This window comes from Pseudomonas fluorescens, from assembly GCF_902497625.1.
GTDB lineage: Bacteria > Pseudomonadota > Gammaproteobacteria > Pseudomonadales > Pseudomonadaceae > Aquipseudomonas > Aquipseudomonas fluorescens_BQ.
In genome coordinates this window covers 1-56,154 of the sequence record NZ_CABVGX010000002.1, presented here as the reverse complement: position 1 = coordinate 56,154, position 56,154 = coordinate 1, and the positions used below count along the sequence as shown (strand labels likewise).

At 57.6% G+C, this 56,154-nt stretch carries 57 protein-coding genes and 2 pseudogenes (1 of these 59 only partly in view); 17 read left to right on the top strand and 42 right to left on the bottom strand.

Features of this window, described 5'->3' with window-relative positions:
- From F8N12_RS01635 to F8N12_RS01610, 6 genes are all read right to left on the bottom strand, one after another.
- Positions 1 to 209: the 5' portion of a phosphoethanolamine transferase gene (locus F8N12_RS01635; RefSeq protein WP_150578857.1), read on the bottom strand. 1,408 nt of this gene lie to the left of the window's left edge; the window shows 209 of its 1,617 coding nt (coding positions 1-209); it begins with the start codon at positions 207 to 209; its stop codon lies off the left edge, out of view.
- 83 nt (positions 210 to 292) lie between these two features.
- The gene (locus F8N12_RS01630) at positions 293 to 1,027 is read right to left on the bottom strand and encodes a response regulator transcription factor (protein WP_150578856.1); all 735 of its coding nucleotides are present in this window, start codon (positions 1,025 to 1,027) and stop codon (positions 293 to 295) included.
- Positions 1,024 to 1,827 carry a phosphatase PAP2 family protein gene (locus F8N12_RS01625; RefSeq protein ID WP_150578855.1) on the bottom strand — a complete coding sequence of 268 codons (804 nt, stop codon included), beginning with the start codon at positions 1,825 to 1,827 and terminating at the stop codon, positions 1,024 to 1,026. The genes F8N12_RS01630 and F8N12_RS01625 overlap by 4 nt, the downstream gene beginning before the upstream one ends.
- Positions 1,824 to 2,429: a histidine phosphatase family protein gene (locus tag F8N12_RS01620; protein WP_191623092.1), complete on the bottom strand. Its 606-nt coding sequence runs from the start codon at positions 2,427 to 2,429 to the stop codon at positions 1,824 to 1,826. The genes F8N12_RS01625 and F8N12_RS01620 overlap by 4 nt, the downstream gene beginning before the upstream one ends.
- A 305-nt stretch (positions 2,430 to 2,734) precedes the next feature.
- Entirely contained in the window at positions 2,735 to 3,355 is a 621-nt protein-coding gene (locus tag F8N12_RS01615; RefSeq protein WP_150578853.1) for an NADPH-dependent F420 reductase, read from the bottom strand.
- 14 nt (positions 3,356 to 3,369) lie between these two features.
- Positions 3,370 to 4,314: an SDR family oxidoreductase gene (locus tag F8N12_RS01610; protein ID WP_150578852.1), complete on the bottom strand. Its 945-nt coding sequence runs from the start codon at positions 4,312 to 4,314 to the stop codon at positions 3,370 to 3,372.
- A gap of 207 nt (positions 4,315 to 4,521) precedes the next feature.
- Between F8N12_RS01610 and F8N12_RS01605 the strand changes: the two genes are divergently transcribed.
- Positions 4,522 to 4,974, top strand: coding sequence for a winged helix-turn-helix transcriptional regulator (locus tag F8N12_RS01605; RefSeq protein ID WP_150578851.1), 453 nt, complete (start codon positions 4,522 to 4,524; stop codon positions 4,972 to 4,974).
- Between the two features lie 57 nt (positions 4,975 to 5,031).
- Here the strand turns inward: F8N12_RS01605 and F8N12_RS01600 are convergent, their stop codons facing one another.
- The 4 genes from F8N12_RS01600 to F8N12_RS01585 form a co-directional block, all read right to left on the bottom strand.
- On the bottom strand, positions 5,032 to 5,445 hold the full coding sequence (locus F8N12_RS01600) for a nuclear transport factor 2 family protein (RefSeq protein ID WP_150578850.1): 414 nt from the start codon (positions 5,443 to 5,445) through the stop codon (positions 5,032 to 5,034).
- Between the two features lie 47 nt (positions 5,446 to 5,492).
- Complete coding sequence (locus F8N12_RS01595; protein ID WP_224787654.1) at positions 5,493 to 5,924, bottom strand: ester cyclase; 432 nt, start codon at positions 5,922 to 5,924, stop codon at positions 5,493 to 5,495.
- A gap of 82 nt (positions 5,925 to 6,006) precedes the next feature.
- Complete coding sequence (locus tag F8N12_RS01590) at positions 6,007 to 6,606, bottom strand: NADPH-dependent F420 reductase (RefSeq protein ID WP_150578849.1); 600 nt, start codon at positions 6,604 to 6,606, stop codon at positions 6,007 to 6,009.
- Between the two features lie 69 nt (positions 6,607 to 6,675).
- Positions 6,676 to 7,410: an SDR family NAD(P)-dependent oxidoreductase gene (locus F8N12_RS01585; protein ID WP_150578848.1), complete on the bottom strand. Its 735-nt coding sequence runs from the start codon at positions 7,408 to 7,410 to the stop codon at positions 6,676 to 6,678.
- Positions 7,411 to 7,523: 113 nt separating this feature from the next.
- Between F8N12_RS01585 and F8N12_RS01580 the strand changes: the two genes are divergently transcribed.
- From F8N12_RS01580 to F8N12_RS01560, 5 genes are all read left to right on the top strand, one after another.
- Positions 7,524 to 7,886, top strand: a complete 363-nt coding sequence (locus F8N12_RS01580) for a winged helix-turn-helix transcriptional regulator (RefSeq protein WP_150578847.1) — start codon at positions 7,524 to 7,526, stop codon at positions 7,884 to 7,886.
- 211 nt (positions 7,887 to 8,097) lie between these two features.
- Entirely contained in the window at positions 8,098 to 8,445 is a 348-nt protein-coding gene (locus F8N12_RS01575) for a metalloregulator ArsR/SmtB family transcription factor (RefSeq protein ID WP_150578846.1), read from the top strand.
- A gap of 49 nt (positions 8,446 to 8,494) precedes the next feature.
- Positions 8,495 to 8,965 (top strand): arsenate reductase ArsC, encoded by a 471-nt coding sequence (locus tag F8N12_RS01570; RefSeq protein WP_150578845.1) that lies wholly within the window; start codon positions 8,495 to 8,497, stop codon positions 8,963 to 8,965.
- A 9-nt stretch (positions 8,966 to 8,974) separates the two neighbouring features.
- Complete coding sequence (gene arsH, locus F8N12_RS01565) at positions 8,975 to 9,670, top strand: arsenical resistance protein ArsH (protein WP_150578844.1); 696 nt, start codon at positions 8,975 to 8,977, stop codon at positions 9,668 to 9,670.
- Positions 9,671 to 9,844: 174 nt separating this feature from the next.
- Entirely contained in the window at positions 9,845 to 10,837 is a 993-nt protein-coding gene (locus F8N12_RS01560; protein ID WP_150578843.1) for a TerC family protein, read from the top strand.
- A 146-nt stretch (positions 10,838 to 10,983) separates the two neighbouring features.
- On the opposite strand, the gene F8N12_RS01555 is transcribed toward F8N12_RS01560, so the two are convergent.
- Positions 10,984 to 11,760: an SDR family NAD(P)-dependent oxidoreductase gene (locus tag F8N12_RS01555; RefSeq protein WP_150578842.1), complete on the bottom strand. Its 777-nt coding sequence runs from the start codon at positions 11,758 to 11,760 to the stop codon at positions 10,984 to 10,986.
- A 387-nt stretch (positions 11,761 to 12,147) separates the two neighbouring features.
- Between F8N12_RS01555 and F8N12_RS01550 the strand changes: the two genes are divergently transcribed.
- The gene (locus tag F8N12_RS01550; RefSeq protein ID WP_150578841.1) at positions 12,148 to 12,840 is read left to right on the top strand and encodes a DUF421 domain-containing protein; all 693 of its coding nucleotides are present in this window, start codon (positions 12,148 to 12,150) and stop codon (positions 12,838 to 12,840) included.
- 517 nt (positions 12,841 to 13,357) lie between these two features.
- Here F8N12_RS01550 and F8N12_RS01540 read toward each other — a convergent pair.
- The 3 genes from F8N12_RS01540 to F8N12_RS01530 form a co-directional block, all read right to left on the bottom strand.
- Complete coding sequence (locus F8N12_RS01540) at positions 13,358 to 14,602, bottom strand: serine hydrolase domain-containing protein (protein WP_150578840.1); 1,245 nt, start codon at positions 14,600 to 14,602, stop codon at positions 13,358 to 13,360.
- Positions 14,603 to 14,667: 65 nt separating this feature from the next.
- Positions 14,668 to 16,029 carry an NTP/NDP exchange transporter gene (locus F8N12_RS01535; RefSeq protein WP_150578839.1) on the bottom strand — a complete coding sequence of 454 codons (1,362 nt, stop codon included), beginning with the start codon at positions 16,027 to 16,029 and terminating at the stop codon, positions 14,668 to 14,670.
- Positions 16,030 to 16,051: 22 nt separating this feature from the next.
- Positions 16,052 to 17,098 carry an SDR family oxidoreductase gene (locus F8N12_RS01530; RefSeq protein WP_150578838.1) on the bottom strand — a complete coding sequence of 349 codons (1,047 nt, stop codon included), beginning with the start codon at positions 17,096 to 17,098 and terminating at the stop codon, positions 16,052 to 16,054.
- 161 nt (positions 17,099 to 17,259) lie between these two features.
- Here F8N12_RS01530 and F8N12_RS01525 point away from each other — a divergent pair, with 161 nt between their 5' ends.
- A complete protein-coding gene (locus tag F8N12_RS01525; RefSeq protein ID WP_150578837.1) occupies positions 17,260 to 18,162 on the top strand; it encodes a LysR family transcriptional regulator in 903 nt (300 codons plus the stop codon).
- A 569-nt stretch (positions 18,163 to 18,731) separates the two neighbouring features.
- On the opposite strand, the gene F8N12_RS01520 is transcribed toward F8N12_RS01525, so the two are convergent.
- On the bottom strand, positions 18,732 to 19,694 hold the full coding sequence (locus tag F8N12_RS01520; RefSeq protein WP_150578836.1) for a hypothetical protein: 963 nt from the start codon (positions 19,692 to 19,694) through the stop codon (positions 18,732 to 18,734).
- Between the two features lie 405 nt (positions 19,695 to 20,099).
- Here F8N12_RS01520 and F8N12_RS27750 point away from each other — a divergent pair.
- The 3 genes and pseudogenes from F8N12_RS27750 (at position 20,100) to F8N12_RS01505 (ending at position 24,278) form a co-directional block, all read left to right on the top strand.
- Positions 20,100 to 20,308: pseudogene (locus F8N12_RS27750) on the top strand (hypothetical protein).
- Between the two features lie 1,644 nt (positions 20,309 to 21,952).
- Positions 21,953 to 23,115, top strand: a protein-coding gene (locus tag F8N12_RS01510) for an IS3 family transposase (protein WP_150578835.1) whose coding sequence is annotated in 2 segments (ribosomal slippage) — positions 21,953 to 22,208 and positions 22,208 to 23,115 — 1,164 coding nt in all. Because the reading frame shifts where the segments join, the coding sequence is not laid out codon by codon here.
- 284 nt (positions 23,116 to 23,399) lie between these two features.
- Complete coding sequence (locus F8N12_RS01505; RefSeq protein ID WP_150578834.1) at positions 23,400 to 24,278, top strand: alpha/beta hydrolase; 879 nt, start codon at positions 23,400 to 23,402, stop codon at positions 24,276 to 24,278.
- A gap of 31 nt (positions 24,279 to 24,309) precedes the next feature.
- Here F8N12_RS01505 and F8N12_RS27745 read toward each other — a convergent pair whose 3' ends face one another.
- Complete coding sequence (locus F8N12_RS27745; protein WP_150578833.1) at positions 24,310 to 24,576, bottom strand: hypothetical protein; 267 nt, start codon at positions 24,574 to 24,576, stop codon at positions 24,310 to 24,312.
- 386 nt (positions 24,577 to 24,962) lie between these two features.
- Here F8N12_RS27745 and F8N12_RS01495 point away from each other — a divergent pair, with 386 nt between their 5' ends.
- Positions 24,963 to 25,373 (top strand): response regulator, encoded by a 411-nt coding sequence (locus F8N12_RS01495; protein WP_150578832.1) that lies wholly within the window; start codon positions 24,963 to 24,965, stop codon positions 25,371 to 25,373.
- A 346-nt stretch (positions 25,374 to 25,719) separates the two neighbouring features.
- Here F8N12_RS01495 and F8N12_RS01490 read toward each other — a convergent pair whose 3' ends face one another.
- Positions 25,720 to 25,986, bottom strand: a complete 267-nt coding sequence (locus tag F8N12_RS01490) for a DUF1652 domain-containing protein (protein ID WP_150578831.1) — start codon at positions 25,984 to 25,986, stop codon at positions 25,720 to 25,722.
- A gap of 327 nt (positions 25,987 to 26,313) precedes the next feature.
- On the opposite strand from F8N12_RS01490, the gene F8N12_RS01485 reads away from it, so the two are divergent.
- Entirely contained in the window at positions 26,314 to 26,562 is a 249-nt protein-coding gene (locus tag F8N12_RS01485; RefSeq protein ID WP_150578830.1) for a DUF6555 family protein, read from the top strand.
- 405 nt (positions 26,563 to 26,967) lie between these two features.
- Here F8N12_RS01485 and F8N12_RS01480 read toward each other — a convergent pair.
- The 17 genes and pseudogenes from F8N12_RS01480 to F8N12_RS01400 all read right to left on the bottom strand — a co-directional run.
- Positions 26,968 to 27,249, bottom strand: a pseudogene (locus F8N12_RS01480) (DUF892 family protein); the annotation flags it as partial.
- A gap of 143 nt (positions 27,250 to 27,392) precedes the next feature.
- On the bottom strand, positions 27,393 to 28,601 hold the full coding sequence (locus F8N12_RS01475) for an MFS transporter (protein WP_150578829.1): 1,209 nt from the start codon (positions 28,599 to 28,601) through the stop codon (positions 27,393 to 27,395).
- A 6-nt stretch (positions 28,602 to 28,607) separates the two neighbouring features.
- Complete coding sequence (locus F8N12_RS01470; protein ID WP_150578828.1) at positions 28,608 to 29,465, bottom strand: cache domain-containing protein; 858 nt, start codon at positions 29,463 to 29,465, stop codon at positions 28,608 to 28,610.
- Between the two features lie 79 nt (positions 29,466 to 29,544).
- On the bottom strand, positions 29,545 to 30,396 hold the full coding sequence (gene panC / locus F8N12_RS01465; RefSeq protein WP_150578827.1) for a pantoate--beta-alanine ligase: 852 nt from the start codon (positions 30,394 to 30,396) through the stop codon (positions 29,545 to 29,547).
- A gap of 4 nt (positions 30,397 to 30,400) precedes the next feature.
- A complete protein-coding gene (locus tag F8N12_RS01460; protein WP_150578826.1) occupies positions 30,401 to 30,952 on the bottom strand; it encodes a glutathione peroxidase in 552 nt (183 codons plus the stop codon).
- Between the two features lie 23 nt (positions 30,953 to 30,975).
- Positions 30,976 to 32,100, bottom strand: a complete 1,125-nt coding sequence (locus F8N12_RS01455; protein ID WP_150578825.1) for an acyl-CoA dehydrogenase family protein — start codon at positions 32,098 to 32,100, stop codon at positions 30,976 to 30,978.
- A gap of 42 nt (positions 32,101 to 32,142) precedes the next feature.
- Positions 32,143 to 32,943, bottom strand: coding sequence for a crotonase/enoyl-CoA hydratase family protein (locus F8N12_RS01450; protein ID WP_150578824.1), 801 nt, complete (start codon positions 32,941 to 32,943; stop codon positions 32,143 to 32,145).
- Complete coding sequence (locus F8N12_RS01445) at positions 32,940 to 34,013, bottom strand: acyl-CoA dehydrogenase family protein (protein WP_150578823.1); 1,074 nt, start codon at positions 34,011 to 34,013, stop codon at positions 32,940 to 32,942. The genes F8N12_RS01450 and F8N12_RS01445 overlap by 4 nt, the downstream gene beginning before the upstream one ends.
- Positions 34,013 to 35,161: an acyl-CoA dehydrogenase family protein gene (locus tag F8N12_RS01440; protein ID WP_150578822.1), complete on the bottom strand. Its 1,149-nt coding sequence runs from the start codon at positions 35,159 to 35,161 to the stop codon at positions 34,013 to 34,015. The genes F8N12_RS01445 and F8N12_RS01440 overlap by 1 nt, the downstream gene beginning before the upstream one ends.
- Before the next feature lie 111 nt (positions 35,162 to 35,272).
- Entirely contained in the window at positions 35,273 to 36,580 is a 1,308-nt protein-coding gene (locus F8N12_RS01435) for an amidohydrolase family protein (RefSeq protein WP_150578821.1), read from the bottom strand.
- Between the two features lie 111 nt (positions 36,581 to 36,691).
- Positions 36,692 to 37,969: a cytochrome P450 gene (locus F8N12_RS01430; RefSeq protein ID WP_150578820.1), complete on the bottom strand. Its 1,278-nt coding sequence runs from the start codon at positions 37,967 to 37,969 to the stop codon at positions 36,692 to 36,694.
- A gap of 138 nt (positions 37,970 to 38,107) precedes the next feature.
- Entirely contained in the window at positions 38,108 to 38,611 is a 504-nt protein-coding gene (locus F8N12_RS01425; RefSeq protein ID WP_191623091.1) for a carboxymuconolactone decarboxylase family protein, read from the bottom strand.
- A 1-nt stretch (position 38,612) separates the two neighbouring features.
- On the bottom strand, positions 38,613 to 39,788 hold the full coding sequence (locus tag F8N12_RS01420; protein ID WP_150578819.1) for a thiolase family protein: 1,176 nt from the start codon (positions 39,786 to 39,788) through the stop codon (positions 38,613 to 38,615).
- A complete protein-coding gene (locus F8N12_RS01415) occupies positions 39,785 to 40,687 on the bottom strand; it encodes a 3-hydroxyacyl-CoA dehydrogenase (protein WP_150578818.1) in 903 nt (300 codons plus the stop codon). Before F8N12_RS01415 ends, F8N12_RS01420 begins: the two co-directional genes overlap by 4 nt.
- A 13-nt stretch (positions 40,688 to 40,700) precedes the next feature.
- A complete protein-coding gene (locus F8N12_RS01410) occupies positions 40,701 to 41,552 on the bottom strand; it encodes a fumarylacetoacetate hydrolase family protein (RefSeq protein ID WP_150578817.1) in 852 nt (283 codons plus the stop codon).
- The gene (locus F8N12_RS01405) at positions 41,552 to 42,616 is read right to left on the bottom strand and encodes an amidohydrolase family protein (RefSeq protein ID WP_150578816.1); all 1,065 of its coding nucleotides are present in this window, start codon (positions 42,614 to 42,616) and stop codon (positions 41,552 to 41,554) included. Before F8N12_RS01405 ends, F8N12_RS01410 begins: the two co-directional genes overlap by 1 nt.
- A 344-nt stretch (positions 42,617 to 42,960) precedes the next feature.
- Positions 42,961 to 43,692, bottom strand: a complete 732-nt coding sequence (locus F8N12_RS01400) for a TetR/AcrR family transcriptional regulator (protein ID WP_150578815.1) — start codon at positions 43,690 to 43,692, stop codon at positions 42,961 to 42,963.
- Between the two features lie 183 nt (positions 43,693 to 43,875).
- Here F8N12_RS01400 and F8N12_RS01395 point away from each other — a divergent pair, with 183 nt between their 5' ends.
- Positions 43,876 to 45,507: an ATP-dependent acyl-CoA ligase gene (locus F8N12_RS01395; protein WP_150578814.1), complete on the top strand. Its 1,632-nt coding sequence runs from the start codon at positions 43,876 to 43,878 to the stop codon at positions 45,505 to 45,507.
- Between the two features lie 120 nt (positions 45,508 to 45,627).
- Here the strand turns inward: F8N12_RS01395 and F8N12_RS01390 are convergent, their stop codons facing one another.
- Positions 45,628 to 46,428, bottom strand: a complete 801-nt coding sequence (locus F8N12_RS01390; RefSeq protein ID WP_150578813.1) for an SDR family NAD(P)-dependent oxidoreductase — start codon at positions 46,426 to 46,428, stop codon at positions 45,628 to 45,630.
- A gap of 101 nt (positions 46,429 to 46,529) precedes the next feature.
- Here F8N12_RS01390 and F8N12_RS01385 point away from each other — a divergent pair, with 101 nt between their 5' ends.
- The gene (locus F8N12_RS01385; protein WP_150578812.1) at positions 46,530 to 47,270 is read left to right on the top strand and encodes a DUF2889 domain-containing protein; all 741 of its coding nucleotides are present in this window, start codon (positions 46,530 to 46,532) and stop codon (positions 47,268 to 47,270) included.
- Between the two features lie 84 nt (positions 47,271 to 47,354).
- Here F8N12_RS01385 and F8N12_RS01380 read toward each other — a convergent pair whose 3' ends face one another.
- From F8N12_RS01380 to F8N12_RS01365, 4 genes are all read right to left on the bottom strand, one after another.
- Positions 47,355 to 47,930, bottom strand: coding sequence for an aromatic-ring-hydroxylating dioxygenase subunit beta (locus F8N12_RS01380; RefSeq protein WP_150578811.1), 576 nt, complete (start codon positions 47,928 to 47,930; stop codon positions 47,355 to 47,357).
- Positions 47,931 to 48,021: 91 nt separating this feature from the next.
- The gene (locus F8N12_RS01375) at positions 48,022 to 49,422 is read right to left on the bottom strand and encodes an aromatic ring-hydroxylating dioxygenase subunit alpha (protein ID WP_150578810.1); all 1,401 of its coding nucleotides are present in this window, start codon (positions 49,420 to 49,422) and stop codon (positions 48,022 to 48,024) included.
- A 123-nt stretch (positions 49,423 to 49,545) separates the two neighbouring features.
- Positions 49,546 to 50,544, bottom strand: a complete 999-nt coding sequence (locus tag F8N12_RS01370) for a fumarylacetoacetate hydrolase family protein (RefSeq protein WP_150578809.1) — start codon at positions 50,542 to 50,544, stop codon at positions 49,546 to 49,548.
- Positions 50,541 to 51,242: an SDR family NAD(P)-dependent oxidoreductase gene (locus F8N12_RS01365; RefSeq protein WP_150578808.1), complete on the bottom strand. Its 702-nt coding sequence runs from the start codon at positions 51,240 to 51,242 to the stop codon at positions 50,541 to 50,543. Before F8N12_RS01365 ends, F8N12_RS01370 begins: the two co-directional genes overlap by 4 nt.
- A gap of 139 nt (positions 51,243 to 51,381) precedes the next feature.
- On the opposite strand from F8N12_RS01365, the gene F8N12_RS01360 reads away from it, so the two are divergent.
- Positions 51,382 to 51,780: a Zn-ribbon domain-containing OB-fold protein gene (locus F8N12_RS01360; RefSeq protein WP_150578807.1), complete on the top strand. Its 399-nt coding sequence runs from the start codon at positions 51,382 to 51,384 to the stop codon at positions 51,778 to 51,780.
- Positions 51,780 to 52,970 carry a thiolase family protein gene (locus F8N12_RS01355; protein ID WP_150578806.1) on the top strand — a complete coding sequence of 397 codons (1,191 nt, stop codon included), beginning with the start codon at positions 51,780 to 51,782 and terminating at the stop codon, positions 52,968 to 52,970. The genes F8N12_RS01360 and F8N12_RS01355 overlap by 1 nt, the downstream gene beginning before the upstream one ends.
- Positions 52,971 to 52,979: 9 nt before the next feature.
- Here F8N12_RS01355 and F8N12_RS01350 read toward each other — a convergent pair whose 3' ends face one another.
- The 3 genes from F8N12_RS01350 to F8N12_RS01340 form a co-directional block, all read right to left on the bottom strand.
- Complete coding sequence (locus tag F8N12_RS01350; protein ID WP_150578805.1) at positions 52,980 to 53,765, bottom strand: IclR family transcriptional regulator; 786 nt, start codon at positions 53,763 to 53,765, stop codon at positions 52,980 to 52,982.
- Between the two features lie 83 nt (positions 53,766 to 53,848).
- Positions 53,849 to 55,435, bottom strand: coding sequence for an MFS transporter (locus F8N12_RS01345; protein ID WP_150578804.1), 1,587 nt, complete (start codon positions 55,433 to 55,435; stop codon positions 53,849 to 53,851).
- A gap of 40 nt (positions 55,436 to 55,475) precedes the next feature.
- The coding region (locus F8N12_RS01340; RefSeq protein WP_150578803.1) for a fumarylacetoacetate hydrolase family protein at positions 55,476 to 56,154 on the bottom strand (679 nt) is incomplete at its 5' end.

Genomic DNA, 56,154 nt, shown 5'->3' with positions numbered 1-56,154 from the left:
AGCATGACTTTCTGAAGGTACGGGAAACTCAACAGCGTCATCGTAATGAAGAACACGCCATACAGGATCACCGCGAACGCCCCGCGCAGATGGAGCGCCTGGGTCATGGTGCCGAGGTGCTGCCACAACACCGAATTGAATGCCAACAGCAGAAATGCGCTGGCCAGCAACGACACAAATTCAGGGCGAACGGGTCTGATACGCAACATGGCAGCCTGCGAAATAAGGGATCAGGAAGGGGTGCGCCATTCGCCTGGAGCAGCGCTTTCTTGCCGCCAACGATAGGCAGGCATCAATCAATTTCTTGTGAAAAATTTCCCAATAAAACGCGGCTGAAGACGCCTGTTTTTTTATGCGCGTCGGCGCACAACTTGTAGCCCAAGCCGTGCACCGTGTGCAGCAAAGTTTCAGCCGTGCCCTTGTCCAGAGAACGGCGCATCGTATGGATATTGCTGCGTAAACTTTCACAGCTGGGCGTGTCCCGTCGCCACAGCAGCTGTTCAAGTTCTTCGCGTTTGACCAGGTGCGGACTTCGGCGCATCAGCAGTTCGAGCAACTTCATATGGGTGGGATTGAGTTTCAACAAGCGCCCGCCCCGCGTCACTTCGAGGGTGTCGAGGTCATAGTGCAAATCACCGACACTCATTACCCGTCCGCCCTTACGCAGGCGTCGTGCCGCCACGGCCTGCACACGGGCCAGAACCTCGGCCATGGCAAAGGGCTTGGTGATGTAGTCATCAGCGCCCATGGCGAATCCCGTCAGCCGGTCCTCCAGCTCGTCGCGGGCACTGAGCATCACGATGGTCACTTGCGACTGGGCTTGATCGCGCAGGCTCTGGCAGATCACGTTGCCGTCGATGCCGGGCAACATGATGTCGAGGATGATGGCGTCGAACGGCTGCGTCGCCGCCAGGTTCAGGCCGCGCCGGCCATCCAGTGCGCCGACCGCTTCGTGCCCCCTGAGCTGCAGGTATTCGAGGAGGTTGTCATGGATGTCCTGATGATCTTCGATGACCAGAATCTTCATGGCGTTGCGTTCCTCAATGGCGAATGCGCTATCGGGGATTGCAGCACGGGCGCCTGCAGGGCTGCTCGACCATAAAACAGCAAGGCTGTGAGCCAGGTGCTGAACCATACGAAAAGACCTGCCCACAGTGTGTGCGACATGAAGTGCCAGCCCTGCAGCACCCGCGTCGTGCCATAGATCATGCCCAGTACAACCACTCCCCAGAACACCACCCTGCTCCACCGCCAGCGACAACGCCGGGCAATGAAATAAAACACAAACAGGCTGAAGGCACTCGATGCGTGACCGCCTGGCCAGCAGCGACCCGCGCCTGGCCGCGTCCACGCATCGAAGTTCTCGAACCACAGGCTGTGCAGCTGACTACCGCCATAAAGCGTGGTTTCCACCGGGCAATAGACGCTGGTATGGCTTTTGAAATAGTGAATTACCCCAGTACTGATGGCGAACGCCACGATCATGTAAAAGAAATCACGACGATGGTGGGCGCACCACTGCAGGCCCGTGACCAGCCGAGCAAGGCGAGGGTGTTGCCGTCCGGCCAAAAGCGGGCCGGTAAACGACAGCACCGCGCAGACAATCGCCAGGGTACCGGCCAGGTTGGGCAGGATTCTCGCCCACTTGTGAGTGACTTTCTCAAACAGCCGATCATGTTGCAGCGGGAACATGGCCACGGCCGGATCGTAAAGCCGGTCGCTGATCATGCGGTCCAGATCAGTCAGATCGAATGCCATAAACACCCCCAGCACCAGCAGCAATGGCAGCCCCAGATTGAGCAGGTAGTAATGCGCGCGGGCACTCATCGCTGTGGCCCCAGCGCCAGGCCTTGCCACTGAGCCGACGCCACCAAACCGAGCATCTGTGCCGGATGCACACCGTCCAGTTCGACGAACAACGCCTCGGTGTATTCACTGGAGCGCCCGCCACCAGCAATGCCCGCCGTGCGCTCGAAGCGGTCGATGCAGCCGCTGTGGGTTATTACCACCAGATTCTCGCCCGGGCGTTTGTGCGCCAAGGCCGCGCGACTGAAATCACTGCCACATTCGCTCGCCCAGTCGGCAGTCGGCACCGAATGGCCGGCGATCGCCTCAGCAGTCTGGCGCGTTCGTAACGCCTCGCTGGAAACCATCTGCGCTCGGCTGAGCCCAAGCTGGCGCAGGCCTTCACCCACCTGCCCCGCCGCATCGCTGCCCTGCACGGTGATACCGGTCGGGTCACCGGCACAGAGGTGTTCGGATCGATCGCAGCGTTCGGCGTGCCGGATCAACAGCAACACGTCGCCACTCTGCCAGTGCGCCGCGACCTGGGCATGAAACAGGTGCGGGTCGTCACCCAACTCGACTACACGCGAAGCACTCACCCGCCAGGCACAGACAATCGCCACGCTTGCCAGTATCAGCAGCATCAGACGGCGCGCACGATGACGCCCCAGCGCAGGTTTCCGGACAGGTTCAAGGGGCCCAAAAGCCGGGGAATCATCGATCAGCCTATACGCCATGGCATCGCTCGGTTGCAGAGAGGTATGGCGCCATCGAGGGTCAGACTGACCGGCACCACGCAAGTGGCGCCAATCTAGGTTTAGAGCAGTTGTCGGGCGGTGAAGGATTTGTGAAAAATAAGTCGGGCCACATAGCCAGCAGACCTTGCCTGTCGCCGCGGCCGGGGCGCTGCAAACGCTGACCGCGACGCCATGAACTTATGATGCAGGTTTCAGCCAATATCGACGTTCAAGGCGATGTCCCAGGTACCGGCACCGTTCTTGGCCAGACCGATCATCATCAGCCCGAGCGCCTCGAGCGTTTGGGCCATGTGCAGGCCGCCGACATCCAGCGGACGCAGCCCGAGACGCTCGACGAACGTCGAGACACGCGCCTTGGCCTTCGCATCGTCGGCGGCGATGAACGCGTCGAGGCGGCCGCCTTTGGCCAGGACGTGGCCGAAGAGCGTGTTGAACGCTTTCACCACAGATGCGCCGGCAGGGACAATTTTGGCGATCTCCTGCGCACCAGAACTGCCGGCGGGAGAGACAAGGCCCGTGAAGTCTGGAGAGGCCGTGTTGGTAATGTCGATGATCACCTTGCCGTCGAGCGCGTCCCCGAAATCGGCCACCACCGACGCTGCACCGGCGTAAGGAATGGCGAGGATGACGATGTCGCCGGTCGGCTTCGCCCCGTACGTTCCTGTTGTGGCTCCGGCGGCAAGCTTGCCAGCCAGTGTCTGCGCCTTGGCGGGATCGCGGCTGATCACCTCAACGGTGTAGCCAGCGTTGGCGGTACGCCCGGCGATCGCCGCGGCCATGCCGCCTGAACCGATAATGCTGATAGTGCTCATGTGCAGTTTCCTCGTTATTTAGAATCGGCAGGGAAATAGTGGCCGTTGTTCAGATCCTCGAGCAGGCCCGGCTGAGCAGGCTTCCAGCCGAGGGTCTGGCGGGTGATGAGGTTGGACGCCGGGAGGTCCAGCGTGACCAGATTCGCGAGAAACCCGAAGTAGCCCGGCAGCATCAGAACGTCTGCGGGAATGCTCACCGCCGGCACGCCCAGATGGCTGCCAATGGCCTCGGCGATCTCGCGGAACCGGATGCCCTCGCCTTCAATCCCGTGCCAGTATTTGCCAGCGGGACTGTTCTCCAGCGCCAGGCGAAACAAAGCGGCGAGATCGCGGGCATGCACGGCCGGCCACAGGTTGGCGCCATCTGCGGGGTAGCCGACCACGCCCTTCTCTTTCGCGAGCCCGATCAGCATCGGGAGGAAGCCGGCATCAGTCGTGCTGTGTGCAATGGGAGGAATCCGCACGATCGACGACCGTACGCCCCGCTCCGCAAGGTCGATGACAGTGGTTTCCACGACGTTACGAACCCGCAGCGTGCCCTTGTACTCATCGCCGCCGGGAAGCGCCGGATCTTCCTCAGTGGCTGGCCGGCCCAGGTGTTCCCATCCGGGAGAACCTATGCTGGCTGAAACGACCAGCGGTTTTCCGGTGCCCGCCAATGCCTCGCCGTACGCGAGCATGATCTGGCGCTCCGCGTCTGCCACGGCGTCAATTCCGCCCGAGGGAAGCAGGTCTTGCCTGTGCGCGACGTGGATCACGCCGTCGAACTCATCAGCCGCCGCCTTGAGCCCATCCAGATCGGAAAGATCCCCACGACGCACCTTGGCGCCGAGCGCCGAGACCGCCGCCGCAGACTCGTCGGACCGAGCCAGGCCGGTGACCTCGTGGCCGGCGGCGATCAGCTCGGGGATGATGTATGAACCGATATGGCCGGTACCGCCAGTTACGAAAACGTGCATGTAACCGCTCCTTGTAAGTGAAGTGGTGCCAAAAGTAGTGACACGGGAACGCTCAGCCGATATGGCTGACGCCGATGGAGAAGTGGGTGTGCTTTGACGGAGACGTCCGCACACGACACAGGAGCCATGCTGGACTTATCACTTGCATAATGCAAGTGAGCTACGGAAGTTTACTTGCGCCATGCAAGCGATGCTAAGATCGGGCCCATGAAGAAACCATCCAAAGAAGACATTCGGTCCCACTGCGCAGTGAACTACGGCGTGGAAATCTTCGGCGACCGGTGGTCACTGTTGATCATTCGCGACATCGTTTTTGTAGGTAAGAAAACGTATGGCCAGTTCCTGAAATCGGAAGAAGGAATCGCCACCAATATCCTTGCTTCCCGCTTAGCCTTTCTTGAGGAGCAGGGAATTCTCTCGAAGACGCCCAGCCCGGAAGACGGACGCAAAGACTTCTACACGTTGACCGAGAAAGGCCTGGACCTCATCCCTATCGTGGTAAACATCGTGCTCTGGAGCGCAAAGCATGATTCGAAGTCGTACGTGCGGCGCCACGAGGATCTGGTAACTCGATTCAGCCAGAATCCCACGCAGGCGAGTGAGGAGGTGAAGGCGCTGGTCCGCGATGGCGGGTGCCTTTTTCCTGGGAACGAGGGATGAAATATGCGGCAGGCGCGCCCTGTCAGGGCGCGCCATTGGGGTAGCGGCCCCGACGACTCAGGCCCCTGGGCTCACGCCCATTTCCGAGGCCCGCGCCAATGCTTGTGTGTCGACATACTCTCGGATCTTCGTCAGCTTGCCGTGGCGGATAGTGATGGCGAAGACAAAATAGTCCTCAAACGTCCTGTTCGTGGCTTTGACTTTCCCCGTCGCAAAGCCAACCACCAGAACCCGGTCTCCCTGCGCGACGAACTCGGGGGGCTCCATGGACGTTTCCAGTTCTGCGGACGCCTTCTGAAGCACCTCTTCCAATCCCGCGTGCCCGCGGTGCGTGCCCGCCAGCGGCCAATTCTCTCCTGGAATGATCCATTCGAAATCATCGGCACACAACGCCAGCAGACCATGCCTGTCACCGCTGCCCATTGCTGCAAAAAAGTCCTTCACAACCTGGATATTCTCTTGAATGCTCATAAAGACATCTCCATTGCGTTTGCATCGATTCGCGTGGCGTTGGTCATTCAGCCGGGCACGAGGCCAAGTTGCTGCTGCATCGCTGAAGCCTCGTTGTAGCAATGGAAAGAGATGACCTTCCCGCCTTCGAGGTGGAAAACATCGCATGACGGAACATCGATCTTCTTGCCCGTGGGCGCCAGCGTCCCAGAAGGAAGCGGCAGGTCACCTGTGTGTGTGCCGCGAATCGCCAGCTCCACCACGACGACGTATCCCGCGACGTGGATCTTGAATATCTCACGGTGCACATCGGGAAACGCGCTGACCATCGCTGCGATAGACTCACCAATGGCCTCCCCGCGAAACTTCACGCCGGATGCCATATCCCACATGTAGCCTTCCTCAGCGAACATGGAGACGAATTTCTCGATGTCCGTTCCTTGCCCTTCCGCGGCGGCGCAGAGCTCTCTGACTATTTTTTCATTATCAAGCATCATCATTCCTCTCCTTCATTATTGAGCACTTGCCTGGCCGTAGTAAAAAGCGGCCAGGGCCGGATCAACCTTTGTGATAGGCGATTTATCAGTCGAACTTGACCAGGTCCTTGAAGATCAGTTGACCCCAGGTATTGCCGCGCGCCTGCACCAGCAGTCCACCTTCCGAAAGTTCGCCAAGTCTGATCGGCGAGAAGCCGAGACTTTCTGCAAGCGCGCCCACCTGCGCTGCGGCAGCTTCATCGTCGCTCGCCAGGAACACGATTCTCCTGCCACCCTTGACGGCCGGATCCTGGCCAAGGACGGCGGCGCCCAAATGGTTGAAGCCCTTGACCAGTCTTGCACCTGTAAAAGCCTGCGCGACGACTTTGGAAGAAGGTTGTTCTCCCAGTTCCTCCGGGGGTACGCCATAGGCATTGGTCACATCGATGATAGTCTTCCCACTCCAGTTGAGTAGCGCCTTTGCGACATCCGGGTGGGACTCGAAACGGACAGCCAAAAAGATAATGTCCGCTTTGGCCGCGTCCGCCAGGCTCTTGGGAATGATCTTGGGGCCGATCGCGGCGGCAGCAGGTGCAAAGCTTTGCGGGTCGCGCGTGGTCGCAACGGACACTTCGATGCCGTTGCGGGCAAACGCCTTGGCCAGGGCCTGGCCTATATTGCCGAATCCGATAATTGCGTAGCTCATATGTTCTCCTGAGAATGACCGAGACCTGCGGCGCTCCGAACAGTCGGCTGCAGCGCCCGGCGTAGCGCGTCAGAGTTGCGCAAGGCCGCCGTCAACAGCGACTTCGCTGGCGGTCATGAAGCTGCTGTCCGGCGACGCGAGGAAGGCGGCCACGGCCGCGATCTCTGCCGGATCGGCCATGCGCTGAAGTGGAGTCATCGACGCGTAGACCTTCTGGCCCTCCTCGCCCAATGCGTTCTTAGCAAGATCGGTCGCCGTCGCCCCGGGGGACAGCACGTTCACCCGTAGGCCGCTGCCCTTGAGGTCCTCCGCCCAGGTCCGCGCCAGATTACGCACTGCCGCCTTGCTCGCACTGTAAGCGCTCATTCCCGGCGCGCCGGTGGTGCCGGCACTCGATCCGGTCAGGATGATCGAACCGCCCTCGCCCATCAGGGGCAGCGCCTTCTGGACCGTGAAAATCGTACCTTTCACGTTGGTGTCAAAGGTCTCGTCAATGTGCTCGGCGGTGATCGCGCCGAGCACAAGCGGGCTTCCCGCCCCGGCATTGGCGAAGACGATGTCGAGGCTGCCGCGTTCGGCTTTTACCGCCGCGTAGAGTCGGTCGAGGTCGGCCTCATCGGACACTGAGCCTTTCACCGCGCGGGCGTTGGGCCCGAGATCGGCGACGGCGGCGTCGAGCGCTTCCTGCCGGCGCCCGTAGATGAAGACGAAGGCGCCCTCTTCGATGAAGCGCTTGGCCGCGGCGAGGCCGATACCGGTAGCACCGCCGGTGATCACTGCGGTCTTTCCATTCAGTCTGGTCATGAGGTGCATCCTTCCTAAGCGTTATATGGAAGCAGTTGGCTGCCTGCTTGAGGCCAAGGATGCAGTTCTGATAACCTAAGGACAAGTATGCACCTTTTGGTAAGTATCAAAATATGACGACGACTTCTGAAATCTGCGGCACCGGTTGCGGGCTCAATGCCACGCTACGCATCATCTCGGGCAAGTGGAAACCGCTGGTCCTGTTTTTCCTGCGTGACGGCCCGAAGCGCTATGGAGAACTCAAAAGGCTGATCCCGGGGGTCAGCGACAAGGTACTGATCCAGCAATTGAAGGATCTGGAAGCCGATCGCGTGCTGGCGCGCAACGACTACAGGGAAGTGCCGCCGCGCGTGGATTACACGCTGACCCCACTCGGTCGCAGTCTGGCGGAAGCAATCATGCCGCTGTGCAATTGGGGAACTGAAAACGCGGCGCAAATGGCAAGCATCTTCGCCGAGCGCGACGCGTTGCTCTAGCGAATGCCCAAACTCGCTGCCTGGAAAATCAAAATCGCTACACCCGCCGAGCCTTTGGAAATTCATCTCACTCGACCGTCTGCCCAATCAGTCCCTCTGCGGAGGGGTTCTGGGCGAAGCTGGACGAATAAATTCCATCCGGAAAATTCCTGTTGCCCCAAACATATGATTATCCGTATATTCGATTTTCCATATGTACCGGACTGCACAGATGATCACCCCTACCGAGCTGTTCAAAGGCCTGGCCGACGAAACCCGGGTCCGCGCCACGTTGCTGATTGTCGATCAGGGTGAGCTGTGCGTCTGTGAATTGATGTGCGCCCTTGACGATAGCCAGCCGAAAATCAGCCGCCACCTTGCGCAATTGCGCAGCAGCGGTCTGTTGCTGGATCGCCGACAGGGTCAGTGGGTGTATTACCGTCTCAATCCGGACCTGCCGGATTGGGTCCACGAAATTCTGCAGGTGACGTCGCGGGCCAATGCCGCATGGTTCAAGGACAACGCTGCGCGGCTGCGTAACATGGATGGGCGTCCGGTTCGCGAAACCACCTGCTGCTGAATTCTGATCTGGTTGTATAAATTCCTGCCTGAAGCAAACGGAGCAATCCATGAAAGTCCTGTTCATGTGCACAGCCAACAGCTGCCGCAGCATTTTGTCCGAAGCCATTTTCAATCACCTCGCGCCGGCAGGGTTCGAAGCGGTCAGTGCGGGCAGTTTTCCCAAGGGACAGGTTTTGCCCCGCAGCCTGTCGACGTTGCAACAGGCCGGCGTTGCTACCGAAGGTTTGCACAGCAAAGGCAACGACGCGTTCGAAAGCAACCCGCCGGACATCGTCATCACTGTCTGTGACAAAGCGGCCGGCGAATCCTGTCCGGTGTACTTCGGCCCCGCGTTGAAATCCCATTGGGGTCTGGAAGACCCGTCCGACGTGACGGGCGACGAGGCACGCATCGATGCGGCCTTCCGCGCTACGGTGGCGCGCATCGAGCAACGTTGCGCAGCGTTTCTCGAATTACCCTTCGACCGCCTCAATCGCGATGAACTCAAGGGCGAACTTGATCGCATCGGCACTCTTTAAGGAGGACTCATGTCTGAGCACCTGCCCAACCTCGATTTGACCCTGTTCGAAAACGTATCCACAGCAACGCCCGACCCCAAACCGCGCATTCTGTTGCTATACGGCTCGACCCGCGAACGGTCGTTCAGCCGCCTGCTGGTCGAAGAATCTGCGCGCCTGCTGAAGCACTTCGGCGCCGAAGTGCGCATCTTCAATCCTTCCGGCTTGCCGCTGCCGGACGATGCGCCCGTTGAGCATCCGAAAGTGCAGGAATTGCGCGACCTGATGCTGTGGTCGGAAGGCCAGGTCTGGTGCTCGCCGGAACGGCATGGCGCAATGTCGGCCGTGTTCAAGGCGCAGATCGACTGGGTTCCGCTGGAACTCGGCGCGGTTCGCCCGACCCAGGGCAAGACGCTGGCAGTGATGCAGGTGTGCGGCGGCTCCCAGTCCTTTAACGTGGTTAATCAACTACGCGTTCTGGGACGCTGGATGCGCATGTTCACCATCCCCAACCAATCATCGGTGCCCAAGGCCTACATGGAATTCGACGAAGCCGGCCGAATGAAACCGTCGCCGTTCTACGACCGGGTTGTCGACGTGATGGAGGAGCTGGTGAAGTTCACGGTATTGCTGCGCGGGCATCAGGCAGAATTGGTTGATCGGTATTCGGAGCGTAAGGAGACTGCGGAGCAGTTGATGGCTCGGGTTAATCAGCGGTCGATTTGAGGCGAAATGGCACTCCACTTGCCCAACCATTGAAATAACTTGCAACCCTTGCCTTATTGAAAAATTACAGGCGCCTTTTTAAATTTTCCTTCACAACGCCGGGCCCCTCTGACAGCGAATCGCTGCCATGTCGGAGTTGCAGTTTGTACAACTTCGACATTTGAGGAGGGGCTCATGACGGCCTTGGAACCGTTCTTTTTTGCCGAGTTTCTCGGCACCGCCACTTGGTTGTGGCTCGTTTTTATCAGCATCGTCCTGGGCCTGTTGATCTTCGACCTCGGGGTGTTACACCGTGAGCACCGAGAAATCGGCGTTCGTGAAAGTCTGCTGCTGTCTGCTGGCTATATCACAGCTGGCTTGCTGTTCGGCCTCTGGGTGTGGCAGGTCAAGGGCGGTGATGCCGGGATGGATTTTTACACCGGCTTTCTTATCGAGAAATCGTTGTCGATGGACAACGTTTTCCTGATGGCGATGATCTTCAGCTTTCTCTCAATTCCGCGTAAGTATCAGCACGAGGTGCTGTTCTGGGGCATTCTCGGTGTAATAGTGCTGCGCGCTGTCATGATTGGCCTGGGTGCAGCACTGATCGCCGAGTTCAGTTGGATTCTCTATGTGTTCGGCATCTTCCTGCTGTTGACCGGCGTAAAGATGCTGTTCAGCAAAGTCGATGCCCACCCGAACCTTAGCGATAACTTGCTGGTGAAATTTCTGCGCAAACACATGCGGGTGACCGATCGCTTGCATGAAGAGCGTTTCTTCGTCCGCCAGGTGGATGCCAGTGGCAGGTCCGTGGTCTGGGCGACGCCGTTGTTCCTGGCTTTGGTGCTGATCGAGTGTGCCGACCTGGTATTCGCTGTGGACAGCGTGCCGGCGATCTTTGCCATCACCCAGGACCCCTTCATCGTCTACACCTCTAACATTTTCGCCATCCTCGGCCTGCGTGCGCTGTATTTCGCGCTGGCGGCGATGATCCACCGCTTTGCCTATCTCAAGTACGCGCTGGCGCTGGTGCTGGTGTTTATCGGCGGCAAGATCTTCATGGTGGGCATCATCGGCAAGATTCCCGCAGTCATTTCTCTGAGCGTGACCGTGGCTTTGCTGCTGGGCGGTGTGCTGCTATCGCTTTGGAAAACCCGCGACCAGGCTTCTACTGGCCCGCAGGTCTAGATCCAGACAGGTGTCGGTCGCCGATGGAAACATTAAACCCGGCGCGAGGGCCGGGCTTGGAGAAGGTGGGCAGTGGGTCATCAAATCAAACGTTGCCGACGACCGACTGCTTCTCTTTCCGGTAACCGGAGGGACAGAAAGAAGCCTTAATGAGCTTTGTTTTCAACCAAGCAATTACCACCGTCTACCACAAGCAACTCACCCGTGATGTAGCTCGCGTCCGGTGAAGCCAGGAATGCAACGGCAGCGGCCACTTCGTCTGGTCGACCTGCCCTTCCAATGGGCGTAAAACGTCCTGCTCGCGCTTCATCCGGAGTGGTCGACCCTGTAGCAATCCAACCCGGCGCAACTGAATTCACGGTGATACCTGACTGAGCTACCTCAAGGGCGAGGCTCATACTCATCCCTACCATTCCAGCCTTTGCCGCACTGTAGGCTGCCTCTCCTGGGTTGCTGGCTCGTGTACCTGTGGTCGAACTGATGTTCACTATGCGGCCATACTCTCTAGCACGCATCCCCGGCAAAACACCGTGGGTTAACAGGAAAGCGGTCGTCAAATTCCTTGCAATGGAATGGTTCCAGGACTCGAGGCTCGTGCTGGATAGCTCGGCAAAATGTTCCGGGCTCCCTTGCATAGCCATTCCGGCGCAATTTACAAGAATATCTATGTGCCCCCACACAGCTTCAGCCCACTCGACGAACTCTCTAACCTGCGTTTCCTGAGTCAGGTCTACAGGCCGACCCTCTACTTCGAAGCCAGCGACGCGCAACTCTGCAACCCGCTCATTTATGCGTTCACTGCTCGCGGTAATGATTAGCTTGACCCCTTGAACGCCAAGACGACGGGCGATTGCCATACCAATCCCAAGCTCACTGCCCGCGCCGCTCACAAGCGCAACCTGACCTGTCAGACTTGAATACATAACCATTACCTTTGTCATAGGGTTGTGAGCGTGCACGCTACCAAAGGCGAGCAATAGCTAAATCCTGCATAACGGGCTACGGCAGCTGGTGTCCATGAATGGCGAGAGATTAGCGCCACCTGCCAGGTCTATGGGCACACAAGATGCAGATCCCCGCCGCGCATAGAGAGTTGAATACCTTCATCATCCGCAGCAATACCATGCGAAGAACTGTGCGAATTTGCAACTTTATCGTGAAGTCTGTAACGCAACCAATCTACTATCATAAGCTGACGCCGATGCTTAGCCGGCATCTTTAGGTACAGCAGCACCCTCTTGCGCTGCTTCATTGAAATAAAAAATTTCGCGATCGATTGACCAATTTTTCGAAACAGAACTGAGGTAATGATGTCTCCATTTGATCTGCAACGCATGTTGATAGACGAATTTCCACTATCGTTTTTGTTAGAAGTAGCTTTGCGAGCAACTTTTGCGTTCTTAGCAGTTTTTCTCTTTTTAAAATCCAGTGGTCGGCGAGGGATAAGGCAACTTTCGCTCTTTGAGCTCGTTGTCATTCTGACGCTGGGCTCAGCTGCAGGTGATGTGTCTTTCTACCATGACGTCCCGCTGCTGCCAGTCGCCGTCGTTTTCCTCACACTCTTGCTGCTTTACCGTATCACCGTATTGAGCATGACGAAGAGCAAAAAATTTGAAGCATGGATTGATGGTTTACCTGTAACTGTAATTAGCGATGGACTCTATGAAACCAAGGCTCTCGAGACGCTTAATATGTCATCGAGCGAACTGCTGATGGAGCTTCGGCAGCAAGGCGTTGAGCATTTGGGCCAGGTAAAATTGGGGCTGGTGGAAACTGATGGGGACATCAGCCTATATTTTTACGAACAAGAAGACCTGCGTCCTGGTTTATCCGTCCTACCCCCTGAACACCGTGAGGAGTTTAAAAAGTCACCCTCTTCAGCACTTTATTGCTGCGTGAAGTGTGGTTTCGGACAATTTATTCAAAAAGACCAGGGGGCCCTGTGCTCGCGGTGTGATCATGACATCTGGTCAATGCCACTGAACACTCGACGCTGTAGGTGATGATTGCTGGAAGCACTCCTATCAGGCAGCAGTCCAACGGCACAGACGCCAGCATTTCGGGGAGGCAACGCTACGGAGCCCGACTTTCCCGCTCCAGGCGCCACGAATTCCCATGGTACTGAAGCCTCAGGCATCCCAAAGGTGCAAATGCAGTTTCCAGGCGAGCTCGGAAGGATCCACCGTTACAGCTTTGGAATGTCGCCTGTGGCCTCCGCAAGCGTGGCCAGCGCCTCCTCCATACTTGCGATGTTATCTTGCAGCTTCTGGAAAACCAGAAGGAAAGCGCCGTCCACATCCATTGTCTGATGACCGCGAAGCGAGCCTGCTCTTTCGTTTTCCGTCTACTGGAGATTGTTCACGCTCTCTCGTACAGACAACAGTTGATCGAAGATAGCGGCGATTTGAGCTTGGCCCGGAGCGCGATCGACTTGGGCAATGACACTAACGCCCAAGCTCAGGGAACTACTGCACCTGCAGTCTTTCGCTGGTCGAGACTAATCTCATCCAACGCGCGTTCTTACTTCAACGCCGCCACTACGGCATCGAAGAACACCATCGGGTCGATCGGCTCTTTATCAACCGGTTTTGGCTGGGCACCGAAGGTAACGATCACCACGTTATTGGCGGGGTTGACGTAGATGTTCTGGCCCTGGATACCGACCGCCGAATAGGCGCCGTCTTTCACCGATGGCTCGGTCCACGCCGTCCACCACATGTAACCGTAATCCAGGGACTTGCCGCCTTTGAGGGTGGTCGGCAGCGTCGCCTCCTTGACCCAGCCCTCGGGCAGAATCGACGCGCCATTGATCTTGCCGCCATTCATGAAAAATAGCCCGAAGCGTCCATAATCGCGCAGCGTGGCGCTGATACCGCTGCCACCGATTTCCACCCCGTCAGGCGAGTCGAGCCACCAGCGGGCATCACTCTCCATGCCGAACGGTTGCCAGATCTTCTGCGATAGATAATCGGCCAGCGGCATCTTCACAGCGCCCCGCACGATCTCGCCCAGTACCTGCGTTTCGCCAGTGCTGTAATTGTTGACCGTGCCGGGCTCAGCTGCTCGCGGCAAACTGGCCATCAACGTCATGGCCGAACGCGGTTTCTGCGATATCTGCGCCTTAAGCAGTGCGCGACGATCGGACGCCGGATCGGTGTAGGTCTCGTTCCACTTCACCCCCGAAGACATCATCAGCACGTCGCGCACGGTCACGCCTTCGTAGGCGCTGCCCTTGAGCTCGGGCACGTAATCCACCACTTGCGCATCGAGGCCCTTGATAAGGCCGTCTTTGATCGCTGCAGCCGCCAGCGTGGAAGTGATGGACTTGGCAATCGACATCGACATCCAGCGGGTCTTCTCGGTGTTGCCGCGCTGGTAGGTCTCGAACACGACTTTGCCGTCCTTGAGCACGAGCATCGCGGTAATGCTGTCCAGTGCAATGAAGTCATAGAGGTCGTACTTTTTGTCCCCGACGGTGAAGCGCACGTTGGGCAACTGTTTGTCCGATTTCGCCAGCGCATACGGCTGATCGCCGGCCATGATCCTGTGTGTAGGAAACAGCCGATCGATGTTGCGGTAGGTACTGACCGCGAGATCGGGGAGCATGGCGCCATCATAGATCTGCTCCACGGTGCCAATCGGTTCCTGGGCGTGGGGATAATCGTCAGCCCACGCGCCCGGGGTGATACCCGCCGCGAGCAGACCCAGCGAGAGAAGCAGCGACCGACCCGGCGCAGCCGGACGAGCAATAGCAGATGAGTGCATAACCTATCCTTTTTTTGTTTTTGCCCTTCACGGACGTGGGGACACGCGCCCGCTTGGACCATAGCCTACTCATTGCATTTGCGCGCGTCTGCCGCAGCCATGCGTCGATAAAGGCTCGCCTGCTTCGGCTCAGCAGTCGAGCGTTGGCTCAGCGCGTCAGCCTGCCTGCCGAGGTACCAGCCAAGCGCGCCCCACAGCAATGCGCAGGCTGCGCCTACCAGTGCCACCATTACTGCGCCCTGACTGAACATGTCCAGGGCAGTCTTCAGCCACCCACTAAGCGCGTCGCCCGCCCGGTAGACGACAGTATCGATAAAGCCTTTCGCCTTGTATTTACTCTCGGCGTCCAGCGGTGCGAAGAGCATTTCCCGGCCAGGCCTGACGAAGGCGTACTCACCGATGCGCCTGACGATCATCAACGCCGCCAACATGGCGAACGTGGGGGCCAGGGCGAGCCCGATAAAGCCCACGCAGACCAGCATCGGTACGATCGCCAGCAGCGCGCGCACACCCAGTTTCTGAGCGATGCGCCCGGTGATAAACAACTGCGACAGCAAGGCACCGGCCTGGACGATCACATCGATGATGCCGAACACCCAGATCTGCGATTCGCGATCAGGAAAATGCTCGGCGACCAGGCGTGCCTGCTCGAAATACAGCAAGGTCGTCACGGTAGCGAGCAGCACGACAAAAACGGCAATTGCCGACAAGTACGGTGACTTGAGGACGCGGGTCAGACCACTGAACGGGTTACCCCTCACCGGCTTGCTGGTGCTCTCGGCAAGAGGCGCGCCCGGTCTGCCGACGCCACCGATTTCCCGCCAGCGCATCAGCGGCGCTTTCAGGCTAAGGGCGACACCCAGAAGCACGGCCGCCAGCAGCACGAGCCCGGACTGGCCTATGATCCCCACCAGCAGTGCACTCATTGCCGGCCCGACCAGGCCACCAACACTGGCGCCCGCAGCGATGAAGGCAAACAACCGCTTGGCCTGATGCCCGTCGAAGACATCGGCCATCAGGCTCCAGGCCACCGAGACCACGAACAGGTTGTAGACCGAAATCCACACGTAAAACACCCTGGCCAGCCAGACGTTGTCAGCGCTGAGCTGAAACAGCGCGGCGAACGCCAGCAGGTTCAGAAAGAAGAATCCGTAGACCCAGTCGACGAAGTGAATACGCGGGACGCGGGAGCTGAGCCAGCCGAACAACGGTACGGCCACCAGCATGACCACGAAGGTGGCGGTGAACAGCCATTGCAGGTTCTCGATCCCGGCCATGATGCCCATCGACTCGCGAATCGGCCGCAACATGAAATAGCCGCAGAACAGGCAGAAAAACAAGGCGAACCCCGCAAGCGCGGGATTCAGTTCGTGACGTTCGGCGTTGATGGCGACGCCGAGGCGCTGCATCAGAATTGCTGACAGCATGATGACTCTCCTGATGCGCGACTCAGTGGAAGCTGACACCGGTCAACTGTTCGCTTAGCGTCCACAGGCGAGTGGTAGCCACAGGGTCCCTGGCCGCTGCCGGTACGCTGGCAAGCCCCAGAGGACCGCGCTTTTCCTCTTCACCAATCGGGCCGTAATAGGCGCCCGGCTGAGCATCGGGCGCAGTGGCTGCGTAAAGCGTCGGCAGCGCACCCTGTGCGGCGGAGTGATAGCGCTCGCGATCCTTGGCCCAGTTGCGCCCGAATTCGCTATCCAGGCCCGGGCCGCGCCTGATCAGCTCAGTCACCGCCACACCAGGGTGCGCGGCCATGCTCTGAATCCCCCAGCCTTGCGCCTCGCTGCGGCGTTGCAGCTCGAAGGCAAACATCAGACTGGCCAGCTTCGACTGGGCATAGGATCGAAATGGGTTATAGGCCTGGTCAGCCTGCAGATCCTCGAAATTGATGCTGCCACCGGCGGCCGCGATGCTGGACAGCGTCACCACCCGCGCGCCGTCGCTTTTGCGCAGTAGCGGCAGTAGATGCGCGGTCAAGGCAAAGTGGCCCAGGTAATTGGTAGCCAGTTGCAACTCGAAGCCATCTGCGGAGGTACCACGCTGTGCGGGGGACATGATCGCTGCGTTATTGATCAGCCCATCGAGGTGCGGCAAGCTGGCGTTGAGGCGTTCGCCCAACGCCTGAACCGAGGCCAGACTGGCCAGGTCCACCGCTTCGAACTGCACGTGGGCGTCAGCTACCTCCTGCTTGATGCGGGCAATTGCTTCCTCGCCGCGCTGCGGATTGCGGGCGGCGATCACGACCCGAGCGCCCGCTGCTGCCAGGGCTTTGGCATCCTCGTAACCCATGCCGCTGGTGCCGCCAGTCACCAGGAAAATACGCCCGCTCTGCGAGGGCATGTCCGCCAGGCCCCAATCCGGCTTGGGCAGGCTTTGCGCCACGGCACTTCCTGCTTCAAGCACACAGCTAATGGCCAGGCCAAGCGTCATCAAGGTATTGCGCCACGCCGAGCGGGCAGCACGTAGGGGTTGCATCTGCAGAGTGTTCGTCATTGTTGGATCCTCTCGCGGGTATTGACCTGATGTACCGCGACAAAGCAGTACGTCGACGTGAGGCATTGTTCACCCGTGGATTGCTGGCGATAAGCCGTACTGAAATGGACGCTGTGTACGCCCAGACGTACAATCCGTACCTTCCTCTTTGGAGAGCAGCCATGCGCCAGCCCAACCCGACCGATGTCGCACTCTTCGCTGCAGTTGTGGAGGCTGGCGGTTTCCGGGTGGCGGCGCAGAAACGTGGCATGTCGGCTTCATCCATCAGCGATGCTGTACGCCGGCTGGAAAGCGAACTGGGCGTCAGGCTGCTCAATCGCACGACCCGCAGCGTAATCCCCACGGAAGTCGGTGCCCGCCTGCTGGAGCGGCTACGCCCGGCGCTCGAGCAAATAGACGCAGCCTTTGGCGACCTCGATGACAATGCGCTGAGACCGGTAGGTACCTTACGCCTTAACGTCCCGGTGCCCGTCGCTCGTTTCGTACTGCCCAAACTCATCCCCGAATTTCTGGAGCGCTACCCTGGCGTAAGCATCGAAGTGACGATGCAGAACACCTTCATCGATGTCATCGGCGCCGGCTACGACGCGGGCGTGCGCTACGAGGAAAGTCTGGCCAAAGACATGATTGCCGTGCCCATCGGCCCGCGTCGACAGCGTTTCCTGGCTGCTGCATCGCCCGGTTATCTGGAGAAAAACGGCACACCGCTGCACCCGCGCGACCTTCTCGACCACCGCCTGATCGGTCATCGCTTCGAGAGCGGCAAGCTGGGCGTGTGGGAATTTGAAAAAGACGGCACCACCATTCGCGTACCTCCGCAGGGACCGCTGCTCAGCTCATCCCAGGACCTGGAGGTGGGCGCTGCGTTAGGCGGTGTCGGTATTATCTACACCTTCGAGGAATACCTTGGGCCGTTGATCAAGCAGGGCACGCTATTACCGGTACTGGAGGACTGGTGGCAGGCATTCGACGGGCCTTATTTGTACTACAACGACCGTAGGCATGTGCCCTCGCCGCTTCGGGCGTTTATAGATTTTTTGAAAGTTGAGACGGTGTCGATGTAGAGCGTGGCAGTCGTGCTGAGGTTGCCTTGCAGGGGGCGGAATTCTGGCATGGAAATATTCTCTTGAGTTAAGAGCTACCACCCATCGCGGCTAAGCAAATCAGGTGGCAGCCGTACGCGGGTTAGCCGACCGGACAAGAGAATCCGGCACACCCGAAGGTGTCCCACGCACGACCGCCATAAATAGAAACACAGGCAGCAAAAAGCGCCTCCATTTCGGCGGCGCTCGTGCACTCTTGTTCGACCGGCTAAAGTCGATCACCGATGTGTCGGCGACGGGCGAACTATAGGTGAGTGAATGGGTGATGTAAAACCTGGTTGATGCGTTTCGGAGACGTCCTACAACGGGGGACATGCATCACTCGATGATTTGTTTTAGACAGTATGTCCCGCATGGCTTGGCTGTATCCTAAGCACAAACTTTCAATTGCTATTCGTGAGTGCCACTGCCTGCACCGGTGTCAATCTCGCTGTCGCAGCGGGCAGCTATCGGCCAATAGCAGCCTCTCAATGCGTCGAATAAAACTGGCGGCAATTAGAAAGCTAAAGGGGACAGATGCTGGCGCTTACTTAACCATCTTCGGAGGACCTATCCCCTGAAGCCGGCATGTTTACGCAAAATTTAGCTTCAAATATGGAATCGATTTCCTTAATTACTTCATAGCACTTAAATGCGATCCAGCAGTGCACGACTGATACGAACATCGATAAAGAAAGAAATACTGCAATTACTAAGTCGGAACCATCATAGCTGTCCAGTCCGGTATAAGTTCCAGACCCCACAACTCTAAGCTGTAATATGGGCCAATACCCAATCAGCGTTGCCGTCACAATCGTTATAAATGGAAACCACATAGATAGTGCACGAATCCGTTTGGCGAATATATTACCACCTACCTCTGAATAGGTAAGAAACACTGTGTTTAGCTGAGCTACTTTGATGACATCTAAATCCCCGTGAAGGCAGAGTGATGAGAGGGCGGCGTGAACGCCTCGAAGATTCATCCATATTCCAATAACGATAAACATCGACATCATAGCCATGACAATGACGAAGTCGTTAGAAGGGACATTCATATTCAATACAGGAATAACCCTTGCAGGAAGTTTGTCACCGTATAAAGTATTTTCGTTTATTGTTAATTCTCGCTCCAATCTCGAGAATTTCTTGATAACCTCCATGAATGGGGTTGATAGTAACGAGTCGCGCACCTTGTTTGATATCCCCAAACAAGCTTCGTTTTCATTTATTATTTTATTTTTGAGTTTTTCGCGCTCATCTTCACTTTTATCTGGAAGGATCAGTAATTCATTAAATACTGTGCCCTCGCACACTCGCAATATTGTGATTTGATTAACAAAGCGATTGTAGTAAATACCTTGCAGTTGTTGGTTCTGGAGGCTGAAATTTTCCAGATATATGTGCAATAATATTAGGACAGATACAAGCACAGCTGCATTGATGAGCCAGCGCATGCGAGTGGTTGCAGCTTTGAAAAAGGTCAACTCTTCCGAAAGTATGTCCACGGTCATGACGCATTCCCTTTCTATTTGTAAAATTATAGCATGGATACATTAAATTAAAGCGGAACACTTTCACCTAAACTAATACAGTCTAGTAGATCCCTTTATCGCTAAGACGTGACCGACTCTAAATCTTTAGTAGGGATTTAAGAATCTGTCAATAAATCAGCCCTTTTGAAGCGTTACGATTAGAGGGGGGGCAGAATTATTGAATGTCTTTAACTCGCCCCACAGCAGTCCGCAATTGGCAGGCTGCCCGGCGTGAAAGGCTGCAATGGGCCTGATTCAGCCGGTCGTGGAAGGCAGAGATCGGCCAAAAGCGGGTGTTGAGTTTCAGCGTTCACTTTAGCCATACCCATCCAATCTCTCCTATATTTTTACTGCTACGCTGTCCTATTCCACGGAGGATTTGCGATGCAAAATTCAGATCTGCTGCCTTCCTTATTGTTCAAGATCAATCAAAACCAGTTTGTCCTTGAGGCCGCTATTATGGAACTGACACTGTGGTTAGAGCGGCTGGGATCGGGCGAGGTTGGGTGTGATGTACGACGTGCACTTGAAACGATCAGAAAAACGAAGAGTTCATCAACATGACGCCTGCGATGTTGATGGCACCAGCGTGAGTCCAAGGTTGTAAAACGATAGAGAGTTGATCTATGCCTCCAATGCCTTTTTACCTCGACTGGCAGTTTTGGTCAGCAGCCGCGGCGTTTACTGCACTGATACTTTCACAACTCTCTCCCATTCACATATTATTTCGACGAGCGAAGCTTCAATGCGAGGCATTCACACGCCTCCACATCACCCATAAGGTTGGAAACCCGAATGCACAGTGGCACCTTATTATTGAGACACTGGCGGAAGATCAATTCGCTTAAAATCGATCTCTTTGACGTTTCGCCGAACTGGCGGTGCAATCTTTACACTCCCAGCCCGGAATTACCTCAGAACGCCTGATGCTACCGAGAACTTCATGCTCACCCCATTTCGTCTAGCTCCAGGGGAAGAATGGGCACATGTACTCATGTTCTTCAATCTCTATACGCGTGATGATGAGGAAGAGTATAGGCGACTTGAGTCTGCAATTCGTACGGACATTCTTGGATAAAAAGAAATTCCAGAAAACAAGGAGCGCCTTTGTGAAGCGTCTCCCGCTAGCGGAGAACCTGCAATGTCCTTCTTCAAAAAGCATTTCAAGTGGGAACCAGGCGAGTATGAGCTAGATCTTACGGTCGAAACCGACCGCAAAGAAACAAATTTGACAGCCAATACTTATTCTCATTGTTCGAATCTGAATCTGAGGAATTACGGGATTATAGCAACGGCTATAAGCATGACGCCGGGGTCTACTGGGTTTCGACAGCTCAACCAAGGCTAATTGTTCCAGTGAGAGAGAGAAATAATGACTGTACGGAACAATTATACATGGGTGAACTGGTCATGCAGCAAAACAACATACCTAGCATGAGTCGAACCTTTTCCAAGGTTCGACTCATCCCCGCCACCGACCACCGTTCTGGGCCCTGACCAGCTATTTCCATTGGATTTAACCAGTACGCTTTTCGTGGCCTTGGCCGGCAGATTGGCAAATAGCGGTCCTTCAGGCTTGGTATGGCGGCTGCCTACGTTCATTGGGAACTAAAAAACGAGGAGCGTGGCTTGGCGCGAGGACGGGTATAGCCGGTCCGACAGCCACGTCCGGATACTGAATAGCAGTTTTCTAAACAAAGCAAGCTTTACTCAATGCATCACGTTGGCTACACATAAGCTGAAGGAGCGGCAGTTTATGCTAGTGAATACCGGAATTGTAGGGCCTGGATCACTTGCTTTCCTCGCTAGCAGGGGGGGGGATTGATGAAGGAAGAATTGAGCAGTGGTGTCGTGCCCCCGTACCATGTAAAGGATCACCTGTTATGACTACTTATCAGCAGAATGGACTACCCCTCAAAATCACTAGCGGACGTGCATGCCATTCCGCGTAGCGTTTCATTGCACTCCTGTTCCCCAGCTTCATCTTTTATCAACGAGCATATATCTCCGGACACCATAACAGCGTTAGGACAGCTTTCATCTTTTAACTCTCGATCGGACCCAGTCTTATTTAGCGCATAGTAGTAAGTGTTATAATCTCCTGATTTTCCATAATAATATTGCTCTATTCGGCACAAGGATTGCCCCCAATGCAACTCATTATTGGAATATTTGTAGTGGTCTAATGAAACCGGACACCCATTTAGGCGAGAATGCTCGCCAGATCGAGGTGTCAGATGACCAAACAACGCCGCTCCTTTACTCCTGAATTCAAGCGCGAGGCCGCAGCCCTCGTGCTCAAACAAAACTACAGCTACATCGAAGCCAGCCGTTCACTAGGCATTGGTGAGTCGGCATTGCGCCGCTGGGTTGACCAGATTCAGAAAGAACATAAAGGCATCACCCCGCAGAGCAAGGCGCTGACGCCGGAACAGCAAAAAATTCAGGAGCTGGAGGCCCGGATCGCTCGGCTTGAGCGAGAGAAATCCATATTAAAAAAGGCTACCGCGCTCTTGATGTCGGAAGATCACGAGCGTTCGCGCTGATTGCCCAGTTGAGCGCCCATGAGCCGGTTGATTGGCTGTGCAAGGTGTTTGACGTCACTCGCTCGTGTTACTACGCCCAGCGCCTGCGGCGCCGCACGCCCGATGTTGAACGGCTTCGATTACGTAGTCGCGTCAGTGAGCTGTTCTCGCAAAGTCGCAGCTCCGCGGGCAGTCGTAGCATTCTGTCGCTGATGCGTGAAGACGGTGAGCAACTCGGTCGATTCAAAGTTCGTAGCTTGATGCGCGAGCTTGATTTAGTCAGCAAACAACCCGGCTCCCATGCCTACAAACGAGCAACAGTAGAAAGACTGGATATCCCGAACACATTGAACCGCGAGTTCGACGTGCCAGCGCCTAATCAAGTCTGGTGCGGCGATATCACCTACATTTGGGCTCAAGGAAAGTGGCATTACCTGGCTGTCGTCCTAGATCTTTGTACGCGTCGGATCGTGGGCTGGGCGCTGTCGGAAAAGCCAGACGCTGAGCTGGTGATCAAAGCGCTGGATATGGCTTACGAGCAGCGTGGCAGGCCTTCGGATCTGCTATTCCACTCGGACCAGGGATCGCAATATGCAAGCCGACTCTTTCGCCAGCGGTTGTGGCGATACCGTATGCGCCAGAGCATGAGTCGACGAGGAAACTGCTGGGATAACGCACCGATGGAGCGCGTATTTCGCAGCTTGAAAACAGAATGGATACCAACCGTGGGCTATCGAACTGCGCAGGAAGCACAGCGCGATATCAGCCATTTTTTGATGCATCGGTACAACTGGATTCGACCTCATCAATTCAACGATGGGTTGGCACCAGCGCGGGCCGAGGAAAAACTTAACGTCGTGTCCGGGATTAGTTGACCACTACAGTATGCACTGATCGTCTTGCAGGTTTGTCTTTTCCTCATAAACCTTAGGGGGCTCCGGAAAAACTCGAAGGAGAAGGAGAATGAGCAGTGTCCGGACTGACGGTGGCCAGCGGAATCGCTTTCTTTGCCGTCCGCACTCAGGAAGCGATCGATAAAAAGTTCAGGTGTGCAGCTACGCTAAAACCTTTTAGTAAACGTCCCAAGCCCCAGGGGACATGATCCAGTTGCTAGGGTCATTGTGAATCTAAGAACAGTGGAACCCGCTGAGGATATTGGATGTTCGACGACTTTTCTCTTGATACCGTAAGACTTCCAGAAGCGACCCTAAGAGTCAGACACGGTGGCAGCGGTTCTCCCGTTTTATTGCTCCATGGGCATCCCAGGACTCATGCGACCTGGCATCGCGTTGCCCCACTCTTGGCAAAAAATCACTATGTAGTCTGCCCAGACCTTAGAGGGTTTGGGCAGTCATCGAAGCCTGAGGATACATTTGATCATGCGGGCTCCTCAAAGCGCGCCAAGGCCCGTGACTGCATCGCCTTAATGCGCCATTTGGGTCATGAACGATTCGCCGTGATAGGCCATGATCGAGGTTGTTACACCGCCTTTCGCACCGCCATGGATCACCCCGAAGCCATTACACATCTCGGCATATTGGACGGCGTACCGATCCTTGAGGCTCTTGAACGCTGTAACGCCCAATTCGCGACGAAATGGTGGCATTGGTTCTTCTTCGGGCAACTAGAAAAGCCAGAACAGGCAATCTTGGCTGACCCTGATCGGTGGTACGGGGGTACCGCCGAAGCAATGGGTGTGGAGGCCTTTAGAGACTATCAAGCAGCTATCCATGACCCAGCGACCGTTCACGGCATGGTAGAAGATTATCGAGCGGGGCTTGGAATAGATCGTGCTCACGATGAGGCCGACCGCCGCGACCGCCGCCGGATTAAGTGCCCTACAATGATTTTATGGTCGCTACGTGATGACCTTGAACTTCTATACGGCGATATCCTAGCCGTTTGGGAGCCATGGACAACAAAGCAGCATGGTCATGGCCTCGACGGTGGGCATCACATGGCGGAGGAAATACCCGACGAACTCGCAAGAGAAATCATTCAGTTCCTGCGTGAAGCCCAATCCTTCAGTTCACAATAACTGAGCCGCTTCAGATCACGCGGGCTGAAAGTCATCTGCGCAAAGGATCGCGGCTAGATGATTTAGATGCATTGAAATTCTTCTTAAAGCCTCGGGCATTCATCCCCAATAGTATGCATTCAAGGAGGATAAGCGCGTAGGCGTCGGCGTGAAGCCCCCAGATAACCCAAAGCGCATTGCTAAGGATGAACCCCCAAAAAGCGATCATCCGCCGGTGCGCTCGTTGCGAACCGATAAACCATGCAGAGGCTACAGTTATCACCATTGCTGGCCATTGCACCCAATCGACGTACTCCAAATTCAAATCTCCAGCACGTGCTTTAAGTCAAAGAGAGCCGCCGGCACTAATATGTGGATCCAGAGCAGGCAATCCTAGTGAGCCACTCAGATTGGTCAGATCGCCAATTCTCCGCGACATTTTGTGATCCTTGCGAGCGCTGGTGATCAAGCTCTGGCTATCAAGGTTATTGGCTCCAGTAGTCGACCTGGTTCCATTCAATTAGGTTTAAAAATATGCGAAGCCGCGGCCGATATCGGTGTAGCCCCTACGTTTTTTCAAATCGCACGTCTGTGATTGAGTCATCAAACGGAGTGCCTCGAACACCACAGAATACTCAAACGCGAATACACTCAGGTACTGACTCATCAGACGCGGGTTTGCCCCGCCCGGCTAAGGAATTTTGATTGATTGTCACGTGGGAAGGTTTTTTGCCAATCGAGGGATTTGTAATCGTCATCGAAGACGATCCGACATTGCGAGCGCTGATGGAGGAAATCGTATCGGACGTCGGAGGAACGGCTATCTCGTTCGGCACTGCCGATGACGCTTTAACCTATCTGCTTCAAACTCATGAGCAGTGTCGTCTCGTGATCGTAGACTATGGCCTCCCCGGCCAGATCCAAGGGATCGAATTTATCGAAATGGTTGGGAGTCGATGGCCTTCAACTTCGGCAATCCTTACCTCAGGATATTTGATAGACCCTGAGACTATCCCTGCCTCTAGTATCTACCTGCACAAGCCATGGTCACTGGATGATTTGGTTAATGCCATGGCGTCTCTGCTGCAGCCTGGCTGTACGGTTCATAAAGCCTGACTAACGGTATCGAAGAGGGAATCCGGGCGCGAGCGGCTTACTCCTCCCATCAACAGCTTGGTCAAGGCCCCCTCTATCTCGTCAGCGGCGCCATCTTTGTGCTCAGTGAGTGACCAGCGCCAGTAACGATCTGTCATCAGGCCACCTACCGCTTCTGCGCATAATGCGTCACAGCTAACACCCATCTTTGTGGCTGAGGCAATGACTGCCAAAAGTGCCTGCTCAAGCTGTTGAGTTCTATCGGGGGACACGAGTCCGGCTCCATGGAAAATGAAGCCACAGTATGAGCTGATATCAGTTTGATATCAAAGATGGCTTGGTTGCTAATTCTCCCGCAACTATCCGCTCAACGCCCCTGAGCACTGCGATCGCTTGATTCGAAGCTAATTTTGCGTGCGGTCATCTCAGTGCGAAGCTCGCCTATCAGATTGGCAATCGCACGGCTCGAATTAAGCGGCGTCGTTGACACCCCCGTCACCAACAGCTCAACACTGCCGGATGAAGGGTCGGTGACCTTAATCAGCAGCGAACCATCCACGTTCAGCGAGCATATGCAGGACAGAGGCAGGAAACTGCACTCAATAATATGTCGGAGCTCGAGAGCGGAGATCATCACGTTCGTCCTAGGGGCTGGGTTCATCAATTGTTGTCTAAAAGCGGATATGGTCAAGTCTTCTTTTGAGCATTATCCAACAAAGCATTTCACAATTACTTGCGCTGAAACGTTGCAGCTCTCTGAGTGCACTGTAGAGCGTTTTCAAAAATCTACTTATCGGTCTAACCGCTCTAAAACGCAGTTTTTCAGGGTGCGTACCAGAAAACGAAGCGATGCTGAGCGCAGATAGCCAAGCCGAAGATTTATTCAAAATCCACGCTGAAAAAACGTTGGAATTTTTTCGGCTGTAACCACTCAGTTGCTTATGAGCCTAAGGAGGAACTCATGAGCCAGACAGATATTTTTGTCATCGAATACAAACTTCACGGGCACCCAAAGTCATTCGTCATCCGCCCAAAATCAATGCGTAATGTTGATGCTTGGCATTGGGCAAGTTGCGATGCCGGTATAGCCTCAATTCCTAAGCCTGGTAAACCTCCATCGAAGGTCGTGTCAAAACCTCAAGCCGAGAGGTTCGGTGTGACAGACGTTAAATGGCGCGTGACAGCTGCGTTGGTATGGACGGAGGCATAGATTGGCCAGCGACGTCGCAAGCAACTTATCCACTGAAGAAGACGGCGAACACGCCAGGATCAGTGCACTGCTTTCTGAAGCGGGGAACCCGATGAGGCGGCGCTACGACTATACGAACAAAGCCGCGGCGACATGGACACGCAGCTCCGTTTAAATGAAATCAAAGTCCGCGCGGAGCCGAGCATTTTCGCATCTCGCGCAGTGAGATCAGTTTCGCTTGACAGAGTGGTCAAACTCCTCGGCAAGTCGGGTAGTCCTGGAAGGTAATGGATATGAAGTCATGCAAAAACACGGTGACGGTGTGCGGACCGCCACCGAGTAGATGACTTCTACATCAACCTACTAGCATTTCTTTTCCAGAGTTGCGGCTTGATTACCACCTTGCTCCGCAATCTTGCTCAGCTTCTAGTCAGCGGCTTTTTCTTCAGCAAGCGTTGCCGCCAACAGAACTGCAGCATCATCAAGTTTGAGATGTTTTGCCATCGCTATCAGGGTGCCATAAGCAGCAATCTCGTAGTGCTCCACCTTTTGAGCTGCACCAATCAACCCGGCATCGAGGACGGCCCCCTTTTCGATCTCTTCCAGGAGCTCTTTAGACTCTTCGATCAACCCCTCCATTGCTACGCATTTCATACGCTTCAATTTTATTCCGGTCAGCTCAACCAGCTGATCAATGCGCTCGATTTGATTGCAACGGCGCCAGCTGGCGGCTGATCGTCGAGTTGGTGATTTAGAGCGCCGGAGACGCACGGGTCAGGCTGCCTAGCTCCGACAAGTTGATGAAGATCCTCAGAGCCTTTGTGTCCATCCCGGAACACTCCTGTGTTGAGTCAATGATGTATGGGTTCACTCCGCCAACATAACCCGATCACCAGAACAAAACCGCCTGCCGACATCACTGCGGCACAGAAAAATAGGGCGGCGTAGCCAAAACCTGAAGCGATAAGCCCCATGACCGGGCCCGCTACCCCTACTGCAACATCAAAGAACAACGACAGGCCACTGAGCGCCGAATTGCGGTTTGCCGGTGGCGTGCGTGCCAATGTCTCCACTCCGAGACCCGGGTAGACCCATGACACCCCTGCCCCAGTCAGCACACCGCCGGCAATCGCCAAGGCGGGAGACGGTGCGAGCCAGATCAACAGCATGCCCAACGTTTGGACAAGCAGGCAGCCAGCCACCACTTTGTAGCCCCTGAATCGTTGCAATATCCCCGGTGATGACAAGCGAGCGAGGATAAAACCAACCCCAAAACCACTCAGGCACCAGGCGGCGTAGTCCCACCCCAAGCTGTCAAAGTACAGCGCTACAAACGCGGTCAATCCGCCAAATCCGACTGAACTGCAGATCAGCACCAGGCCATTGGGCATGACTGTGAACAGCACTCGATGGAACGCCATGCGCGTACCTGCAATCAAGGGTGCGGGGCGTTTGCCTAGTGCCAAAAGCAGAAACGTAAAGCCCAGCAATACGGTGCACAGCCCTACACTCACAATCCCCAGCGAATAGCCAAGCAGCACACCCAACGGCGCGCCGACGGCGGTCCCGCCATAGGCCGCGATGCCGTTCCACGACATGACCTGGGCTGCCCGAGGCGCACCACATAACCCGATCGCCCACGTGCAACAAGGTGTGGAGATCATCGCCGTGGAGGCTCCCAACACCAGTCTCCCCAGCATCAACAGGGTCAGGATCAACCACCAGGGCTGACCAGGCAGAAAGAGTGCGAGCGCCGTCAGCGCGCCGCTCAACATCAATCCGCTGAGCCCGCACACCACCGCGTATTTGGCCCCCAGCCGGTCCGCCACGCCACCGGCCAGCGGGCGCGCCAGAAGTGTTGCCAGGTACTGTGAACTGATCACGATACCCGCAAAGACCGAGGTCAGCCCCAGGTCATTGAGGACGAATCCCGGTAACACCGCAAGCGGCAGGCCACTGCAGACGTAGGATATGAAGTTGAAGACGATGATGGACAGGATCAGCCCGCTACTGGGGATTGCCTTATCGCTGTCACGGCTTAGCGCACTGGCTTCGCTCATCATCGGTCACTTGATTGCATAACTGCCCACTGCAACGATGTAGCCGTTCACTCGCTGCACGAACGTTCGTTTGTACTCATTCTGCCCCGTCATAGGGTTGCGCCATTGGTAGGTGATCTCCCCGGTTTCATGAGCGTTCATCAGCTTGAGTATTTCTTCGCCAATCGGCTTGCCGTCGGTTGAACGCAAAGACTTGAAGTCGGTGCCGATTAAACGCGGCGTAAACCCGTGAGCGACAAACCGCTGGGTTTTGTGGTCCACCACAAAGGCGTACAGATCGTCCTGAGTCAGCGTCTTGTCGTGCTTGTTGATGAGTACCAAGGTGGCTTTTGCATCGCTGGCAACTTGCCCGGAAATCTGCTGCAGCAATGCCTGTGCCTGTTCGGGGCTGGACCGTGGCATGTAGTAACCCACAGAGATCACACGGTCCTTGATACGTTGGTAGAATACGCGTTTGCGTTCGACCTTGCCGTGTTGCCAGTTCCACCAGCGATATTCGGCGCTGTGCACAACACCGTCGTCGGGCCGCGAGATGGCTTGCTGGAAGGCGGCCTTGAGGTCGTCGTCGAGCACGCTGACCACCGGTTTACCGACCAGTGAAACTGAAGGCCCGCCGCTGGCGAGCATGACACCTGAGGTATCGACCACGTAGATGTACAACTCGCCATCGACATAAGCACCCTGCCGGCTGAACTCTGCCAAGGCGCTGTCGCCCTTTGCTTTATAGGCTGCGACGGCTTTTGCCAGCAAGGCATTGGCACGCCGGGTGTCCGCGTCGTAAGCATCCGGGGGCGCCGGTTGAGCGGCGGCGACGAAGGCGACAAGGCACAGGCCTAGCACCGCGAAAGTTCGATAAAGGCTCATTATTGTTATTCCTCTGCTGATCTTTCTGATGTCACGATGGCCTGGGCAGGCGGGTCTGGCAGCTGTCATGTTTGATGAGTCACCGTAAGTCCACGGTCAGATTATCGATAAGGCGGGTGGTACCAATGCGCGCCGCCACCAGAAGTACCAGCTGTGCAGCCCCCTCCTTCGCCGGGCTCAAATCCTGCGCATTGCGGATTTCGAAGTAGTCCAGATCCACGCCGGCATCGATCATGCTTAGCCGACATGCCTGAAGCAGCGACTCGTCCACCTGATGCAGTTCGCGAATTGACGCCGCCATTTGCTTCAAACTCGCGTAAAGGACGGGGGCGATTCTGCGTTGCTGTTCACTGAGGTAGCCGTTGCGCGACGACAACGCCAGGCCATCCGCCGCCCGGATGGTCGGCGCACCGACAATATCGGTGAGCATGTTGAGATCCCTGACCATCGAGCGAATCACGGCCAGTTGCTGATAATCCTTCTCGCCGAAAACCGCGACGTCAGGCTGCACAATGTTCAGCAACTTGGCGACGACCGTCGCCATGCCATCGAAGTGACCAGGACGTGCTGCGCCGCAGAGTCCTTCTGAGACCCGCGGCACACTGACGATGGCCTGGTTGCGCATTCCATCCGGATAGATCTGTTCCACCGCAGGAGCGAACAGCACATCACAGCCGGCGTTGACCAGTTTCTCGCGGTCGGCATCGGGTGTGCGCGGGTAATTGGCCAGATCTTCGTTGGCGCCGAACTGCAGCGGATTGACGAAGATACTCGCCACCACAACATCAGCCCGCTGTCTTGCGCAGTGAATCAGCGCGATATGGCCGTCATGCAAGTTGCCCATGGTCGGCACCAGGGCGACTTTCTTTTGCTCACCCCGTGCACGGGCGACCAGCGCACGAAGCGCGCTGATCGTTTCGACTGTCTGCACTGCTTCAGACCCCTTGGGCTAATTGGGCGTCGATTGCTTCAAGCAGACGAGGATCATCAGCGGCAACGTCCGGCGCGAAACGAGCGACAACGTTGCCCTGACGATCAATCAGGAATTTTTCGAAGTTCCACAGCACTTCCGTGGTGTCTTGCGACTCGACGCCATAACCCTTGAGCCGTTCGCGGAACGGGCCTTCACCGGTAGACTCGGGTTGCGCCGCAGTCAACTCGGTGTACAGCGGATGCTTGTCCGCGCCGGTTACCGAGATTTTCGTGAACAACGGAAAGTGAACGTCGTAGTTGGCGGAGCAGAAATCAGCGATCTGCGCGTCAGTACCGGGCTCCTGCTCCTTGAAATTGTTGGCCGGGAAACCGAGCACCTCCAACCCCAGGGATTTTTTGCTCTGGTAGAGTTTTTCCAGGCCTTCGTACTGCGGGGTCAGGCCGCATTTTGAAGCGACGTTGACCACCAACAGGACTTTGCCGCGATAGTCGCCAAGACGGGTGGAGCTGCCATCGATCTGCTTCAGCGAAATATCGTAAAGGGAATTACTCATCTGTCTGCCTCATGCAAGTGTGTTTAAAGGGTACGTCCGATAATTTCTTTCATGATCTCCGAAGTGCCGCCGTAGATGCGGGCTACGCGGGCATCAACCCAGGCGCGGCTGATCTTGTATTCGCTCATGAAGCCGTAGCCGCCATGCAGTTGCAGGAACTCGTCAAGCAGTTTGCCCTGCATTTCCGAGCCCAGCAGTTTGGCCATTGCCGCAATTTCAGGGGTCAGCTCGCCGCGCATCACCTTGGCCAGGCAGTCGTCGACGAAGACCCGCAACATGGTGGCCTGAGCCTTGGCGTCGGCCAGTTTGAAACGGGTGTTCTGGAAATCCAGTACCGGTTTGCCGAATACCTTGCGTTCGCGGGTGTAAGTGATGGTCTCTTCGAGCAGAGTATCGATCGACTGTGCGGCGCGAATGGCGATGATCAAACGTTCCCAGGCGAGTTGATGGGTCAGGTATTTGAAACCCATGCCCTCCTCCCCCAATCGGTTGCCGACCGGTACACGCACTTCATCGAAAAACAGTTCGGCGGTGTCTTGCCCTTTCAGGCCGATCTTTTCCAGCAGACGTCCTTTCGCGAATCCTGCACGGCCCTCCTCGACGCAGATCAGGGTCAGTTCCTTGGCGGCAGGATCCATTTTTGTCGCAGTCACCACCAGGCCGGCGTTACCGCCATTGGTGATGAAGGTTTTCTGGCCGTTGACGATGTAGTCGTCACCGTCAACCCGGGCCGAAGTGCGCATCGCTCGCAGGTCGCTGCCAATGCCCGGTTCGCTCATGGCAATCACGCCGATCAATTCGCCGCTGACCATGCGTGGCAGCCATTGATGCTTTTGTTCTTCTGAACCATAGGCAACGATGTATGGGGTGACGATTTCAGAGTGCGTGGTAAAACCCACAGCGGTGGCGTTGGCGCGCGCCAGTTCTTCGATCATGACCGCCGAGTGACCGAAGTCGCCGCCCGGGCCACCGTACTCTTCGGGCACCGTGGAGCATAGCAAGCCATTCTCTCCGGCCTTCAGCCAGACTTCCTTGGGAACAATGCCGTTTTTTTCCCACTCATGCAGATAGGGCACGACTTCACGGTCGACGAAACGCCGGGCCTGATCACGGAACATGTTGTGGTCTTCTCGAAATACGCCACGCATTTTGCTTACTCCTGATCGATTCTTGTTGTGGGCATTGAGTGATCAGCGGTCCTGATAATGAGGATCGCGCTTGTCGACAAAAGCCGCCACGGCTTCCTGATGGTCTTCGGTGTGATGCGCCAGGGCCTGATAGGCCGCCGATAATTCCAGCAGTGAATCCAGACGCATATGCTGGCCTTCACGCAGCAAACGCTTGCACAGGCGCAACGCATGGCCCGGGTTGCTGGCGATGCGTCGCGCCAGTGCCTGTGCTTCCGACTGCAGGGTTTCGTGGGTGCAGACTTGCTCCACCAGCCCCCAGTCCAGCGCTTTGGCGGCATCGATCGCGTCACCGGTAAACGCCATCAAACTGGCCTTCGGAATGCCGATGATGCGCGGCAACAACCACGCGCCACCGTCGCCCGGCACAATCCCCAGGCGCACGAAACTCTCGGCAAAGATGGCCTTGGGCGCTGCCAGGCGGATATCGCACATGCACGCCAGATCCAGGCCCGCGCCAATTGCCGGGCCGTTCACTGCAGCGATCACAGGAATATCCAGCTCATAGATCGCCAACGGAATTCGCTGGATGCCATCGCGGTAGGTGTTGCGCAGTTCGTACGGCGAGCCGGCGAAGATGCCGCCGCGCTCATGCATGTCCTTGACGTTGCCGCCGGCACAGAACGCGCTGCCATTACCGGTGAGCACCATGACCCGTACCGACATGTCACGGCGCAGGTCTGCGCAGAGGTCGACGAATTCCTGAATCTGCTCGTGCGTTGTCAGTGCATTGCGGGTGTCGGGATGGTTCATGCGCACGGTGACGATGCCGCCCTCGCGCTCAATCTGCAGGAAGGCGCTCATACCGGGTTACTCGATAGGCGGGTTAAAGGTTGCTGGCCATGGCTGGTCAATAACGGCCAGTAACCAACGCTGCCTGCCAGGCATATCTGCATACCGAGGCGCTGACTCCAGAGGCTGGCGGAGCCGAACTCGCTGCGCCACGCCCACAATCGACGGGTGAGCAGATGCAGCGGATATTCTTCGGTAAAACCAATGGCGCCATGCACCGAATGGGCAATACCGGCGCCAACGCTCGCCGCCTCTGCCGTGCTGATTTTTGCAGCGGCGATGGTGAACGCGGCAAGGCCACCAGCGGATTCGCTGAAGGCCGCCTCGGCGGCTATGCCTGCAGCGGCAGCCTGTTCGGCGAACACAGCCAATTGTTGCTGGATCGCCTGGAACGAGCCGATGGCCTTGCCGAACTGTTTGCGTTCGCCAGCGTAGCTGGCTGTCATGTCCAGCAGTGCGTGCAGGGCTCCGGCAGACTGCGCCGCACGTAACATGGCGCCGCCCAGTTCCAGCACATCGACGTGAAGCCCGTTCGGCAGCGGCGCATGCGCCAATACCTGAACTCCGGTGAAGCCAAGGTCATCACGCGGTTCGCCCGCCACGTTCAGGCTCAACGTCAATTCGCTCGCACTGCTGCGCGGCAGCAGCACTACATGCGAGGCGCCGGCGGAGTCACGGGCGACAGCGACTACCGCTTCGACATTGCGACCCCACGGCACCGAAAAAACGCTGCCATGAACACGTTCACCATCGAGTACGAGCTCGGCGCTGGCGGCGACGCTGATTGCGCCCGCCCTGCCCTCAAGGCCCGCTGCGCTCAGCAGCCAGTTGCCCAGCAGCGCTTCAGCCAGTGGTGCGGGAACACAATAGCGACCGGCAGCACGGACCAGTACATACATATCGGCCCAGCTGGCTTCGGCACCGCCGAGCGCTTCGCTGACCCCCGCCAGGGTAAAGCCCGACTCATCCAGCGCGGCCCATAACTCGGCCGGCCATTCACCGCCTTCGCAGCTCATGACATAAGCCGGTGTAGCCAGATCGGCGAACAGGCGTTCAATCGTGGTTTCAAATATCTTGCGCATTATCGCAACCCCAGGCCGCGGGCAATGATGCCGCGCAGAATTTCGCGGGTGCCCCCACGCAGTGAGAATGACGGCGCCATCTGGGTCAGGTAGGCCAGCACGCGCGCATGCTCGCTGCCGCCGTCCTGCCGTGGCTCGGTTTCCAGCAGCAGCTGGGCAACCTCTGGGATTTCCTGTTCGAAGGCATTGCCGAGGTCTTTCACGCACGAAGCCGCCCAGGCGGGATGTTCACCCGCGGCCAACTGAGCCGTGACCGACAAGGACATGTTGCGCAAGGTCAGCAATTTGGCAGACATGCGTCCGATCTCTCGCGCCTGCAGCGCGTCAGGCGACTTGCCCAGCGCATCGATCAATGTTTTCAACAAGGCCATGCAACTGAGGAAACGTTCCGGGCCGCTGCGCTCGAACGCCAGTTCGGCGGTGACCTGATCCCAGCCCTTGCCTTCGGTGCCGATCAAAGCGTTGCCAGGCAAGCGCACATTGTCAAAGAACACTTCGTTGAAGTGTTCACCGCCGGCGAGGTCTCGAATGGGCCGGATGGTGATGCCCGGCAAGCTCAGGTCGACAATGAATTGCGACATGCCTTCATGCCGGGCCGCTTGTTTTTCACCGGTACGCACCAGGGCAATCATGTAATGCGAGTGGTGCGCATTGGTGGTCCAGACTTTCTGCCCGTTGACCAGCCAGCTGTCGCCATCACGCACGGCAGTGCTTTTGATCGACGCCAGATCTGATCCCGAATTGGGCTCGCTCATGCCGATGCAAAAGTAACTCTCACCCCTGCAAATGGCCGGCAGATAATCCTGCTTTTGTTGTTCGGTGCCAAAGCGGTTGATCAGCGGTCCACTCTGCCGGTCGGCGATCCAGTGGGCCGAGACCGGTGCGCCGGCAGCCAGCAACTCTTCGATGATCACATAACGGGCAAACGGCCCGGCTTCCCGGCCACCGTAGACTTTCGGCAACGCCATGCCGACCCAGCCTTCGGCGCCCAGTTTTTTGCTGAATTGCGCATCGAATCCCATCCAGGATTGAGCGCTCAATAGGGGTGGGTAATCGGCCAGGGTGTCGCGAATGAACGCTCGCACTTCTGGGCGAAGCGCTTGCGCCTCGGGAGGGATACTGCTGTAGGAAAATTGACTGATGGCCATATGCGCTCTCTAACGGCTGAACACTGGCGCAATCGCTTCGGACGAAGCGACCACTGAACCGCAACCGCCCCGCAGTCGCCGTTGGCCGACGACTGCAGGAACAGCGGCAACTTACAACGCGGTTTGCGCGTCAGCCTCGGCAAACATCGCATTGATGTCGCCGGAGGTAACAGGCTTGTTGTCCTGGCGACCGTGATCGGCACCACCCAGACCCAGGGCCGGCTCGATGCTGACGTGCGTGGCTTGCGCCCGCAGTGCAGCAACGGTGCAGTTTTCACGACCGTGGATGGAGAACGGGTCGAAGGAAAACTCGCGCATTGCGTTCAAGTGAGTGACCTTGTCGATCATCTCTTTAGGTAGGTGTTGCAAACCTTCCCATGCGGTTTCCGGCGAGTTCGGCCAGGTGCAGTCGGAGTGCGGGTAATCGCTTTCCCAAGTAACCATCTCGGCGTTCAGGTAATCGAGGTTCTTCAGGCCGAAGTTGTCCTCGATGAAGCAGGTGATGAAGTGTTTGTTGAAGATGTCGCTGGGCATCTTCCCTTCAAAGTTGGAGTTGGTCCACGCGTTGTGATGACGGTGGGTGAAGTCGGCACGCTCCAGCAGATAAGGAATCCAGCCGATCCCGCCTTCGGAAAGGGCCATGCGCAGTTCCGGGAATTTCTTCCACATCGGTGCCCAGATCCAGTCAGCGGCAGAGTTGGCGATGGAAATCGGCATGGAGGTGATCCAGGCGTCGATTGGCGACAAATCCGAAGCGTGCTGGGCTTTTACGCCGGTACCGATATGGCAGCAGATCACGACTTTGTTGTCGCTGCAGGCTTTCCACAGCGGGTCCCAGTAATCACTGTGGATCGATGGGTAACCATGAATGGCCGGGTTGTCCGACAGCGACAGCGCATGCACACCCTGTTTGGCCAGACGCTCTACTTCGGCAGCAGCGGCTTTCATGTCCCACCACGGCACGATCATCAGCGGGATGAAACGGCCCGGTGCGGCGTTGCACCAATCGTGCAAATGCCAGTCGTTGTAAGCTTGGATCGCGGCCATCGACACGTCGCGGTCGGCGTGCATCTGAAAACGCTGGCCGGCAAAGCCCGGGAAGGTGGGGAAGCACAATGAGCCAAGTACGCCATTGGCGTTCATGTCGTCGACGCGGTCCTTCACGTTCCAGGTGCCACGGCGCATCTGGTCGTAGCCCAACGGCTCCATGCCGTATTCCTCTTTAGGGCGACCAACCACGGAGTTGAGGCCCATGTAGCCAGTGGCCTGCTCCTCGAACACCCATACATCGCGATCGCCTTTCTTGACCACATGAGGCTCACGCCCCTTGAAGCGCGCAGGCATGTGGCGAGCGAAAGCGTTTGGCGGCTCGATCGCGTGGTCATCGACACTGACGAGAATCAGATCTTCAACTTTCATTGTTTTCCCCTTCGCATTCGGGCTTGTTGTTGTGCCTGAATCATAGTGCACATCCTGCTTTAATTAAACACATTTTTTGAATGTGTTCATATTAATTCAAGTTCGTGTGCATCAGTCCCACAGCACATGCAGGTAGTGCGGGCCGCGCAGCTGTGCGCCGACAATTTTCGGCCCGGGCTTGTCAGCGTCCAGACGGATGTTGGGCATCAAGTCGAGGATGGCATTCAGGGCGCAGTTGATCTCGGTTTTAGCGACAAACTGACCGATGCACATGTGCGGGCCGAAGCCAAAACCGAAGGACGGTTTCGGTTTGCGATCGATGTCGAATGTGTCGGCGTTTACGAACGCATCCTCATCGCGGTTGGCGGAGGTCACGATGCACTGCACCATCGCCCCTTTAGGGATCGCCACACCGCGAATTTCCAGGTCTTTGGCAGCCTGGCGCACCTTGAAGGTGGCGACCGGCTCAAAGCGCACTGCTTCATCGATGGCCTTGTTCACCAGGCTGCGATCGTTGCGCACTCGCTCCAGCACCTCCGGATTTTGCAGCAGCAACGACATCAGGGTGCCGAAAGTACGCGTGGTGGTTTCACTGGCGGCCGGCAGCAACGAACGCACAAACGTGGCGATTTCATGATCGTCCAGCGAGCGGCCCTCATATTCGGCGTTGATCAGCCTGCTGATCAGATCGTCGCCCGATGCGCCCTGTGCGCGACGCTCCGACACCACCACTTTGACCACATCGTAGAGCGACTGCGCGGCCTGCATCGCGGCGCCGCGTGCCGCTGCTGCTTTTTCCGGATCGACTTGCGGACCCGCCAGGATGGCCAGGGCCCAGGCGGCGTATTGCTCGATCTGCTCTGGGCGATCCTCGGGAAAGCCGATCAGCGAGTAGATGACGCGAATCGGGAAGTACAGGGCGAAGTCCATGAGGTCGGCGCCTTTGGCCGGCACCATCGGCTTGAGGTATTCCTCGCGAATCACCCGGTCGATCTTGGTTTCTTTCCAGCGATTGACCGTGTCCGGCATGAATACCGGCTGCAACAGATTGCGGATGTTCTTGTGCGCCTCGCCGTCCATTGCAGTGAGGATCAAACCATCAAAAAACGCACCCAGCCCTTCGGCGATAAAACCGCTGGTGAAGGTGTTGGCGTCACGCATGACGGCCATGACATCGTCGTATTTGAACAAGGTAAAGGTCGGCCGGCTGGCATCGAGCCCGGCGATGGTCGGCACGCCCAGCCGGGCCATGAAATTTTCTTGCAGCACGGGCGAATTGGCGCGCATATCGCGATAAGTCGCGTGCAGGTCGATATCGCTGTTACCGCGATAATTGCTGGCTACATCGGTAAAAGCCTTGGTCAGATCGTTCTGCGCCGGTGTGGACATGATCGTCTCCGCTATTTTTGTCATTATTTTTGTGAAGTGGCCTGTTGAATGCCGAACCTACCGCCTGATAATAGGCCGGTACGAACTGTATTGGACACTTATTGATATTCCGACCAACAATTTGTGCTGCGAGACGTGTCAGTAGGCTTGCTGCACCAATGTCATGCGTCCACCTGCCAACATCAGCGCACAGTACAGCCCAAGCTCAGCGACCTGAGCCACCGAGAAATACTCGCCAAGTCGCAGGAAATGCGTGTCGTCAATCGCCAGGTAATCGCTGGCGAACAACTCGGCGTAACGCAGCGCGGCGCGCTCTGCCGGCGTAAAGTGCTCGCTGTCCGTCGCCATGCAGGCGATGTCTTCTTCAGTGACTGAATCAGACTTGCGGGCCAACTGGCAGGCCTGACACGTGGTGATGCTGGCAATTTTCAGGCGCACCAGCTCACGCAGACGCTCATCGAGCAAACTGTCGCTGTGCAGGCGCTCCATCAAACCCAGCCAGGCCAAGGCTACTTCAGGCCGATGCGCCCAGACCTGGACCGGCGTGGTTGAACTGAGCATGCGGCTGCGCTGACCACGCTCGACTGCTGCTTGCAACGCAGCCGGCATGGCCTCCAGAGGAATCAGCGGAAGGCGTGCCATCTCAATCGAGCCGTTCGATGATCGTCGCGGTGCCCATGCCGCCGGCACAGCAAATGGCTTGCAGGCCAAAACGTCCGCCTCGGCGCTCCAACTCATTCAACAATGTGGTCATCAGTCGCGCACCGCTGGCGCCCAATGGATGACCCAAGGCGATGGCGCCGCCATTGACGTTCAACTTGTCGTGCGACACACCGGTCTCCTGCATCCAGGCCAACGGCACCGAGGCAAACGCTTCGTTGACTTCAAACAAGTCGATGTCATTGATGTTGAGCCCGGCCTTGGCCAACACTTTCTCAGTGGCGGCAATCGGGCCGGTGAGCATCAACGTTGGATCGGCGCCGACGGTGGTGAAGGCGACAATCCGCGCTCGCGCCCTGAGCCCAAGGTTTTTCGCAGTGTCGGCGCTCATCAGCAACAATGCCGCCGCACCGTCGGAGATCTGCGAGGAGTTACCCGCCGTGATCCGGCCAGTCTCCGGGCGAAAGCTTGTTTTAAGGGTGGAGAGTTTTTCCCGCGAGGTCTCACGACGAATGGTTTCGTCCAGGCGCAGTGTTGACGCAGGCTCGGTCATTCCCAGCTCGCGAAGTTCCTCGACCTCGACCGGCACGATTTCATTATCGAAATAACCGGCATCCGACGCCGCGGCGGCGCGCTGGTGACTGGCAAATGCAAAATCATCCAAAGCGTCGCGGCTCAACGCCCACTTATCAGCGATACGCTCGGCCGCCTCACCCTGGCTGGTCAGTTCGTAACGCTGCGAAGCCATCCAGCCAAATGCCTCGCCATGAATTTCGCGGTTGCTGCCCATCGGCACGCGGCTCATGTTTTCCGCGCCGCCCGCCACGACGATATCAGCGGAACCCGCCGCAATTGCACCGACGGCCAAATGCACCGCCACTTCGCCCGAGCCACATTTGCGGTCGATGGTCAGCCCCGGCACGCTGACCGGCCAACCCGCACCGAGCAAGGCGGTGCGGGCGATATTCGCGGACTGCTCGCCAATTTGCGTGACGTTGCCGAAGATCACGTCATCCACCAGCGCGGGCGACAGATCCACCCGCTCCAGCAAGCGACTGATTACCAGCGACCCGAGGTGGTCGGCACGCACGCCGGCCAGGCTGCCGCGAAACTTGCCGACTGGCGTGCGCACCGCCTCTACAATCACGATGTCTTTCATAGCGCGCTCGCCTTGAGTCCGGAACCCGGTACCTGTTTACCCTCTTCATAGCGATAGACACCCTGACCCGACTTGCGACCCAGTCGACCGGCCGCGACCATTTTGATGATCAGCGGACAAGGGCGGAATTTTTCGCCCAAGGTCTGGTGCAGGTACCGCAGGACCGATAAACGCGTATCCCAACCGGTCAGGTCACCGAGTTCCAGCGGGCCCATTGGATGGTTGAAACCCAGCCGCAACGCCGTGTCGATGTCTTCGGCGGTGGCTGTGCCTTCTTGCAGCATCCACATCGCCTCGTTACCCAAGAGCGCAGACATGCGGCTGGTGGTCAGTCCTGGCGATTCGTTGACGATGATCGAGGTTTTCCCGATCTGTTCACAGAGGTTGCGCGTACGTGCCACTACCTCATCGCTGGTGGCCAACCCGCGGACGAGCTCCACCAACTTCATCTTATGTACAGGGTTGAAAAAATGCATGCCGATTACACGATCGGCGCAATCCACCGACGCCGCAATTTCGGTCACGCTGAGCGCTGAAGTATTGGTAGCGATGATTGCATCTGGCGCCAGCAGCGGTGCCGCTTGTGCGAGCACCGCCTTCTTCACCGCCAACTGCTCGGAAACTGTCTCCACCAGCCAGTTGGCACCGCTCGCCGCTTCACTCAAGTCACTGCAGGTCTGCAGGTTGGCGAGTGATTGCTGTGCTGTTTCTTCACTGACCTTACCCAGGCGTACACCGTCGGCAAGGATCTTTTCAATACTGGCCCGGGCGCTCGTCAATGACGCGGCGTTGGTATCGACCAACAGCGTATTGAACCCGGAACTGGCGAACGCGTGCGCAATACCGGTGCCCATCAAACCTGCACCGACCACGACTACTTTTTCATTATTGGCGTTCATGTTTGGCTCTCGATTAGGCGCGGTTCTTTTCGCTGACCACATTGCGTAACGTGCCAATGCCTTCGACGCTGGCTTCGACCACATCACCCTCCTTGAGGAACAGACCGGTGCCCATCCCCACTCCTGCCGGCGACCCCGTGAACAACACATCGCCACAGGCAAAACTGGACCGCTGCTGTACAAAGCGGATCAGGTGATCGACCCCCCACGTCATCTCGCCAGTCGAGCCGTCCTGGCGCGTCTCGCCGTTCACCTTGAGTGTCAGGCGGAGCTGCGGGGAACCCTCCGGGAACTCGTCTTTGGTCACGATCCAGGGCCCCAGACCCGTGGTCTGATCCTGGCTCTTGGCCGCGAACAGGTCCATGCCGATACCGGCCGGTCCACTGCGTTGCAGATCCCGCGCGCTGACGTCGTTGCCAACCGTGTAACCCAGCACGCAGCCGAGCGGGTTTTCCAGGTCAATCTCGGCAGTGCCGATGACGGCTACCAGTTCAACTTCGTGATCGAGTTCTTCAGTCAGTGGCGGAAAGCGTATCGGGTCATTGGCGCCAATTAGCGCGCCATAGGCCTTGAGAAAGGCAACCGGCTGGGACGGCGCACTCAAGCCGAACTCGACCAGATGTTTTGCGTAGTTGGCGCCCGCTACAACCACGCGGTTGATCGGTTCGATCGGTGGCAGCAGGCGTACTTTGGACAGCGGCAATGCGGGTCCGGCAAAGCGCAACGAGCTGATACCGCGCCCGGCAGCGACACCGGGTGCCCAGTCAGTGAAATTGCCGGAGATGGGCGTCACCTGGTCTTGGGCGACATCCACCACCGCCCAAAAGATGCCAGTCCCGAAATACTCACATCGCGCCAGTTTCATCAGGCACCTACCTTGCCCAACTTGGCCGGATCGATGTGCAGCAAGCGGCAGGCGTTTTCGTAGCGAATCTTGCGCAGGTCTGCATCGGACAGCTTCAGGCCATGAGTCAGATCGTGACGCACGGCATCACTGCCGCCGAAGTTGCTGCCATACAACACATGATCGGCGCCAATGATGTCTACCAGAGCCTGGCGCATCGGTACTTCATGCAGCTCCACGTCGAAGTAGAAATTCTTCATGTATTCGAGCAGCGGCTTTTTGTTGTATTTGACGTCGAGATTTTCGTTGGTCTTGGCCAGACGGCCGAGTTGGTACGGGACATAACCGCCGCCATGGGTGATGTACACCTTGAGATCAGGGAAACGGTCCAGCACGCCGCCGCAGATCAGGTTCCAGAAGCAACGGCTTTCGTCGTACTGCATGCCCACGATCGCGGTAGTTTCGTAACGGTCATCGTTTGCATTCTTGCCCCAGGTCACGGACTGGTTGTAGCCGTGGATGAACATCGGCAAATCCAGGTCGCAGAGGGTTCGCCATACCACATCCAGTTCCGGCGAATCGAATTCCAGCCCGCCGAAGTTGGCGCCACCGGCAACCAGACCTTTTGCGCCCAGTTCGGTGCAGGCATGGCGCAGTTCGGCGGCAGCCGCTTCTGGCGCGTTCAATGGCACATGGGCCCAGAACATCAATCGGTCAGGAGCTGCTGAGCAGTACTCTGCCAACGTTTCGTTGACCTTGCGGGCGAAAGGTACGGCGAATTCCGCTTCGGTCCAGTACATGTAGCAGTGAGACGGCACGGACACCACCTGCAGGTTCTGTCCAGCCGCATCCATGCCTGCAAGACGCACTTTAGGGTCAGCCCAGCGAGCGAAATATTCTTCAAGCTTGGGGCCATTACCCGAGCGCACGGCAGCTTTACGCTCCGGCGATCCAAGACCCAGAATCCAGTCACCTACCCGCAGCTTGATATCGCCATCAGCGTGCTGCTCGAAGAACGGCCCCCAGTGCGGGTGCTGGTTGTAATAGCCAGGGTGCGGTGCGTGGGCGTGGAGATCGATAAGCATGTCTTGGTACCTCGAAGTTGGCACTTTCTTGTTGGTTTTTAGCGCGGTGCCTTTTCGTGGACGGTAGCGGTCTGCCGCGAAAAGGGAAGCTGGAAGCTCACTGCTCTGATCGAAGCTTAAATTTAAACTGATCAGAAATCAAAATACTGTTCAATTTATTTTTGAAGGCGCGTGAAGAGGCCTGACCCAGAGCCCTCGACAAACGTTTAAGAATGCTCGTTGAGGTCAGTTGGCGCCGTCTGCAAACAAGAAAGTGGCTAATGTGCAGCAAAAAAATGGGCGCCCGGAAACGCAAAACCCCCGATAAACGGGGGCTTTGGCTACAGCGGTGAGCATTCCTGGATTTAGCGCCGGGTTCGCGAGGTCGAGCCCATGATCAAAGCGCCGAGCAGTTTTTTCACGCGAATCGGGAACAATCGACGTCCGGCCGCTTCAGGCACCAGGATTTCGCTCAACACGTACCGGATGATCATTTCGCAGATCAGTTCACGATCGAGACGCACCCCGAGTCGATCGTCCCAATCGTCGAACACGATGCCCAGACCATCCTGAAAGCGCACGATCGAATCGTGGAAAATCCGACGAAAGAAACCCAGCGCATAATCAGGCGCGACCACCAGAAGACGCCGGGCCCGACTTTGTTCTAGGTAGTTGTCGAGATAGGCGAACAAAGCGTTCAGGCGTGCTTCCGGATCGCTGATGTGGCTCAATTCCTGCGACAGTGAGCTATGAAAACTTTCACGCTTATGTCGCGAAAACGTGTCCAGCAGGTCTTCCTGCGAGGCGAAATAGCGATAAAAGGTGCCGCGGGACACGCCTGCCACCTGGCACACGTCGAGGATCGAAATACGATCCGCGCCGGACATTAGCACGACTTCTTCAGTGGCTTTGAGGATGTTCGCAATGGTCTCTTCCGAACGGCGGTTCGGCTTGACCTTGCTGCCGGCCGAGGAATTGGCAGCAGCACGGCGCTCGACCGATTTCACTGGAGCCACCGCTGCCTCAGGCGCCGCTTTCTTCTTGATTTTGGCGACCGGAGCAGGCGCCTCTGCTTTCTTAGATGCTGCTTTTGGCATGGCTTGACGAGCTCGGTAAAATTGAAGATTGCGCAACATTATCACAGGATCTGTGCATAAATAACCGTATATGTTCAACTTATTGCTAAAGACATTTACTCAGTTTGTATTTAGAATCTGATTCTCTCTTCAAAATAAAATCAGGTGCCCACCCAGCTGCGGGCGCCTAAAAGGAGAAAACCGATGGGTAGCAGTGGACATCCAGACACTTGGGCAGTGGGAGAACGAGACACTGTCATAGATGCGTTAGATCGCGCGGTTGCAAGGCATCCAGACAAGACATTGCTAGATTTCAGTGGTGAGTTATACAGTTATGCTCAGGTTGACTCACTTTCTACCAGGATGGCCAATGCATTGGCCGCGCTGGGCGTTAAAGCGGGCGAAACCGTGCTGACAATGCTCGACAACAATGTCGATGCGGTCACCACCTGGCTCGCCATCAATAAGCTCTGCGCTGTGAGCGTGCCGATCAACACTGCCCTCAAAGGCGAGTTCCTTCGTCATCAGATCGCCGACACCGGCACCTCGGTGGTGATTTGCGAAGCGGCGTATGTACCGCGTATCACTCCACTCGCCGATCAGTTGAAGGACGTTCACCACATCCTCCACCGTGGCGCACTCGAAGCGGCTGCGGATTGCCCGATTCGTGTGGCCCCGCTCGATGAGTGGCGCGGGCATGACACCACCCCGCTCGCGCACAAGCCGCAACCCTCCGACCTCGCCTGTCTGATCTACACCTCGGGCACCACGGGTCCCTCCAAGGGTTGCATGATCAGCTACAACTTCATGTGCAACCTGGCGCGCCTGCAATTGCGGGCTGGTCCGGCCAGTGCTGACGATGTGACCATCACGCCGCTGCCGCTGTTTCACATGAACGCGCTCTGTGTATCGATCATTGCCAGTATTCTGGTGGGCGCGCGCGCCGCCATTCTCCCGCGATTCTCGGTCTCCAATTTCTGGCCCGAAGTGGAGCGCTCGGGCGCGACCATCGCATCGATCCTGGGCGGTATGGGCGGCCTCCTCGCCCAGGCGCCGGATAATGACGCGATGCTGCGCTGCGTGGGTCAAATCCACACTGCGCGCGGAAACCCGTACACCGAAGAAACAAAAAAAATCTGGCGCGAGCGCTTTGGTACCAAACTGGTGGGCGGCAATGGCTATGGCCTGACCGAAGCGTGTGTGATCACTTCACTGGCAGCGGGTGAATACGCCGCACCGGGGTCGTCAGGGAAACGCATCGCCGATTTTGACGTACGAATTGTCGATGACCTGGATCAGGAAGTGCCGCCCAATGCTGCGGGCGAGATTGTCGTGCGTCCGCTAAGGCCCGACATCATGTTCCAGGGCTACTGGCGTCGTCCGGAAGACACTCAGAAGTTGATGCGCAACATGTGGTTCCACACGGGCGACGTCGGCAAGTTCGATGATGACGGGTTCTTCTACTTTGTCGATCGCAAGAAGGATTACATGCGCCGCCGCGGTGAGAACATTTCCAGCTTCGAGATGGAAGCAGCCTTTGCATCTCATCCGGCATTGGCTGAAGTGGCCGTGCATGCCGTGCCTTCGGAAAAGGGCGAGGATGATGTGAAGGTGACGGCAGTGCTGCACGAAGGTGTGACGCTGGAACCGGAGCAGCTCTTCCATTGGGCGACCGATTCGGTGCCTTATTACGCATTGCCGCGTTATATCGAGTTCCGCACCAGCTTGCCGAAAAATCCTCAGGGACGCGTGCTGAAGTATTTGCTGCGTGATGAGGGCAAAACCCAGGGCACGTGGGATCTGGAAACGACTTCGATCGTGGTGTCGAAGAAATAACCGAAGAGGCATCCGACGTTGAAAGCCCGCATTCAAGCGGGCTTTCTTTTGTTCGCACTCTGGCTTTTCGCAGTCGTTGCCAGCTGCCGCCGGTTGAGTCCGGCGGCAGCTGCAGGTCGATCAGTACTCGCGAACGGGAACGCCTTTGGGCCGGGAGTTGTAGCCGGGCAGATGCAGCCCGCCATCCACGTGTATCGTTTCACCGGTGATGAACCGCGACATCTCCGATGCCAGAAACACGACCACCGGCCCGATATCCGCCTCAGGTTCGCCACAGCGCCCTAACGGCCGCATCGATGCGGACATCTCGGCAAACCCCGGGTTCTCCGCAGCGAGCTTGTGGAACGTGGCCCCCATCGCTGTAGGCGCGATGGCATTGGTGCGAATGTTGAACCGCCCCCATTCAGAAGCGGCACTGCGGGTCAGCCCGACAATCGCCGCCTTCGCCGTGTTGTAGTCGCCATGCAACCAGGCGCCGATCTCGATATCGATGGAATAGAAGTTGATGATCTTGCCGCCGCCCCGCGCTTTCATGTGCGGCAGCGCGGCTTTCATCGCCCACCAGGCCGCCCACACGGTAGAGCCGAGGGTTTGCTCCAGCATCGCATCGGTTTTTTCTTCCAGGAGTACATTGGGCGTTGGCGCGAAAGCGTTATTGACCAGAATGTCCAGGCCACCAAACTGATCGACGGCCAGTTGCACGGCAGCTTCGATATCGGCCTTGCTGCACACGTCGGTCTTGATGAATGCAGCCCGGGCGCCCAGCGCTCTGAGTTCTGCGACCACCGCCTCGCCACTGCTGATATCCAGCTCGGCGACCACCACGGCGGCGCCCTCTTTGGCGAAGTTCAGCGCTATGCCGCGGCCGATACCACCACCTGCACCGGTAATCAGCGCAACCTGTTCGTTTAGCAGTGCCATAGCCACTCCATTTCTTGTTTTTTAGTGAACATTATTGGTTATAGTGTTCAAATATAGCTGATTTCGTCAGCTCGAACAGCACTGGAACAAGGATATTGAGGATGACCGTATTTCGTCGCCGCGTGGACATCATTGCTGTTGCCGGCCAAGGCCCCGGGGAAGTACGTGCAGCGCTGGAAGACGACTTCCACCACTTCCGCGTCTGGGTGCGCCACGACGAAGGTCGCGTCACGGCCATCGGTGGCGAAGCGCTTCGCTATCCTTACTCCTTGTGCCCGCAGGCGTGCGGCAATCTGCAACAATTGGTGGGCATGGAGCTGGACCGGATCGCCCACTCCGTCACCCGCCAGGCCGACGCCAGTCATCAATGCACCCACCTCTTCGATCTGGCGGGTCTTGCAATTGCAGCCGCCGCGCGCGGAACCCGCCAGCGGCGCTATGAAATCACCGTCGGCGAGCGCATCGACAACCGCACCCGAGCCATCCTGATACGCGACAGCCAGGAGGAACTGACCTGGGATGTAAATGGCACGGTGATTGAAGGCCCTTCTCCCTACGCTGGCATTAACCTTCGCGAAGGCATGGCACGCTGGGCGTTGAATACACTCAGTGAAGATGCCGCTGAAGCGGCGCTGTTGCTGCGTCGCTGCACGCTGATTTCGATGGGCCGGGCGTACAACCTTGACGCGCAGATCCATGCTTCTTCCACCGCACGCTGTTACAGCCAGCAGCCTGAACGCGCGGAGCAGGCGTTGCGGATGAAAGGCTCGACATTGGACTTCAGCCATAACAAGGGCAGCCTGTGCGCCCTGGATCAGCAATGGCTTGGCCAGGAACGCTAGCCGAGACGAGCTCGCGCCACGGGGTATCAGGCTAGGATCCTGGAGGTACGGCGATCCGCAAACGAACCGGATCGCCGGATTTGGCTAGAGGAATACAGCCAGGTTGGGAGTACCAAGCACCGCTTGGTCAATTATGACTTCGCGCCGCGCCAGCTTGAATCCCGTGTCACTCAGGCGCAGCACGTCGCGGCGTTCGCCACTGATGATGTCGACATGATGGTCTTTGAAACGGCTGCGTGTGAGCAACAGGTAACTGGTGACCACAAATTCATCGCTCTTGGCGGTTTCTTCAACGAATACGTTGGTGACCAGACGCCGTGTGCGCGAGGGAGGATCTTCGGCCCAGGCGCTTTTGCCGGACAAGCGCAAGATACGGCCCATGATCGAGCGATAGTCATCGTGGTAATGCTGAACGCTGCGCACGATGGTGGTTTTCAGTTCGGCCGCCAGACGGGTCTGGCGTAGCGGCACGGTGTACACCAGATCGGTGTCCAGCCGTTCAGCCCACTCCTGCAGGCGAATCTGATCGAGCAGCGTTGCTTCCTCGTAGAGAAAGGTCACCACATCGTTGTAGATCGGCGAACCTACAGGCACCCGTTGGGTACCGACAGGCGAACCCGGCTGGATATCCTCCACACCGCGTTGTTGAACCTGAGCCATGAGTCATTCCCTCACTGTTATTCTTGTTAATGCGGTTGCTGGCGAAAGCGGCCCCTGAGAACCGCAGTCGAACGAGGCCCGAACGAAGTTGTTACTTGTCGTCCGAAGCTGTCATCAGCTCGTGCCAGTACAACCACCAGTGCCACTGGGTATCGTCCTTGGTGAAGCCTTCGTTGACGATGCCCGGGCCGGGCCAGCCTTCCGGCGCGCCTGTTTCGAAGACTGCCTGGTATTTCATGGTGCTCTTGCGGCCCATCGCGCCTTTGGCGGCCAGGGTCATGTGCGGCCAGGTATCGGAGTCATCCTGCTCCACCATGCCGGAGGTGCCGAACAGCTGGATGGTCTGCTTGAGCATTTTGTCGCGCAGCTCCGGGGAAGCGTCTTTCTCGGCAAACACCCAGTTGACGAACTCAAGCTTGTCCGGCCCTTGCGGTACGTAAGCGTGCAGCGTCATCGAGCCGACCACAGTGCCGTCTGGCTGTGGAATGTAGACGAAGCCGAAAAGGATGTTCGGGAACATCCCGCCGACTTGCGGCGGCATGCTGGTGAGCACTTTCAGCTGATCTTCGGTCAGGTTGCGAGCCAGCTGCTCGACCATGTCGGCAGTCATGCCGGCCGGCGGCAAGGCTTCGAGTTTTTCCTGCACCGTCAACTCTGCAGGATCGAGGCCGGTCAGACGTTTGATCTTGCGCGCCAGATCAATGCAGCGCAGGGCATGGCCGTGCGGCGAGCTGATTTCGACGCCGATCATTTCCGGGCTGAGGTCGGCGGTTTCGCCCTCACCTTTCTTGGCATAGTTGCCGACTTCACCCAACCAGCGGTGCAGGGTCAGCGTGTGGAAACCGTCGGCCGCCGATTGCTCGCCCGCCGTTTTCCAGTTGGCGTTGACGATGAAGCGCTGCGGTGGGCCGAGCACTTCCATGCCTTTGTCGGAGCGGCAGAACAGCATGTCGTAGTACCACTTGGCATCACCCAGGAACTCGTCGAACGATGGCCCATCGATGTTCCAGGTCGCGAACACCAGGCCGCCATACAAGGTGACCCGCGCCTTTTTCAGGCCCAGCTCCTCCTTGGGCAACATCTTGCCGTGCATGCACTCACGCTCGACAGGCGAGCCGACGAAATCGCCGTTCGGGCGGAACGCCCAACCGTGATAGATGCATTTGTGAATTTGCGTGTTGCCGCAGTCGGTAGTGCTGATGCGCATGCCGCGGTGCGGGCAGACATTGAGGTTTACATACACCTCGCGCTCTTTGCCACGGGCAACGATGACTGAGTCGGAGCCCAGGTCCCGGACCATGAAGTCGCCGGAGTTGGGGATTTCCGACTCGTGACCCAGGAGTACCCAGATCTTGCCGAAGATTTTTTCCATCTCCAGCTCGTAAATTTCGCGGTCGGACAACACGCGCATTTGTACTTCACGGCTTGAAGGGTAGATGAGGTCTGAGACCTTGGTTCCATCAGACAATACGGGGCTTGTTGTTGTTAGCATGATTGCCTCCTGATCAGAGCGTCGCGACAGTGGTCGCGAGGAAATATAAGACACTTTCTCTGTTTGTGTACATAGAATTCACTGGCCACTTGTAAGCGAATTCTTCCGGCAATGGCTTTACCGTCACGCCTGGCTTGATGCCTTGCCCACCTGGGTGCGCAGCATACCAATGCCATCGATCTCCAGCTCAACCACATCGCCGGGTTTCAAGTAACGCAATTGTTCAAGGCCGCAACCGTTGCCGACCGTGCCGGAGCCTAGAAACTCGCCGGGGTACAAGGTTTCCGAGCGGGACACATGGGCTATGACGTCTTCAAAACTCCAGCGCATGTCACGGGTATTACCGCGCCCCCACTCCTCCCCGTTGACCCTGGCCACCATATTCAGGTCGTAGGGGTCACCCAGTTCATCAGCGGTCACCAGGCAGGGCCCCATGATGTTGGCGGTGTCGAAATCCTTGCTTTTAGCCGGGCCGAGCATGCCGGGCATTTCCAGCGCCTGGGCATCACGAGCACTCATGTCGTTGAAGATGGTGTAACCGACGATATGCCCACGGGCGTTTTCGCGGCTGATGTCTTTGCCGCGCTTGCCGATGTAGCAGCCGAACTCCAGTTCGAAATCCATCGCCTGACTGAAACTGGGCCACTGGAATTCGTCGTCGATGCCGACCACGGCGAAACGGTTGCCCTTGTAGTAGATGGGCTGCTTGTTGAACGTCTCGATCACCCGGTCGTCGGCGCCCGTGTTCATTGCTTTCAGCGTCGCCTCTGGATCGTCGGTCCTAAGCGCTCGGGCCCGGCGGGCCGCGGAGAAGGCCTGGCGCAGATGCAATTCGAAGCAGGAGCAATCGCGCATCTGTGGGGGAGGCTGGATCGGTGCGCGCAATTTCACGCTGTCACGCTCCAGCACTGCGGCCGAGGGTGCCTTGGCTACCAATGAACGGGCCAACTCCAGCGCCGGCTCACCCGCCTCTACCAGGGCAAGAATGCTGCTCAACGCGACACTGTCGCGACCTTCCAGCGAGCGATAGGCGATTTGCAGATCGAGCACCTGCTGGTCGCGGTTGAGCAAGGCCCCGGCGCGGTCGAAGCCATCCGCATCGGTATACGTCACCAGCCTCATACGCGGCCGCTCACAGGTACGAGCGCGCCGGTGACCGCTGCGGCTTCATCGGATAACAGGAACGCGACCACCGCCGCCAACGCGTCTGGTGTGACCCAGCGACTGCTGTCGGCATCGGGCATGTCGGCACGGTTGGCCGGGGTGTCGATAATGCTGGGGAGCACGGCGTTGACCGTTACGCCACGGTCCTTCAACTCTTCCGCCAATGCTTCGGTCAACCGGGCGACACCGGCCTTGGACGCAGCGTAAGCGCCCATTCCCGTCGCGGCTTTGATCGAGGCCAGCGCACCGATGTTGACGATGCGTCCTGCTTTGGAACCCAACAGGTGCGCCAGGGCCGATTGGGAACTGACCACCGCAGTGCGCACATTCATCTGATAGAGCCGATCCCAGGTCAGCAAGTCGCCGCCTTCCACGGTTTCCCAGGCGAAGCCGCCCGCGACATTGACCAGACCATCGATACCGCCCCACTGCTCTGCAATGTGCGTGAATGCCGCGCTGGCCGATTCGCTTGAAGTCAGGTCGACGCCACCCAGGCATAGCAGGTTTTCCGTGTCCAGCAACGCACTTGGCGCTTCGCTGCGATCCAGTAGTGCGACGTGGGCGCCACGCGCCAGCAGAAACTTGCCCAGTGCGCTGCCGAGGGCACCAAACCCGCCAGTGACGACTACCCTCTTGTCCAATAATGATTGGAGCATTGCGACATCCTCTTATTGTTGTTTTACGACGCGAACGGTCGATTCGCGCCTTCACTCGGATGAATATATGACACTTTTAGAAAATATGTACAAATGATACCGTATGACTTCAAGTCAAACACTCACTTGCGGAGCGCTGATGCCTAGAAAACTGCCTGCACTCAACGCCGACAACCGGGCCTTCTGGCAAGGCGGCCAACACGGCGAACTGCTGATTCATCGCTGTTCTGGCTGCAGCCGCTATTTCCACCCGCCTGGCCCGCTCTGCCCGCACTGCGCCAGTTTCGATGTGGCGGCGCAGGCGGTGTCCGGAAAAGGCAAGGTGCTCAGTTATACGGTCAACTATCAGCCGTGGGCGCCTGAGCTGGAAGTGCCCTACGTGGTCGCGATCATCGAACTGGTTGAACAACCCGGCTTGCAGTTCGTGAGTAACGTGGTAGGCGTGCCGGTCACGCAGGTGCATATCGACATGCCAGTGCGGGTCAGCTTCCTCAATGTCGAGGATGTGTGGTTGCCTCTGTTCGAAAAGGATCAGTGATGTTCGATCATCGTTATGAGAAAGACGTAGCCATCACCGGCATCGGGCAGTCGGAAGTCGGGCGACCTTCTAGCAAATCTGCCATGCGCCTGACCCTGGATGCCTGCCTCGAAGCCATTGCGGACGCTGGCCTGCAACGCAGCGACATTGACGGCGTCGCGTGCTGGCCGGGTGACAACAACAATGGCGACGCGTTTTCGCCGGTGGGCCCCAGTGCGCTGAAGAGTGCACTTGGGCTTAACGTCAACTGGTTCGGTGGCGGCTATGAAGGTCCGGGACCGCTGACAGGTGTCATCAACGGGGCCATGGCGATTGCGGCGGGACTGTGTAAGCACGTCCTGGTATTTCGCACCATTACCGAAGCCTCGGCGCGCCTGGTCAACAAGCAGGCAGGCGCCCTCACCAATAAGACTCAAGGTCGCGACAGCAGCTATGCCTGGCAATGGTTCACGCCGTTCAATGTGCAGTCGGGCATCAACCTGATGGCGTTGTACGCCCAGCGCCACTTCCATGAATACGGCACTCGCCCTGAGCAGTTGGCGCAGATCGCCCTGACCTGTCGCCGCAACGCCATGCGCAACCCCAAAGCACTGTATCGCACGCCCATGAGCATGGACGACTACATGGCCTCACGGATGATTTCATCACCGCTGCGCATGTTCGACTGCGACGTGCATTGCGATGCCTCCACCGCCATCGTCCTGTCACGGCGCGATATTGCTCAGGACCAGCCTAACAAGCCGATCCGTATTGAAGCCATGGGCGCGGCGTTGAATCAGCCTTGGTCCTGGGACCAGATATCGCTGACAAGGATGGCCGCCTTCGATGTCGGCGAGATGATGTGGGCGCGCACCGACTACACCCCGCAGGACGTCGGATCGGCGCAGTTGTATGACGGATTTTCAATTTTGACCCTGATCTGGCTGGAAGCCTTGGGCCTGTGCCCTACCGGACAAAGTGGCGCTTTCGTGGAGGGCGGCACGCGCATCGCGCTGGAAGGCAGTTTGCCGATCAATACCAACGGCGGGCAACTCTCCGGCGGGCGCACCCACGGTCTGGGCTACGTGCACGAAGCCTGTCTGCAGCTATGGGGCCGCGCCGAGGGTCGCCAAACCAGGGAACATTCCGTCAGTACGGTGGCAGCAGGCGGCGGCCCGTTGGGTGGCAGCCTGCTGCTCGTCCGCGAGTAACAGCGAAACTCAATACAGCACGCCGGCCACTTCACTGCAGAATTCGATCAGCGCCTTGCCCAGTTCGGCAAGGCCCTCTTCGTCCCTCTGCCCACGGAACATCACCGCCGACACGGTGAAATCGATGCTGTTGGACGGCGAGTAGACCGGTGCGGCGATCGCCAGAATGCCCCCGGAAAAATGCCCGTCATCCAAGGCCCAGCCACGCTCGGCCGCGGTTCTGACTTCCTCCCGGTAAACCTCGAGTGGCAGTGGCTGAGCCCAGCGAATGGTCTCGAAGCTGCCCTGCACTTCTGGGTCGTCAAGGTCGATCTGCGTGGCGAACAAGCGACCGCTGGCGCCCATCAGAATCGGCAAGCGTTGACCTTCGGCCATGTCGATGCGCACATCGGTGGGGCTGGCAGCGGAACTGACGATGACGATGCGGTCAGCGCTCATTTTGCGCCACAGTGTAATCGTCACCCGTTGGCGTGCAGCCAGGTTCTGCAACAGCGGTTTCGCCATCTGCACGCGATGGCCTTGGGTCACCAGTTGTTCCACCAGCCGTGCCAACCCCAAGCCTACAGAGTAACGCTTGGACATCGAGCTGAAGTCGACCACTTCCTCCTGCACCAGAGTGCGCAGGATGTTGAAGCAGGTGCTGGGATTGATTTTCAGTTGTCGGGCGATGTCCACCGATCGTTCCGGTGTGCCCACCTGACTGAGGTAGCGCAGGATTCGAATTGCATTGGAAACGGGCTTGACGATGGTCGCGCCGGCCGCTTTGGTGGTGTCGTTAACGTCAGAGAGGTCCATGCCCGATCCAGTCACTTTAAAGTGCGGTCATTCTAGCCTGAGAATGAATCGGCACGGAAAAGTTTTATCTGGGAATTTTCGAGCTACGTGGTTTGTTTCAGCGGTGGCTGGTAGATCAGACGGCGGGTTTGCAGATCCTCGCGGCGAAAATGCTCAAGAACCTGCTCCTGGGCATGGTCCGCTTGCGTTACCCGAACCTGCTGGCGCAAGTAATCGAGCCAGGATTCGACGATGAAGCGTTCGCTGTAGAGTTGATCAGCCGACATGTCGCGGTACAGCCGCCAGTTTTGCGCACCGTTGCGGCGTCGCGCCTTGCCGACCGCGTACACGGCTGTCAGAAAGGCATCACGTTCTGGCTCGGTCACCTGATAGACGATCTCCACCGATACCGGACCGTCGGAATGGGAAATATTGCCGGTCAGCTGCAAGGAGTCGGTTACCTGAACTTCGGCGAAATCGGATTCCTGACCCAATTCCACGTAATCATTACGGGTCAGCGCGATACCCACCAGCAGTAACAGTGCCGATAACAACAAGCTTTCGCTTAGCCCCAAGTATTGCGCCAACGCGCCCCATAACGCGCCCCCGGCTGCCATCGCGCCCATCAGGATCAGTACATACACGGAGGCGACCCGTGCGCGAACCCAGTTGGCGGCGTAAGTCTGCACCACCGTGGAAATAGTCGCGTTGACCGCCATCCAGCCGAATCCAGCCAGCAACATCATTGCGCAGACCGCGTAGCGGTTGTTCGACAGCGCGGCGGCCACGCTTGCCAGGGCGAACGATACGGAGCCGCACATCAACAGATGACGCATGCTCATCACCCGATACAAACGCGGCAAGCAGAGCGCCGCCAGCACTGCACCGGCCCCCAGAAATGCCATCAGCAGGCCATAACCTCCGGCATCCATGCCCAGTTCCTGCTTGGCCACCAGTGGCATCAACGCCCACAAAGCGCTCGCACTGCTGGTGAACACCAACACTTGCTTCATGGCGCTGAACAGCACCGCCGAATGGCGGATGTAGCGCAGGCCACTGCGCATGCCACCCGTCAGGGTCTCGGGCGGCAAGCCAGCGGCAGGCGGATTACGCGCCAGAGAAAAGAGGAAAATCAGCACCACCAACATGCACAGGGCTATCACCAGAAACACCGACGTGGTGTTCCAGTACGCAATAAGCGCGCCGGCCAGCGCCGGCCCCAACGCGCGGGTCGCGTTGATGGAGATTCCGTTGAGGGAAACGGCAGCCGGTACCTGATCGCGCGGCAGCACGCCGACCATGGTCACCATCCACGCGGACATGCCCAGCGCACTGCCGGTGCCCAGTACAAAAGTGAACGCCAGCAGGCCCCAGGTTTCCAAATGCGCGCTGTACGCCAACAGGCAGAGTACCAGCGCCGCGAACAGCATCATGCACTGGGTAATGATCAGCCATCCGCGGCGGTCTACCCGATCGGCGATCACCCCGCCGGGAAAGGCGAAGAGGAAGACCGGCAAGGTCACGGCGGTCTGCACCAGGGAGACCATGACCGCCGATGTCGTCAACGTGGTCATGATCCACGCCGCGGCCACGGTCTGCATCCAGATCGCCATATTGACCACGGCGGCTGCCAGCCATAAGCCTCGGAACGCTCTGTTGCGAAACGGCGCCCACGCCGAACCCTCGCTCATCATTACTCCTCAGCGTTTTCGCCGATCAATATCAGGGGGATTACGGTGCCAGTGGCTGGCCAAGTCGCCCGCGTGCTCGCGCAGGGCTGAGCCGGCGAAGTGCTGCAATGCTATTGCGCAGTCGACCAATGCCATCGATATGCGCTTCTACCCGATCACCCGGGCGCAGGAAGCGCCCGGTTTCCAGACCCACACCGTGGCTGGAACCGGTAAACACCAGGTCACCAGGGCGCAGACTGATGCGTGCATCCAGATAGTTGAGCAATTCATCCAGAGGGAAAATCATCTGCCGCGTGTTGTCGTGCTGGCGCACTTCATCGTTGACGCTCAGGCGCATTTCCAGCGCAGGCTGGCCTGTACCACCCAGCTCATCCGCCGTCACAATCCAGGGGCCGACCGGTGTCGTGCGGTCCATGGCTTTCTGGGTCAACAGGTCCAGCCGGCCAATCTGTTTGCCGGCATCCCGCGCACTGATGTCATTGCCTATCGTGTAGCCCAACAGGCAGTCGCTGGCGTGCGGCTCGTCCAGCAACGGCCGGCCGACCACTGCGACCAGTTCTACTTCGTAGTCGAGCTGGCAGGTCAGCGGCGAATAATCGATCTCGTCACCGGCACCCACCAGCGCTGACTCGGGTTTCATGTAAGCCAGTGGATGGGCCGGCGCTTCGCTGCCCAGACGCTTGAGGTGGCTGAGGTAGTTGAGGCCCACACCGAACACC

Coding starts and splice junctions, on each gene's coding strand:
- F8N12_RS01630 (WP_150578856.1), bottom strand. CDS start 1,027: ATGAAGATTCTGGTCATCGAAGATCATCAGGACATCCATGACAACCTC.
- F8N12_RS01625 (WP_150578855.1), bottom strand. CDS start 1,827: ATGAGTGCCCGCGCGCATTACTACCTGCTCAATCTGGGGCTGCCATTG.
- F8N12_RS01620 (WP_191623092.1), bottom strand. CDS start 2,429: ATGCTGCTGATACTGGCAAGCGTGGCGATTGTCTGTGCCTGGCGGGTG.
- F8N12_RS01615 (WP_150578853.1), bottom strand. CDS start 3,355: ATGAGCACTATCAGCATTATCGGTTCAGGCGGCATGGCCGCGGCGATC.
- F8N12_RS01610 (WP_150578852.1), bottom strand. CDS start 4,314: ATGCACGTTTTCGTAACTGGCGGTACCGGCCATATCGGTTCATACATC.
- F8N12_RS01605 (WP_150578851.1), top strand. CDS start 4,522: ATGAAGAAACCATCCAAAGAAGACATTCGGTCCCACTGCGCAGTGAAC.
- F8N12_RS01600 (WP_150578850.1), bottom strand. CDS start 5,445: ATGAGCATTCAAGAGAATATCCAGGTTGTGAAGGACTTTTTTGCAGCA.
- F8N12_RS01595 (WP_224787654.1), bottom strand. CDS start 5,924: ATGATGATGCTTGATAATGAAAAAATAGTCAGAGAGCTCTGCGCCGCC.
- F8N12_RS01590 (WP_150578849.1), bottom strand. CDS start 6,606: ATGAGCTACGCAATTATCGGATTCGGCAATATAGGCCAGGCCCTGGCC.
- F8N12_RS01585 (WP_150578848.1), bottom strand. CDS start 7,410: ATGACCAGACTGAATGGAAAGACCGCAGTGATCACCGGCGGTGCTACC.
- F8N12_RS01580 (WP_150578847.1), top strand. CDS start 7,524: ATGACGACGACTTCTGAAATCTGCGGCACCGGTTGCGGGCTCAATGCC.
- F8N12_RS01575 (WP_150578846.1), top strand. CDS start 8,098: ATGATCACCCCTACCGAGCTGTTCAAAGGCCTGGCCGACGAAACCCGG.
- F8N12_RS01570 (WP_150578845.1), top strand. CDS start 8,495: ATGAAAGTCCTGTTCATGTGCACAGCCAACAGCTGCCGCAGCATTTTG.
- arsH (WP_150578844.1), top strand. CDS start 8,975: ATGTCTGAGCACCTGCCCAACCTCGATTTGACCCTGTTCGAAAACGTA.
- F8N12_RS01560 (WP_150578843.1), top strand. CDS start 9,845: ATGACGGCCTTGGAACCGTTCTTTTTTGCCGAGTTTCTCGGCACCGCC.
- F8N12_RS01555 (WP_150578842.1), bottom strand. CDS start 11,760: ATGTATTCAAGTCTGACAGGTCAGGTTGCGCTTGTGAGCGGCGCGGGC.
- F8N12_RS01550 (WP_150578841.1), top strand. CDS start 12,148: ATGTCTCCATTTGATCTGCAACGCATGTTGATAGACGAATTTCCACTA.
- F8N12_RS01540 (WP_150578840.1), bottom strand. CDS start 14,602: ATGCACTCATCTGCTATTGCTCGTCCGGCTGCGCCGGGTCGGTCGCTG.
- F8N12_RS01535 (WP_150578839.1), bottom strand. CDS start 16,029: ATGCTGTCAGCAATTCTGATGCAGCGCCTCGGCGTCGCCATCAACGCC.
- F8N12_RS01530 (WP_150578838.1), bottom strand. CDS start 17,098: ATGACGAACACTCTGCAGATGCAACCCCTACGTGCTGCCCGCTCGGCG.
- F8N12_RS01525 (WP_150578837.1), top strand. CDS start 17,260: ATGCGCCAGCCCAACCCGACCGATGTCGCACTCTTCGCTGCAGTTGTG.
- F8N12_RS01520 (WP_150578836.1), bottom strand. CDS start 19,694: ATGACCGTGGACATACTTTCGGAAGAGTTGACCTTTTTCAAAGCTGCA.
- F8N12_RS01505 (WP_150578834.1), top strand. CDS start 23,400: ATGTTCGACGACTTTTCTCTTGATACCGTAAGACTTCCAGAAGCGACC.
- F8N12_RS01490 (WP_150578831.1), bottom strand. CDS start 25,986: ATGATCTCCGCTCTCGAGCTCCGACATATTATTGAGTGCAGTTTCCTG.
- F8N12_RS01485 (WP_150578830.1), top strand. CDS start 26,314: ATGAGCCAGACAGATATTTTTGTCATCGAATACAAACTTCACGGGCAC.
- F8N12_RS01475 (WP_150578829.1), bottom strand. CDS start 28,601: ATGAGCGAAGCCAGTGCGCTAAGCCGTGACAGCGATAAGGCAATCCCC.
- F8N12_RS01470 (WP_150578828.1), bottom strand. CDS start 29,465: ATGAGCCTTTATCGAACTTTCGCGGTGCTAGGCCTGTGCCTTGTCGCC.
- F8N12_RS01460 (WP_150578826.1), bottom strand. CDS start 30,952: ATGAGTAATTCCCTTTACGATATTTCGCTGAAGCAGATCGATGGCAGC.
- F8N12_RS01455 (WP_150578825.1), bottom strand. CDS start 32,100: ATGCGTGGCGTATTTCGAGAAGACCACAACATGTTCCGTGATCAGGCC.
- F8N12_RS01450 (WP_150578824.1), bottom strand. CDS start 32,943: ATGAGCGCCTTCCTGCAGATTGAGCGCGAGGGCGGCATCGTCACCGTG.
- F8N12_RS01445 (WP_150578823.1), bottom strand. CDS start 34,013: ATGCGCAAGATATTTGAAACCACGATTGAACGCCTGTTCGCCGATCTG.
- F8N12_RS01440 (WP_150578822.1), bottom strand. CDS start 35,161: ATGGCCATCAGTCAATTTTCCTACAGCAGTATCCCTCCCGAGGCGCAA.
- F8N12_RS01435 (WP_150578821.1), bottom strand. CDS start 36,580: ATGAAAGTTGAAGATCTGATTCTCGTCAGTGTCGATGACCACGCGATC.
- F8N12_RS01430 (WP_150578820.1), bottom strand. CDS start 37,969: ATGTCCACACCGGCGCAGAACGATCTGACCAAGGCTTTTACCGATGTA.
- F8N12_RS01425 (WP_191623091.1), bottom strand. CDS start 38,611: ATGGCACGCCTTCCGCTGATTCCTCTGGAGGCCATGCCGGCTGCGTTG.
- F8N12_RS01420 (WP_150578819.1), bottom strand. CDS start 39,788: ATGAAAGACATCGTGATTGTAGAGGCGGTGCGCACGCCAGTCGGCAAG.
- F8N12_RS01415 (WP_150578818.1), bottom strand. CDS start 40,687: ATGAACGCCAATAATGAAAAAGTAGTCGTGGTCGGTGCAGGTTTGATG.
- F8N12_RS01410 (WP_150578817.1), bottom strand. CDS start 41,552: ATGAAACTGGCGCGATGTGAGTATTTCGGGACTGGCATCTTTTGGGCG.
- F8N12_RS01405 (WP_150578816.1), bottom strand. CDS start 42,616: ATGCTTATCGATCTCCACGCCCACGCACCGCACCCTGGCTATTACAAC.
- F8N12_RS01400 (WP_150578815.1), bottom strand. CDS start 43,692: ATGCCAAAAGCAGCATCTAAGAAAGCAGAGGCGCCTGCTCCGGTCGCC.
- F8N12_RS01395 (WP_150578814.1), top strand. CDS start 43,876: ATGGGTAGCAGTGGACATCCAGACACTTGGGCAGTGGGAGAACGAGAC.
- F8N12_RS01390 (WP_150578813.1), bottom strand. CDS start 46,428: ATGGCACTGCTAAACGAACAGGTTGCGCTGATTACCGGTGCAGGTGGT.
- F8N12_RS01385 (WP_150578812.1), top strand. CDS start 46,530: ATGACCGTATTTCGTCGCCGCGTGGACATCATTGCTGTTGCCGGCCAA.
- F8N12_RS01380 (WP_150578811.1), bottom strand. CDS start 47,930: ATGGCTCAGGTTCAACAACGCGGTGTGGAGGATATCCAGCCGGGTTCG.
- F8N12_RS01375 (WP_150578810.1), bottom strand. CDS start 49,422: ATGCTAACAACAACAAGCCCCGTATTGTCTGATGGAACCAAGGTCTCA.
- F8N12_RS01370 (WP_150578809.1), bottom strand. CDS start 50,544: ATGAGGCTGGTGACGTATACCGATGCGGATGGCTTCGACCGCGCCGGG.
- F8N12_RS01365 (WP_150578808.1), bottom strand. CDS start 51,242: ATGCTCCAATCATTATTGGACAAGAGGGTAGTCGTCACTGGCGGGTTT.
- F8N12_RS01360 (WP_150578807.1), top strand. CDS start 51,382: ATGCCTAGAAAACTGCCTGCACTCAACGCCGACAACCGGGCCTTCTGG.
- F8N12_RS01355 (WP_150578806.1), top strand. CDS start 51,780: ATGTTCGATCATCGTTATGAGAAAGACGTAGCCATCACCGGCATCGGG.
- F8N12_RS01350 (WP_150578805.1), bottom strand. CDS start 53,765: ATGGACCTCTCTGACGTTAACGACACCACCAAAGCGGCCGGCGCGACC.
- F8N12_RS01345 (WP_150578804.1), bottom strand. CDS start 55,435: ATGAGCGAGGGTTCGGCGTGGGCGCCGTTTCGCAACAGAGCGTTCCGA.